Genomic DNA, 52,838 nt, shown 5'->3' on the forward strand with positions numbered 1-52,838 from the left:
GATTCTTTTTGGAATGTGTGGCGCATGAGCGGCGCAAGAATCGGAATCGAAAATTGGCTTAAACTGAGATGTGTGAATACGATAGCCTTATGAAGGGGAGGTTAGGAGGGGTTAAATTGTGGGAAACATCCGCCGGAGTCAGGCCGGTGGCGGCGGCTTTGAACAATTATGCGGCCAACCTGTCGAGCGGCCTGATATTCGGACCCGGTTGTCGCTCCGGCTCTGCCGGCACTTTGGAAAGCGTGACGCGGGAAACACGCAATTCCTTTGCCACCTTCATTACCGTCAGGCCAACCGGATAGTCATTGATCAAAGTAGTACCGCAAGCCGGCCATAAAGTTGTGAATCTTGATGATATCCGAACTGCCGCTCTTGTTTTCTCTTGTACCCGTAACATCCCCGACCATCATGTATTTATACCCCAGATCAAAATCCAGATTTGTGTTTATGGGCATATTGATTCCCGCCATCAAAGCCCCGGACGGCACCCATGCGTGATTGTTAAAAGTACGTTTTCCAGCGTCGCTCTTTTGGGGCACAGAAATATCGTTTGCTTTGACATACGCTCCCCCTAATCCTCCTCCCACATATGGCTTGAAGGGCCATGCCACGGGCAATTCGTAATACCCATCAAGCGTCGCGTTATAGAAATCAACATTACCTGAAGGGTCAGCAGAGCCACGTTTTTTTCCCGTAACCGTTCCTTCAATGCTTCCGGCGTCAAAATTCCTTCTTGCTAACTCAAATTCAAATTTGAAGGATGACCCGACATTTCGCCCCAAGGCCACCTCAAAACCGGTATTTTCAGAAAGTGTTGCTTTGCCGTGAGTGTCTTCCTTATTAAGCTCAACGTTTAGGTCTTCTGGAGCAGAATGGGCGACCCCCAGCCGTGCAAAATATCTCCTGTCAGATGAACCTATTTCTGACTTACTCGCTTTATTAATAACAATAGGCTCCTGAGGTTGTGGGATGGGCATAATCACAGGAGCAGAAGAAGCAATTTGAGGAGCTTCAGTTTCTTTCTGTGAATGCCTGAAAGTTGTAATATTACTGATTAATTTTTTCTCAATTTCATTTCGGCTTATAGCTCCAATTTGCTGATAAGAAGCTATTTTGACGGCCAAGTCAGTGCCTGGATATTTGGCTTCAATTTCTGCCAGCAACCTAAGCGCCTTAGTATAAAGCTCCGATGCTAAAACCGGATTATCCGAATTATCTGCCTGACGAACAAATATGGCAGCCTGCACAAATAATTTGTTCGACTCTGCAATATCATCTGCAACTGCCTGATAGGGCAAAAGAAAAATTGCCATGAAAATGGCAATGCACCAAGAGATTCGGTTCTGATATTGAAGCATTATGTCTTCTCCCCAGAAAAGCTGACGCCCTGATGCATGCATCCGTATGCAGACAAGCCCGATGGCTTGAGCAAACCTCATCTACCCATGAAAGACAAAAAATTACCAGCGACGATATTCGGCGAGGTGTTGCGGGAACTACGCTTGCAGCAGGCGCTTACGCAAGACCAACTTGCCGAACGTGCGGAAACCGAGCGCAGTCATATCAGCGCCCTTGAGCGCGCCGAAAAAGGCCCGGCGCTCGCAACGATTTTTAGTCTCGCCGACGCACTGAACATTCCTGCGGGTGATTTGATTGGTCTCGTCGAACAACGGCTGAAAACACATCGACGCTGACAAGCTGACTCGCTGATCACAGGCCGTCCGGCAGAGGGGGGCGCTCATGGTTTCAAAGTCAGGTGAACCACCAATTCGGAGTATTGGCGCAACACGCCATCAGTGGTGAGTAAATAGGCAGGCAACGATTGCGCCTGTACGACCAGCAAACGATCAAACGGGTCGCGGTGACGCCAGGGTAAATTCACTAACGGGTAACAATCCTCCCCATTCACCCGCAACTCGGCAAAGCCCGTATCCCGCGCCAGCCGATGAATATCCTCGGGTGAAAAATCAAAATTCGCCCGATTCAGCGAACGCTTGATTGCAATCTCCCAGATGCTCGCGGCACTGAAATACACTGTATTGGACGCATCCGTTAAACCTGCCGCCACTTCCGGCGGCAAGCGTTCCGGCGCGAGCAATGCCGCCAGCAACACATTGGTATCCAGCAAATAAACATGCGCGGACATTTACTTGCCTTGCTCAAACATCTCGATCATTTCGCCGGCGTTCAAGCGGTCAAATTGTTCAGGGAAGGTAAAGTGTTTCTTGCCCAGCCCCAGCTTGCGCGGCTTGCCGGCGAGTGTTTCCAACGCCACCAGACGCGCTACCGGCTTGCCTGCGCGGGCAATCACAATCTCCTCGCCCGCTTCGGCTTGATCGACAAAACGGGAGAATTGAGTCTTGGCTTCATGGATGTTGACAGTTTGCATGGCGCACCTCGCTCTGATTAAGTGGACTAATGTTAGTCCAAATTGGACGGTTCAACAAGCGGCATCTCTATTTTCAATCACGCGCAAACCCCGCGAACGTCAATCTGGCCGGTGAGGGGGGGGCGATCCGACTTGCGCCCCTCGTCAGGCCGCCATGCGCCATCCGTCATCGGTTTCCTGAAATACTTGCCTAGCTTCTTCTTTCAGTTCTTGCCGGTCTGTGTCGTTCCACTGAGCAATCATTTTCGCCACCTTGGTTTTGCCGTCAGCATGTTCCAGATAAAGCAGGCGCAGCATCCTTTCTGCGGCCACTGTCGGGCGGCGTTTGCTTCGTTCCCACAGAGAAATTGTCTGCTCATCAACGCCCAGGCAATCGGCCAGTCGTTTTTGTGACATGCCCATTTCCACCCGAAGAAAGCGGATTTCCGCGCCGGACAATCGCCGGCGGTAATTGACCAAATGGTGCGCAATGGAACGATGCAGCCCGTTTATGTCGGCTATCTCCAGGCACTTGCCATGCCCTTTGATTGCCTTATATTGGTAGCCGTTTTTCAGCCAGATATTCCGCAGCCCGCAATCGTCATATTTCAGCATTTCTTTATCCCTCAAATACCGTTGCGATGATTACCCATTCGCCATTTTCATGCAGCTTGAATACCGCTCCCACAGTAATGCGCAGCCCCGCATGTTACCAACTGATGTTGCAGCGCCAATCCCCATGTATATCCTGATGAAGCGGCTCGCTGACGGTTCCGCGCCCCAGCGTTTCCAACACCTGCCTGCGCCCGATCTTACGCTGGCGCATTCGCAATTCGGCGTGTGGGGAAAAGAGCAAACGCCGTTTGCCTTGGGCAGCCTCCTTAAGCCGTTGCTTCGCCAATTTTTCGCTCGGCTTGAAAGGCTTAATGTTTTTCATAGCTATACATTGTATGGGTATGCCCGGAAGATTTCAATGCTATTATTTTGACAACATTAAAACTGTCGACGCTTGCCTCAGCGCGTAACTACTGCCAAGATTGCCTTTCTGGAACGACGCCTCAGCCGGCGTCAACCGGGCATCAAGGGGGCATGGTGGACAGGATGGAAAAGAGAAAAGACGCCGACCTTGATAATCCCATTGATCAAATCCTCGCTGCGGAGCGGGCGGCGGAAGCGCGCATTCTTGACTGCCGCGAGCGCAACGAGGCGCAAACGGACGAGGCGCGCCGGCTGGCCAGGCGTATCCTGGAGCGCGCCCACCGGCGGATCACCGCCATCCATATTCGCTGCAAAAACGCCGTAGAAGCCCGTTCCGCAGACTTGTGGCGGGAGGCGGCGTTTCCCGGAGGCGATATATCAGGCATGGCTCTGCGTCCCGATTGTCCGGAAGCAGCGGTGGAGCGTCTGGCGGCGCGCCTCACAAAGAGCGGCGATCATGGCTGACCGTGAGCGCTTCGCCTACGGTCAGGCCCGGTTGCTGGCCCGTCACGGGTTGCGCCCGAACGAAGCCGTTTGGCGGCGCATGGAGGCCAGCAAGGGTCTGGCCAACTATCTTGAAGTGGCGCGCACGACGGCGCTCGAATCGTGGGTAAGGCCGTTTGTCGCCGATTCCGGCAGCCACGATATCGAGCGGCGGCTCCGCTATGACTGGAAAGCCTATGTGAGGCGCGTTGCCGCGTGGCAGCCGCCGGCTTGGCGCCCGGCCGTTCTCTGGGTTTCCATGCTGGTGGACCTGCCGGCTCTTTCCCATCTTTTGCGTGATCGCCCCGTGGCGGAATGGATGCAGGATGACCATGATCTCGCTCCGGCGGCCTTCAAGAGTTCAGCCGACCGCCGCAAGGCCTTCCAATTATCGCCGTTAGCCCCGATCGCCCGCGCCTTCGACGAGGGCCGTTCCCCCGCCGACGGCTGGCTCTGCCGCTGGGCTGATCTATGGCCGGATCGAACGCCGACCCGACGGCACGCTCTTGATAATCTCGCTGCGCTCTTCACCCGCCATCTGAGCCGGCTTGCGGAGAGCGAAGAGGCGGGCAGCGAGTCGGCGCGCAATCAGTTGGCGAAGGATCTCGTTTACGTTTTACGCAGGGAATCGCAGCGCCCGCCGTCCGTTTTCGCTCACCTCGGGCTGGTAGCGCTCGACCTGGAGCGGCTGCGGGGGGGGCTTGTCCGCCGCAGCCTGTTCGGGCCTTCGTTTTCCGAAAAGGAGAAATGAGTGAGCATGTTACGGCCGCGTCCCGCTTTCTGGTTCAGCCTCTTGGCGCCCCGTGACGGGCTTGCCTATGTGCTGGAGCGCCTGTCGCGCACCGGATCGGTGGAGCTGGAAGCGGCGGCCATGGATATGGCGAGGCTTGATCTTGCCTTTCTGCGCCGGGGTCTGGACGAGTTCGCCGAGACGGCGCGGCGGCATAGCGTCTTCTGGCCGGCGCCGGCGTTCGGCCCGCCGCATCTGGACGAGACCCCCGAGCAAATGATGGAACGGGTGCTTTCTTGTATTCGCGGCTGGGCGGCTGAAGCCGGTCCCGTGACCCGGTATGCCGAATCATCAGGCCGTGAAGGGAGCGACCTCAGACATCTCCGCCATATCATTATGGAGGTCGGCGATCATCTCCCCGAATTGCATCATCTCGCCGCCTGCGGTCCCGTTCTCAGGAGCGCGCTTTACCTGCTGTCTAACGGCGTGATGCCGGAAAGGATTCCGGCCTCTCTCGTGACGCGGCGCCTGAAGGCGGGAGATGACGCTTTTCTTTTGGTTCTGGGAGCGGCGGACGCAGTGGACGCGCTTGCGGGCGAGATGGCGATAATCGAGAGCCGCGTCATCGCCATCCCCGCATGGCTCCCGCCCGCCAACGCCGAGACTCTGACGACCATCGACACGAGCCTCGCCATGATCGACGCCTCCCGCCGAACAGCGGCGGATAAACTCCGGCGTCTCAACGAGAAGTATTCACTGTCTACCGCGTTGGGAGACATGGAGCGTCTGCATTGGTTCACCGATCACAGCCAGGAAACGCCCATCACCGGGCAGTTCGCCCGGATCACGGGATGGTCCGACGATTTCGCCGGCCGGCGCCTGGGCGCCTTCCTGAACCATTGCCGGTTGCCCGCCGTCCTGATGGCGACCCGCACTCCTCCGGCGGGAAAAGAGCCGCCGATAATTTTCTCCAATCCCGCATGGGTGCGGCCGTTTGAGGCTTTCGCCGGTCTTCTCGGGGCGCCCGGCGCCGACCATGCCGATCCCAGCCTTCTCGTGGCGTTTTTCGCGCCGCTCCTTTTCGGCTGCATGTTCGCCGACGTCGGCCAGGGAGCCGTTTTATTGGTTGCCGGCCTCGTTCTGCGCCGCCGCCTGCCTCTGCTTTCCCTGCTCGTTCCCGGAGGAGCATGCTCTATCCTTTTCGGATTGCTCTTCGGCAGCGTCTTTGCCCGTGATGACATTCTTCCCGCCCTTTGGCTTGATCCTTTAAGCCGGCCGGCGGCCCTGCTGGCTTTCACGCTTCTTGCCGGCGCCGTCATTCTGATTGCCGGCATTCTTCTTGACCTCATGCAGGCGCGCTGGCGGGGCGAAGGGCTGGACTGGCTCACCACCTCCGGCGGATTGCTGGCGGCTTATCTCGGTCTGCTTGCGTCGCCGCTTGAGCCTTCCGCCATATGGATAGTCGTTTCGGGCGTGCTTTGGTTTCTGGCCGGACATGCCGTTGCGTCTCCACGGCGGCGGCTGGGGGAGGCATTGCTTTATGGACTGGGCGAGGCGGCGGAGACACTTTTCCAGTTGGCGGTAAACACGCTTTCCTTCCTGCGCGTCGGCGCCTTCGCCATCGCCCATGCCGGGCTTTCCGCCGCCGTGCTGGCGCTTGCCGACGCCGCCGGGCCGGGAGCGGGCTTCTGGACGGTTCTTGTTCTCGGCAATATCTTCATCATCGTTCTTGAGGGGGTAGTGACGGGAATCCAGACTACCCGTCTTCTGCTTTTTGAGTTTTTTATCCGCTTTTTTCGCGCCGACGGGCGTCCCTTTCGCGCCCTGTCGCCGCCCACCCACCGGCCCCAGCTTTATGGAGGGAGCGCCATATGAATGCTTCTAAATTATTTATTACCGGATCCATTGTCATCGGGATCGTTCTTTTTCTGCCCTTGTTCGTCCTGGTCGTGGCGCCGAAGGTGCTGGCCGCCGAAGCGGCGGTAGCCGGCGGCGCCATAGACCCCGGCATTGTGCAATGGGCTTTCCTGGGCGCGGCAGTTTCCTCCGGTCTCGCGGCGCTGGGCGCCGGGTACGCGGTGGCCATGGTGGGGAGCGCTGCGGTGGGCGCCATTGCCGAGAAACCGGAACTCCTCGGACGCTTGCTCATCTTCGTCGGCCTGGCGGAAGGCATCGCCATCTACGGTCTTGTCATCGCCATTCTCATCCTTGACCGGGCCGGTTGACGTGGCCGTGGTTGTGTTTATCGGCGACGAGGTGAGCGCGGCGGGCTTCCGTCTGGCCGGCGCCGAGGTTCTTGTGCCGGAGCCGGACGACGTCGAGGATAGCTTCCTTGCCCTGCGGAGCGAAACCGATCTTGTGCTGCTCACTGCGGATGCGGCGGGGCGCATCGGAAAAGCCCATCTGAAGGGGGCGCTGAGGGCGGGACGACCGCTGATCGCCATCGTCCCCGACTGCCGCAACCGCGTCGCGCCGCCCGATCTGGAACATGACCTGCGCCGGATTCTGGGTTTGGAATTATGAACATAACCCAAGATGATGACGATGCCCGCGTCAACGCGCTCCTGGAGCGCGTGCGGAGCCACGAGGCGGCGAGTTGCCGGGATATCACGGAATCGGCAAAGAAGGAGGCTCTTTGCATCGTCCGCCAGGCGCATCGCGAAGCGCGTCTTAATGTGCATCACGCCGTCGTTGACGAACGCCGTCGCGCCGAACGCGAGATTGAGGTCGTGCGGGCGAGAATCGAGACTGCCCGCCGTCAGAAGCGGCAAGAGAATGAACTGGAAGCCCTTTCAGGGGCCTGGGAGCGGCTGGTGGAAGCTTTGCACCGCCGCTGGGCGGACCAAAAGACGCGGCGGTTGTGGCTCGACTCGCTGGTGGAACACGCGCTTGACCATCTGCTTCCGGGCGTCTGGCGCATCGAGCACCCCGCAGACTGGGATACGAACGAGTTATCCATTTACCTTCCCCGCATCACGGCGCATGCGGAAAGGTCGCCTCTCTTTGCCGTCGGTTCATCCATCAAGGCGGGACTTGTCATGACAACCGAAGGCGCCCGCCTTGACGGCACCGTGAAGGGTCTGCTTGTAAACCGTTCCGGCATTGAGGGGTTGCTCCTCGGCGATATCCTGGCCGTCTCCCGTGAACGGGAAGGCGCCCCGTGAGCGACGCCGTCATAAGCTGGATCGGCGGTCCGGTGCTCCGTGCGCGCGTTAACGGCCCCTTTCATGTGCATGAGTCCCTCGCCGTGGGAGAGAAGGGCCTGCTCGGCGAGGTGATCCGCATCAAGGAAGGCGAGATCGTCGCCCAGGTTTACGAGGACACCACCGGACTCCGCCCCGGACATCCGGTGCGTGGAACGGGGAGGCCCCTTTCCGTGCGCCTGGGACCCGGACTTCTCGGGGGCATCTTTGACGGCCTTCTTCGTCCGCTCGATGTGAAGAATGCCGAAGCCTTCGTGCGGCCGGGCGGTTTTCCGGAGCCGTCGCGCCGCTTCTTTTTCCGTCCGTTGGTCAAGGAGGGCGACGAACTGGCGTCCGGCGCTCCCTTCGGCGAGGTTATGGACGCCGCCCGCCGGTTGCGCTGTCCGGCGCCGCCGGAGATGAAGGGCCTTGTTTCATGGATCGCCGCCGAGGGAGAATATGAGAAGACCGAAACCCTTTGTCGTCTGGCTCCCGCCGACGGCGGCAAAGAGCCGCTCGCGCTCGGCATGTCACACACTTGGCCGGTGCGGCGACCGCGCCCCGTTTCCCGCCGTTTGTCGCCTTCCTTGCCGTTCATCACCGGACAACGGATCATCGATACCCTCTTTCCCGTGGCGCGCGGCGGCCGCGCCATGCTGCCCGGCGGCTTCGGCACCGGCAAGACGGTGTTGCAGGAGACCCTGGCCAAATGGTCGGACGCCGATGTAATTATCTATGTCGGCTGCGGGGAGCGCGGCAACGAGATGGCGGAGGTGCTCCGTGAGTTCGGAGAACTTGAAGACCCGCGCACAGGCCGCCGCCTCATGGAGCGCACCCTTATCATAGCCAACACATCCAACATGCCGGTGGCGGCGCGTGAGGCGAGCATCTACACCGGCGTAACGGTGGGCGAATTTTTTCGCGATCAGGGACTGCATGTGGCTCTCATGGCGGACTCCACCAGCCGCTGGGCGGAAGCGCTGCGCGAGGTGTCGGGGCGGTTGGGCGAGCTTCCCGGCGAAGGAGGACATCCGGCCTACCTGAGTTCAAGACTTGCCGAGTTCTACGAACGCGCAGGCCATGTGCAAACCCTCGCCGGCGACGAGGGATCGCTTACCATCATCGGCGCGGTAAGCCCTCCGGCCGGCGACTTTTCGGAGCCTGTCACCACTCATACCAAGCGCTATGTCCGCTGTTTCTGGGGATTGGATATCATCCGCGCTCAGGCCCGCTTCTATCCCGCCATCCACCCCTTGCAGTCTTATTCCGAGGATGCCGATACTCAGTCCGGATGGTGGCAGCGGCAAGGCAACCCCGATTGGAAGGAGCATCGCCGGCTACTGCTGGCGCTTCTTGATGAGGAGAACCGCATCGAACGTCTGGCCCGTATAGTCGGCAAGGACTCCCTGCCGCCCGAGCAGCAGCTCGTGTTGCTGTTTGCCGAATTGGTCAATGAGGGCTTTCTCCGCCAGATGGCCACCTCCGCGACCGACCGCTACTGCTCGCCCGCCCGCCAAACCGCCATGCTTCGGATCATCGTGCGCTACATGGAGCGGGCCAAGGAGGCTTTGACGACAGGCTCGTCACCGGCGGAACTTGCCGAAATGCCGATCTTCCGCGCCCTGCTGCGCATGGGAGAGGATATGGGGGAGGAGAGGCTTCCCGATTATCAGGCGCTCTGGAAGCGGCTGGACGACGCCTTTGCCCTGCTTCCGAAGACAGAGGCCGGTCATGCAGGTTGAACTTCTTGCCGAGGGAACCGGCGTCGCCATCGATGGACCGCTCATCTTCCTGAGGCGCACCCTGAACGTAGGCCTCAACGAGGCGGTGGAGGTCATCGGGAACGACGGAATGCGCCGCCTCGGGCGCGTCGCCGTGCTGGATGAGAAAACAATCGGCATCGAGGTGCTGGAATCAACGGCAGGCCTCGGTCTTTGCGACACATGCGTACGCTTCATGGCCGAGCCGCTGCATTTTGCCGTAGGGCCGGGGCTTCTGGGCCGCGTCTTTGACGGCGTCGGCCGCCCCCTTGACGGCGGGCCGCCTGTCGCGGCGCATCGCCGCATGCGCATCGACGGGCTTGCCATCAACCCGGCCTTCCGCTCCACTCCCGTTGATTTCATCGAAACCGGAATCACCGCCATTGACCTGATGAACAGCCTGGTGCGGGGCCAGAAGTTGCCGCTCTTCTCAGGCGGCGGCCTACCGCACGACCGTCTTGCCATCGATATCGCAAAGCATGCCCGTCTGCTGGGCGCCGCCGCCGGCGCGTTCGCCATCGTCTTCGTCGGCATCGGCATACCGCACGACACGGCGGAGACCTTCAAAAACGCCATGGAGGAGACAGGAGCGCTTGAGCATACCGTCATCTTCCTTAACCTCGCCGGCCGGCCGAGCGCCCAGCGGCTGTTGACGCCGCGTTACGCATTGACGGCCGCCGAATATCTTGCCTTTGTCGAGGGGCGCCATGTTCTTGTCATCATGACCGACATGACCAACTACTGCGAGGCGCTGCGCGAGGTCTCGGCCAGCCATGGCGAAGTGCCCAGCCGCAAGGGCTATCCCGGCCACATGTACTCGGATCTGGCCGGTCTCTACGAGCGGGCGGGAGCGATAAAGGGCCTTCCCGGCACGGTGACCCAACTGACCATCCTTACCATGCCCGGCGACGATATCGGGCATCCTATCCCCGACCTTACCGGCTACATCACTGAAGGCCAAATTGTGCTGGATCGCAGGCTCCACCATCGCGGCATATCGCCCCCGATCAATGTGCTGCCCAGTCTTTCCCGCCTTATGGACAACGGAGTGGGAGCGGGCTACACGGACGCCGATCATCCGGCGCTGGCCCACCAGCTTTTCGCGGCCTATGCCCGGGCGGCGCGTGTGCGGGTGCTGGCCAGCGTAGTGGGCAAGGCCGGTTTGTCTCCGGTTGACCAATGCTTCCTGGAATTCGGCGATCATTTCGAGCGCAGCCTGGTGAGCCAGGAACAGCCGCGCACCCTGAAAGAGAGCATGGCCGTCGGCTGGGAGGTGTTGCGTCTTTTGCCTCGCGGCGAACTTAACCGTCTGAGCGACGCCCAGATCGCCCGTTATCTCGGCGAAGGCCGAAGCGGAGGGTAGAATGCGCTTCCAGGGACGGGAAATTTCGCCCAACCGCAGCACGGCGATAGACCTTCGGGATGAGCGCGCGCTTATCGAGGAAGGCTACGAATTACTGGACGAAAAGCGCATGCAGCTTGCGGGTGAGTTGCTGCGCCGGCTTGACCGTTACCGCAAGGCGCGAACCGACTACGGCGCAATTCATGACGAGGCGGGGCGGATGCTGGCGCACGCCGGCGGCCGGCACGGGCTGGAGGGTCTCTTTGTCTACCCTGCCCTTGATATGGCGGAAACCCGCCTTAATCTCAAAAAATACCGCTTTCTCGGAGTGGAGACCGTGGACGCCGGCCTTACCCCCGCCGCTCCGGTCGCGGCTTCCGACGACGCCGTCAACCCCTCCCCGGAGGCGCGTCATACGGCCCGTCTGTTTGCCGAGCTTATCGCCTCGGCGGCGGAACTGGCCGGACTCCATCTCACGCTCAACCGTCTGGCCGAGGAATACCGCGAGACGGAGCGTCGCGCCCGGGCGCTGGAGAACGTGCTTCTGCCCGAGATTGCCGCCGCCATTAAAGAAATTGTCGAATACCTGGAGGAGACGGAACAGGAGGAAGCGGTCACTGTTCACCGCGCGGCAAATCGGATCGGATAATGTTCTGATTAAATGGTGGGCACGGCTGGGATTGAACCAGCGACCCCTCGCGTGTGAAGCGAGTGCTCTCCCGCTGAGCTACGCGCCCTTTTGTGATTAAGGGAAGGCCATATATGACGCTGCGTCGCTTTCTGTCAAGAAAGCCTCTACTGTAAAACTCCGCAACAATCTTTGACTTGGCGGGGGGCGTCGCTATATGGCAAGTTCCGAGCCGTCTCCCCTTCTTCAGACGACAGCTTAAAATATGACCAATAGAAAAACCGCCGTCATCGTCCTCGCCGCCGGCATGGGAACGCGCATGAAGTCGGCGCGTCCCAAAGTCATGCATCCGTTGGCCGGGCAGCCGATGATCGCCCGCCTGACGGCGACTATCGCCGGGCTTAAGCCCGAAAAAACAGTGGTGGTGATCGCTCCCGGTATGGATGAGGCGGTTAAGGCCGTCGCCCCCCATCTTACGGTGGTGCAAAAACAACGACTCGGCACCGGCCACGCCGTGAAGACGGCATTAACGGCGCTGGGAAACTTCACGGGCGACGTGCTGATTCTCTACGGCGACACGCCGTTGCTGTCGGCGTCCGCCATGAAAAAACTGATTGCGAAGCGGCGTTCCCGGCATGATCCGGCGGCGGTGCTGCTGGGCTTTCGCCCCGACGATCCCGGCGCTTACGGGCGCATCATCGCCGGCGCCGACGGCGTTGAGGCTATTATCGAGGCCGGCGACGCCTCCCCCGAACAGGCGAAAATAAATCTGTGCAACTCGGGCGCCATGGCCGTTGACGGCAAGCGGCTGGCCGGGCTGGTCAACAAGATCGGCAAGGATAACGCCAAGGGCGAATACTACCTTACCGCCATAATCGCCCTGGCCCGCGCTCAAGGTTGGCGCTGCGGCATGGTGGAATTAAAGGGCGACGGCGCCGAGGACGAACTGGTCGGCGTCAACTCACGCGCCGAGCTGGCCCAGGCCGAGGCCATCCTTCAGCGCAATCTCAGGGACGCGGCGATGACCGGCGGCGCTACCCTGATCGACCCTAAGACCGTCTATTTCAGCTATGACACCAGGATCGGACGCGACGTCACCATCGGCCCCAACGTATTTTTCGGCCCCGGCGTCACCATCGGCGACAATGTGGAAATTCGCTCCTTTTGCCATATCGAGGGAGCAACCGTCGGCAACGGCGCCGTCGTCGGCCCCTTCGCCCGCCTCCGGCCCGGCGCCCGCATTGCCGGGAACGCCCATATCGGCAACTTCGTCGAGATCAAGAACGCCGTCATCGAGTCCGGGGCCAAGGTCAACCATCTCAGCTATATCGGCGATGCGCGGGTGGGAGAAAGCGCCAACGTCGGCGCCGGAACCATCACCTGCAATTACGACGGCTTCAGCAAACACCACACCGACATCGGCGCCGGCGCTTTTATCGGCTCCAACACCGCCCTGGTGGCTCCGGTCAAGGTGGGAGACGGCGCCGTCATCGGCGCGGGAAGCGTCATCGTCAGGGACGTGGCCGCCGACTCGTTGGCGCTGACCCGCGCCGAACAAAAAAATATCAAGGACGGCGCCGGAAACTATCGCCGGCAAAAGACTTCTAAAAAAATGAAAAAAGGCTGATCGTCCATGTGCGGCATTATCGGCATCGTCGGCAAGGCGGAAGCGGCGCCGCTGCTTCTCGAAGCCTTAAAGCGGCTGGAATACCGGGGCTATGATTCAGCCGGCATCGCCACCCTCAACGACGGCGGCATCGAACGCCGCCGCGCCGAGGGCAAGCTGATCAATCTGGAAAAGCTGCTGAAGGCGTCCCCCTTGTCCGGCAAGACCGGCATCGGCCACACCCGCTGGGCCACCCACGGCGCGCCCAACGAGAAGAACGCCCATCCCCACGCCACCGACAAGACGGCGGTGGTCCATAACGGCATCATTGAGAACTTTCAGGAGCTGCGCGACGAGGTTGAATCCCACGGCCATGTGCTGGTCTCGGATACCGATACCGAGGTGGTCGCCCACTTGATCTCATGGCATATGGAAGACGGCAAGACGCCGGTCGAGGCCGTCGCGCTGACGCTGAAACGTCTGAAGGGAGCTTTCGCGCTGGGCATCATCTTTGCCGGCGAGCCGGATTTGATGATCGCCGCCCGACAGGGAAGCCCGCTGGCCGTCGGCTTCGGCGACGGCGAGACATATCTGGGTAGCGACGCCCTGGCGCTGGCGCCGCTGACCAAGAAAATCATGTACCTGGACGACGGCGATTGGGCGGTGATCACCGCGACGACCGCCGTCGTCTACGACGCCGACGACAACCGGGTAGAGCGTAACGTCAGTCTGACCAATTTATCCGGCGCCGCCATCGGCAAGGCCGGTTATCGCCATTTCATGCTCAAGGAAATCTATGAACAGCCCCAGGTGATCGGCGACACCCTGCACAGCTTCATCAACCCGGCGTCGGGTTCGGTGACTCTGCCGGAGCTTCCCTTCGATTTGGCCAAAGCCTCCAAACTGACGTTGGTCGCCTGCGGCACCTCGTTTTACGCCGCCATGGTCGCCAAGTACTGGCTGGAGGGCATCGCCCGCATCCCGGTAGAGGTGGATATCGCTTCCGAATTCCGCTATCGGGGCGCCTCCATGCCCAAGGACGGCGCGGCGTTGTTCATCTCCCAGTCGGGAGAAACCGCCGACACCCTGGCGGCGCTGCGCTACGCCCGCGCCCAAAACCAGCATATCCTTTCCATCGTCAACGTGCCGGAAAGCACCATCGCCCGGGAATCCGACGCGGTGCTGAAAACCTACGCCGGTCCCGAGGTGGGCGTCGCCTCGACCAAGGCCTTCACCACCCAGTTGACGGTATTGGCCTGTCTCACCATCGCCGTGGCAAGGGTGCGGGGCGAGATCGACCGCAAAACGGAGTCTCGTCTTTCCCGCTGCCTCACCGAAGCCCCGGCGCGGGCGGCGGAAGTGCTGAACCACGATAATCATCTGCGCGAACTGGCCCGCGAGGTGGCCGAGGCCCGCGACGTGCTGTACCTGGGGCGCGGCGCCAACTATCCCATCGCCCTGGAAGGCGCCCTTAAACTCAAGGAAATATCCTATATCCATGCCGAGGGTTACGCCGCCGGCGAAATGAAACACGGCCCCATCGCCCTTATCGACGAGACCGTGCCGGTAATCGTTATCGCCCCTTCCGACGAGCTGTTTGACAAGACCGCGTCCAACATGCAGGAAGTCATCGCCCGTGGCGGGCGGGTCATCTTTATCAGCGACCCCGAAGGCGCTAAAAAACTGGGCAAGCTGGCCGCCGCGACAATTATCCTGCCCAGGGTGGACCCCTTCGTCTCCCCCATCCTTAACGCCATTCCGGTGCAACTGCTGGCCTACCATACGGCGGTAATCAGGGGCGCCGACGTCGATCAACCGAGAAACCTGGCGAAGAGCGTGACCGTGGAGTAACGGGGAATTTCCATTTCCCTTGACCTTTGGCGCTCCTTTGCCTACAAACCGCCCTCTACCGGGACCGTAGCCCCGGAATGTTGTTTAAAGGAAATGGTATCATGGCCAGACGGTGCGATCTTAGCGGCAGGGGCGTACAAGCCGGCAATAAAGTGAGTCACGCCAACAACAAGACCCGGCGGCGCTATCTTCCCAACCTGCAACTCCACTCAATTCTCAGCGAAGCGCTGGGCGCGTCGGTAAATCTGCGCCTGTGCAATCACACGCTTCGTTCCATTGAGCACAAGGGAGGGCTGGACGCCTACCTGCTGGGCACCAGCAACCTCAAGTTGACGGAGGAAGCGCAACGCCTCAAGCGTCGCGTCAAGCGCCGCGTCAAGAAAGCAACAGCCGGGGCGACGGCCTGAATATTTTGTAAGGCGGGAGGCTGCGCTTTGGACCCTGGCCTTTTCGGTATTTCCATCGATTTTTATCTGTTCGCCGTCACCCTGCTCGGCGTGGCGCTTTTTCACAGACACACGCTGCTTGTGGCCCTCGCCGGACTTGTCGCTATTTCCGGTTATAAAATTCTGTTCACCGGCTTTAAGACCGGCGTCGGGGTAAACGGCCTTATCAGTCATCTCGGACACGAATGGGTAACGATCGCCAACCTCTTTTGTCTGCTGATGGGGTTTGCGCTGCTCTCCCGCCATTTTGAGAAAAGCCACATACCGATAAAACTGCCGAAATTCCTGCCGGGCGACTGGAAAGGCGGCTTTGTCATGCTGGTGATGGTGTTCGTGCTTTCCGGCTTTCTCGACAACATTGCCGCCGCCCTGATCGGCGGCGCCATGGCGCACCAGTTGTTTCGGGCCAAGGTGCATATCGGCTACCTCGCCGCCATCGTCGCCGCCGCCAATGCCGGCGGAGCGGGGTCGGTGATCGGCGACACGACGACGACCATGATGTGGATTTCCGGAGTGTCGCCGCTGGAGGTGATCCCCGCCTATGTGGGAGCGGCGGCGGCGCTGCTTGTTGTCGGGGTGGTCGGCGCCAAACAGCAACACGCCTACTCGCCGATTCTGAAGCACAGCCATGAGCATGCCCATATCGACTGGACGCGGGTCGGCGTCATCGCGGTTATTCTGGCGTCGGCCATTATCACCAATATGGTTGTGAATATCGAGTTCAAGACCATGGCGGATCATTTCCCCTTCATCGGGGTAGCGGTGTGGGTGGCGATTCTGGCGTCCGTATGGTGGCGGCGGCCTGACTGGGAAGTGATGCCGGAAACGGCCAAAGGCACGATGTTCCTGCTATCTCTGGTTCTCAGCGCCTCGATGATGCCGGTGGAACAGTTGCCGTCGGCCTCGTCTGTGACGACGCTGGGGCTGGGCTTCGTTTCCGCCGTCTTTGACAACATCCCGCTGACGGCGCTGGCCATCAAGCAGGGCGGCTACGATTGGGGATTCCTTGCCTATGCGGTCGGTTTCGGCGGCTCGATGATCTGGTTCGGCTCCTCGGCCGGCGTGGCGCTCTCTAACATGTATCCCGAGGCGAAGTCGGTCGGTCTCTGGCTGCGCCACGGCTGGCATGTGGCCGTGGCCTATGTGGTGGGCTTTGCCGTAATGGCCGCCGTGGTCGGCTGGCATCCTGATGCGTTCTAAGGCGCTTGTTATTTCCGGTCTGTTGCTGCTTTTCTGCGCCGTCCCTTCTTTCGGCAAAGACGGGGGGTTCGAAACTTCTCGTCTTGTCGTGGCAAGCGCCGGCGGACGCCATGTCTTCACCGTCGAGCTGGCGGTAAGCGCGGCGCAGAGGAGTCAAGGGCTACAAAACCGCCGCCGCTTGGCGTCCGACGCCGGAATGTTATTTGATTTTGAGGCTGCTCAACCGATTTTCTTCTGGATGAAGAATACTTATTTGCCGCTGGATATTATGTTCATCGCCGACGACGGCAGAATTATCAATATTGCCCGCGACACGACGCCTTTGTCGCCGGCGAAAATTACCTCGTCCGGGCCGGCGCGCGCGGTGCTGGAGGTCAACGCCGGAACGGCGAAGCGGCTGGGGATTGAAGCAGGGGATAGCGTGGAACACCCCATTTTTACATCGCAAGCAAAATAGACTGATCGCTCAGGCCCCGTTTCTCTGGGCTATTTGCGGCCTCGATTCCCAATTTTCTCCGGAAGCCAGCAGGCAGCTTATGCCGTCGGGCGTAGTGACGATGATGGTCCATGAGCTTTCCGTCGTCGAGGAAAAGACTTCGACTACGCTTCCGTTGTCGGCAAGGCCGATGGCGGTCGGGGCTTCCGAGTAGCGGCTGGACAGCTTGTCGATGATATCAAGGCGCGTGGCGCAGAGGGACTGCGCGTCAGCCGGTAATGACACGAAGGTCATGACGAACAGGACTATGACGAAGCGTGACATATTGTTTCTCCTTCCTTGATCGGCGGCGGACTTGCGGAAAATCATCTATCGTCTTACTTTCTCACCCCACGGGGAGTGGCGCAGTCTGGTAGCGCATCTGCTTTGGGAGCAGAGGGTCGCTGGTTCGAATCCAGTCTCCCCGACCAACGTTAACAAAGAGTTACGACGGCTGGAGATTCGCCTATGACTGAAGTACGCATTTATCAACCGGCGCCGTCCGCCATGCAGACCGGGCCGTCGCGCGCCCGCAAATGGGTCCTGGAGTACGAACCCGCCGCCGCCGATTATATCGATCCTCTGATGGGATGGGTGGGATCGCCGGATACGCGCCGTCAGGTGCGCCTGAAGTTTGAAAGCAAGGATCAGGCCGTCGCCTTTGCCGAGCGGAATAACCTGTCCTATCAGGTGCGCGAATCTGCCGCCGGACGTTTCCTGATAAAGAATTACGCCGATAATTTCAGCTTCCATCAGGTTAAATAATTTGCCGCCCGGCCCCGTAGCTCAACAGGATAGAGCACCAGCCTTCTAAGCTGGATGTTGCAGGTTCGAGCCCTGCCGGGGTCGCCATTTCTATTAATTATGCTTCGGCGGCGACGAATTTTTGCAGGTCGTTGAGCGAATGAATGGTGACCCGTCCCTTGTTCATCTCGATCCATCCCAGCTTGCGCCATTGTTGAAGCTGCCTGTTGACGGCCTCGCGGGAAGTTCCCATAAGCTGTCCGAGTTCCACCTGGGAAATCCGCAATTCCACCGGCTTATTGTCGGTTTCATGTTCACTGTGGAATTTGCACAGGCTTAATAAGCGTTTGGCCAGCCGCTCGGACAGTTCAAGGAAAACGTAGTCCTCGACGAACTCGTTGGATGAGCGGACGCGGGCGCAGACCATCTTCAGCAGGTGAGCGGCCAGACTGGGGTTGCCTCCCAAAAATTCAATGAATTCCCGACGGTGTATCTTGAACAGTTCGGTAGGCTGCATGGCGGAGGCGTTGGCCGTTCGCGGCATGCCGTCAAGCAGGGCTATTTCTCCGAAAACGCCGCCCGGTTCAAGGATGCTGAGGATGACTTCCTTGCCGTCGGGCGAGGATATGCTGACTTTGATTTCGCCCGACAATACGCCGTAGAGGGCGTCGCCGGGATCGCCTTTCAGAAACAACACCTCGTTGGCGGCCAGTTTGCGGGTGACGCCCAGCTTGGCAATGCGCTCGATTACCGCCGCATCCATATCGCGGAACAGGAAATGGGTAGACAGCAGTTCCTGTTTATTGATGGAGGGCAAGGCCATGGCCTGAACGACCCTAAAGTATAAAAAAACGGACTTTACAACCTATATTTTGAAAAAGCCATGATAACCGGCGGAGCCGTTACCGCCCCGCCGGTTGATATCGTAATGAACGAAAGAAAGGTCAGCCCTTCCCAAGCTTCAACGCCACGAAGCGCAGACCGCCCTGGCTTTCAACGAGAAGCAACACCGTCTTGCGCTTGGCGGTGACGGCTTCTTCTATCCTGGCGACGACTTCAGAGGGAGAAGTTACCTCCTGTTGACTGATTTCGACCACCAGATCGCCCGGCTGGATGCCTTTTTCGGCGGCGGGTCCGGCTTCGTCAACGGCGGTCACCACCACGCCCTTTGATTCTCCGCCGATGCCGAAACGCTCGCGCATGGCGCTGCTGACGGCGGACATAGTCATTCCCAGGGCGTCAATTTTGGTTTCCTTTTCGGCCTTAGGCTCGGGGCCGGCGTCCTTTGACGCCACCTTGGGTTCGGCGTCGTCAAGCTTGCCGATGTCTACTTCGACCACCATTTTCGCGCCGTTGCGCCACAAATCCACCTTCACCTTTTTATCAATGTCGGTTTCAGCGACAATGCGCGGCAACTTACGCATTTCCTTTATCCGTTTGCCGTCAAAGCCGGTGATGACATCGCCGGGCTTGATGTCGGATTTCTCGGCGGGGCCGTCCTTGATGATGCTGGCGACCAGGGCGCCCTCGGCCTTTTCCAGATTGAGAGTTTCGGCAATCTCGGGAGTTACCGCCTGGATGTGGACGCCCAGCCAGCCGCGCCGCACCTTGCCGTGCTTGATCAACTGCTTGATCACCGATTCGGCGGTGGCGCTGGGAATGGCGAAGCCGATGCCGACGCTTCCTCCCGACGGTGAGTAGATGGCCGAATTGATGCCGATGACCTTGCCTTCGATGTTGAACATGGGGCCGCCCGAATTGCCCCGGTTGATGGAGGCGTCGGTCTGGATGAAATCATCATAAGGGCCTGAATTAATGTCGCGATGGCGGGCCGAGATAATGCCGGCGGTCACCGTGCCGCCCAGGCCGAAGGGGTTGCCGATGGCGATTACCCAATCGCCGACCCTGGCGTCATCTGATTCGCCGAAGTCGGCATGGACCATGCCTTCTATCGGATCGACCTTAAGCACCGCGATGTCGGTCTTGGGATCGCGGCCGACAACCTCGGCCTTGAGCCGGGTGTTGTCCTGAAGAATGACGGTGATCTCGTCGGAGTCGGCGATCACATGATTGTTGGTGATCACATGGCCCTTGGCGTCAATGAAAAACCCGGACCCCAGGGAAGTCGCCTTGCGTTGACGGTTGGGCTGTCCGCCCGGTCCGCCTTGCTCGCCCTGCGGACGGTTGCGCTCGAAGAAGTCCTTGAAGAACTCCTCGAACGGCGAGCCGGGGGGAAGCTGCGGCATCTCGGGGCCGACATGGCCCTCGACCACCTGGGTGGTGGAAATGTTGACCACCGCCGGCAACAGCTTTTCGGCCATATCGGCAAAGCCGTCGGGCGTCGCCTTGGCCTGAGCCGCCGACGGCGCCATCGGCATGGCCAGAGCCATGACAACAGCGGCTACCTTAACTAAAGCCGAGCGACGGAGGGTGACAATGGCGCTTACCTGATTCACGGCGAAAGTCTCCATGGGACAATGATCTCCAATATACAACAAGTTTGTTCTCGGGTGTCATATAAGGAGTGAATGTGGCCGAAAAAGAAAAAGATTGTGTTCGTTCTTGGGCATCTTGCCTCTTGTGCGAATTACTGAACCCTCAGCAGATCGACTTGAAAAATCAGCGTCGAGGCGGGCGGGATGGAACCGGCGGCGCGGTCGCCATAGCCCATTGCGGGCGGAATGGTCAGACGGCGGGTTCCGCCCTCCTTCATGCCGGCGACGCCCTTGTCCCAGCCCTGGATCACCTCGCCGCTGCCGAGATTGAAAGTGAAGGGCTGACCGCGATCCAGGGAACTGTCGAACTTTTGGCCGTTGGTGAGCCAGCCGGTGTAATGGACGGTGACTTTATGTCCGGGAATGGCCTCCTTGCCGGCTCCGACCTTCATGTCTTCCACCTTCATTTCCGAGGCGAAAGCCGGAAAAGCGACGAGCAGAACGGCGACGGCGGCGAGTATCTTCTTCATGGGAGCATCCTTTTAGCGGGTTGTTGGATAGAGGTTCTAAACAAAAGCGGATCGTTGTTCAACGCTCATATGCCAGATTGGGCGCCAGCCATTTCTCGGCTTCCTCAACGCTTACGCCCCGGCGCAGGGCGTAGTCCTCGACCTGATCTTTCGCCACCTTGCCGACGCCGAAATAGCGGGCGTCGGGGTGAGCCAGATAATAGCCGGAAACGGAAGCCGAAGGCGTCATCGCCATATTTTCGGTCAGGGTTATGGCGGTGTTTTTCTCGGCATCCAGCAACTTGAACAGCAATGCCTTGCCGGTGTGATCGGGACAGGCCGGATAGCCGGGCGCCGGGCGTATGCCCCGGTAGACCTCTTTGACAAGCTCCTCGTTGCTCAAATTTTCGTCGGGCGCGTAGCCCCAGAACTCCCTGCGCACCCGCTCGTGCATATGCTCGGCAAAGGCCTCGGCCAGACGGTCAGCCAGGGCTTTGAGCAGGATGGCGCGGTAGTCATCGTTGTCCCTTGTAAAGGCGGCGACATGCGCGTCAACGCCGCAGCCGGCGGTAAGGGCGAAGCCGCCGATATAGTCATCAGGGGCGATGAAGTCGGCCAGACACAAGTTGGCGCGGCTTTCGCTTTTCGCCATCTGCTGACGGAGAAAGGGGATGACGGCAAGAACCCTGGAGCGGGATTCATCGGTAAATATTTTTACATCGTCGCCGGCGGCGGCGGCGGCGAAGAAGCCGATGACGCCTCGGGCGGTAAGCCATTTTTCATCAATAATGAGTTTCAGCATGGCTTTGGCGTCGTTGAACAGAGAGCGCGCCGCCTCTCCCTCCCGGCGATCATCAAGGATGGCCGGATAGACGCCTTTCATCTCCCAGGCGCGAAAAAACGGCGTCCAGTCGATGTACCCGGCGACTATCGCCATGTCGTAATCATTAAAGGTCTTCAGGCCGAGAAAAGCAGGGCGGGGCGGCGTGTAAAGGTTCCAGTCGATGCGTTGTTTGGCCGAACGCGCTTCGGCGATGGAGGGTTGTTTTTTTTCACCGCGTGCGGCGTGGCTTTGTCGCAGCGCCTTCTGTTCCTCGTTGACGGAAGCGACGAAACCGTCCCTTTGCGTCTCGCTGAGCAGGTTGGAAACGACGCCGACGGCCCTGGAAGCGTCGGCCACCTGCACCGTTACCCCCGAATAGTTGGGGGCGATCTTGACCGCCGTATGCGCCTTCGAGGTGGTCGCCCCGCCGATCAGCAGCGGCGCGGTCAGGCCGGCGCGCTCCATTTCCTTGGCGACGACGGCCATTTCCTCCAGGGACGGGGTGATCAGGCCGCTGAGGCCGATGATGTCGGCTTTTTCGTTCCTGGCCGCCTCGATGATCCCGGCGTAGGGAACCATGACGCCGATGTCGATGACATCGTAGTTATTGCATTGCAGCACCACGGCGACGATGTTCTTGCCGATGTCATGAACGTCGCCCTTGACCGTGGCCATCAGGATGCGCCCCTTGGCGCTGGGGCCGTCTTTTTTTTCCGCCTCGATGAAGGGCTGAAGGTAAGCAACCGCCTGTTTCATGACGCGGGCGCTTTTTACCACCTGGGGCAGAAACATCTTCCCCTCGCTGAACAGGTTGCCGACCACGTTCATGCCGTCCATCAGCGGACCTTCAATGACATGGATGGGATGCAGGGCGGCTTGGCGGGCCTCCTCCACGTCGTCCACCACATACTCGGCAATGCCCTTGACCAGGGCGTGGGCCAGACGCTCGGCGACCGTACCCTTGCGCCACGTTAGATCAGCGCCCTCTTTGGTCTGCCCCTTGACGTTGCCGGCCACCTCCAGCAAACGCTCGACGGCGTCGGCGCGACGATTGAGGACCACGTCCTCGACGCGCTCGCGCAGGTCGCTCGGGATATCGGCGTAGACGGCGAGCTGACCGGCGTTGACGATGCCCATATCCATGCCGGCCTTGACCGCGTGATAGAGGAACACCGCGTGCATGGCTTCGCGCACCGGGTTGTTGCCCCTGAACGAGAACGACATGTTGGACACTCCGCCGCTGATCAGGGCGTGGGGCAAGGTCTCCTTGATCAGGCGCGTCGCCTCGATGTACTCAACGGAAAAGTTATCGTGTTCCCTGATGCCGGTGGCGATGGGGAAGATGTTGGGGTCAAAGATAATATCTTCCGGCGGAAAGCCGACGACCAGCGTCAGCAGATCATATGAGCGGGCGCAGATATTGACCATGCGCCGGCAATTGTCCGCCTGGCCGTCCTCATCGAAGGCCATGACCACCACCGCCGCCCCATAACGCGCAATCTCGGTCGCTTTGTCGATAAAGTCTTCGGCGCCCTCCTTGAGGCTGATGGAATTGACCACTCCCTTGCCCTGCAAATGCTTGAGGCCGGCGACGATCACCGGCCATCTGGACGAGTCGATCATCACCGGCACGCGGCAGATGTCAGGCTCGGCCGCTATCAGATCAAGAAAGCGGACCATGGCGGCCTCGGCGTCCAGCATGGCGTCATCCATGTTGATATCAATAATTTGGGCGCCGTTGATCACCTGTTGGCGCGCCACCTCGACAGCGGCCTCGTAGTCCTCCTCAATGATCAGCTTCTTGAAATGAGCCGAGCCGGCGACGTTGGTGCGCTCGCCGACATTGACGAAGCCGGTGATCGAACCGAAGTTCAACGGCTCCAGGCCGCTGAGGCGGCAATGCGGCTCGATCTTCGGAACAGGGCGGGGCGGAACTCCCTTTACCGCCCTGACGATGGCGGCGATATGCTCGGGCGTGGTGCCGCAACAGCCGCCGACGATATTGACAAAGCCGCTTTCGGCAAACTCGCGCAGCGCTTCGGCCATGTACTCCGGGGAATCGTCGTAGCCGCCGAATTCGTTGGGAAGGCCGGCGTTGGGATGGACGCTGACATGAACGCCGGCGATGCGCGACAATTCCTGAACGTGCGGGCGCAGGTCCCCGGCGCCGAGGGCGCAGTTAAAGCCGATGCTCAAGGGGCGGGCATGGGCCACCGAGTTCCAAAAGGCCTCCGGCGTCTGTCCGGAGAGGGTGCGTCCCGAGGCGTCGGCGATAGTTCCCGAAATCATTATCGGCAGCGATACTTTGTACTTGGAGAAATAGCCGAAGACGGCATACAGCGCCGCCTTGCAATTCAAGGTGTCAAACACCGTTTCCACCAGCAGAATATCGGCGCCGCCATCGACCAGACCGCAGACGGCTTCGGTGTAGGCGTCCGCCAGTTGGTCAAAGGCAATGTTCCTGAAACCGGGATCATTGGCGTCGGGCGACATGGTGGCGGTGCGGTTGGTCGGCCCCAGGACTCCGGCGACGAAGCGCGGCTTGTCGGGCGTCGATGCGCCGTCGGCGAAGGCGCGGGCCAGCTTGGCGCCTTCAAGGTTCAACTCGTAGGCAATGCCGGGAAGACCATAATCGGCCTGCGAGATGGATGTTGCGTTGAAAGTATTGGTCTCAAGGATATCGGACCCGGCATCAAGAAAGGATCGGTGAATGCCGCCGATGATATCGGGGCGGGTCAGGGTGAGCAGATCGTTGTTGCCCTTGAGATCGTGGCCGTGACCGGCAAAGCGTTCTCCCCGGTAATCCGCTTCTCCGAGATCATGTCTCTGGATCATCGTCCCCATAGCGCCGTCCAGCACCAGGATGCGTTCGGCCAGCAGCGCACTGATCCGTGTTTCGGCGTCTTCGCTCATTTCGGCCTGACGCCCAGGATATGGCAGATGGCGAAAGTCAGGTCGGCGCGATTGACGGTATAGAAGTGAAATTGATCGACGCCGTTATCGTGAAGTTTTCGGCATTGGTCGGCGGCCAGGGCGGCGGCGACCAGCTTGGTGGTCTCCGGGTCGTCATCCAGGCCGTCAAACATTTTGCCCAGCCAGTCAGGCACGGCGGCGCCGCAGTTGGCGCTGAACCGGATCAGGTTCTTGAAATTGGTCACCGGCAGGATGCCCGGCACGATAGGCACGGTAATGCCGGCGGCGCGGGCGCGGTCGAGGAAACGCAGGTAGACATCGGGGTCGAAAAAATACTGGGTGATGGCGCGGACGGCCCCGGCGTCGATCTTGCGCTTGAGGTTGTCCAGGTCGGCTTTCGGACTTTTGGCCTCAGGGTGGGTCTCCGGGTAGGCGGCGACGCTGATCTCGAAATCGGCGATCTTTTTCAGCCCTTTCACCAGATCTGCGGCATAAGCGTAGCCGTCGGGGTGGGGCCGGTAAGCCGCGCTGCCCTCGGGCGGATCGCCGCGCAGGGCGACGATGTGGCGGATGCCGTCTTCCCAGTAGCGGCGGGCGATGGCGTCTACTTCGTCTCTGGATGAGCCTACGCAAGTAAGGTGAGCCGCCGGCTCCAGATCGGTCTCCTTGCGGATGCGCGTCACCGTGGCGTGGGTGCGTTCGCGGGTCGATCCCCCGGCGCCGTAGGTGACCGAGACGAAGCGGGGACCGAGAGGGGCCAGGCGCTGAACGCTGTCCCACAAGGCGGTCTCCATCTTTTCGTTCTTCGGCGGAAAAAACTCGAAAGACACCGCGATATCGCCGGAAAGCGCGACCGGATCGCCCATTATTTTCCCTTCCCTGCAAAACAGACGACTTCCTTATCACGGGAAGCCGCCCATGTCATAGTGTCTGATCGGCTTAATAAGTAATGTCGAACTCGACGCCCTGGGCCAGGGGCAGATCGGCGGAGTAGTTGATGGTGTTGGTGGCTCGGCGCATGTAATTCTTCCAGGCGTCCGATCCCGATTCCCGTCCGCCGCCGGTTTCCTTCTCGCCGCCGAAAGCGCCGCCGATCTCGGCGCCGGAGGGGCCGATGTTGACGTTGGCGATGCCGCAGTCGCTGCCCTCGGCCGACATGAAAATCTCGGCCTCGCGCACATCGTTGGTGAAGATGGAAGACGACAGGCCTTGAGGCACGTCATTATTGAGAGCGATAGCCTGATCCATCTCCCGGTATTTCATAATATAGAGTATAGGAGCGAAAGTTTCCTCCTTCATCGCGCCGGTCTGTTTCGGCATTTCGACCAGGGCCGGTTTGACGTAGTAAGCGTTCGGGTAGCGGTCCTTCATCGCCCGCCCGCCGCCGAAGACCGCGCCGCCCTCGCTTGCCGCCTTGCCGAGCGCCGCCTCCATCGACTGAAAAGCCGAAGCGTTGATCAACGGACCGGCCAGTACGCCGCTCTCCAGCGGGTCGCCGATGCGGATGCCGTCATAAGCGGCCTTCAGCCGCGCCGTCAGGGCGGCGTAGATGTCCTCATGGACGATCAACCGCCTGAGCGTCGTGCAACGCTGGCCGGTGGCGCCGACGGCGGCGAACAGGATGGCCTTCACCGCCAGTTCGAGGTCGGCGGACGGCGCGACGATCATGGCGTTGTTGCCGCCCAGTTCAAGCAGCGAACGCCCGAAACGGGCCGCTATCCGGGGAGCGACGGCGCGTCCCATGGCGCAGCTTCCGGTGGCGCTGATCAATTTCAGGCGGCGGTCATCAATCAGCAGTTCACCGATGTCGCGCCCGCCGATCGTCACTTCCAGGAGAGCGTCGGGGGCGGGGCCGCCGCAGTCCTCGGCGAAGCGGCAGAGGGCGCGTTTAAACAGCGCCTTGCAGGCCAAGGCCGAGACGGGAGTAAGTTCCGAAGGCTTCCACACCACCGAATCGCCGCAAACGACGGCAACGGCAAAATTCCACGCCCAAACGGCCACCGGAAAATTAAAGGCCGAAATCACCCCTATCGGCCCCAGCGGATGCCATGTCTCCATCATCCGATGACCGGGGCGCTCGGAGGCGATGGTCAGACCGTAAAGCTGGCGCGACAGGCCGACGGCAAACTCGCAGATGTCGATCATTTCCTGCACTTCGCCGAGGCTTTCCTGGAGAATCTTGCCGCACTCCACGGTCACCAGCCTGCCCAGCGGCTCCTTGTGGGACCGCAGTTCCTCGCCGAACAGGCGGATCAATTGCCCGCGCACCGGCGCCGGCGCGGAGCGCCATTCAAGAAAGGCAGTTTCGGCGCGGTTGACGGCGGCATCCAGGTCCGCCGGGTCATGGCGCCTTACCCGCGCCATCTCGGCGCCGTCAACGGGAGAACGGACGACAAGATCGCCGCTCGTCAGGTCTTCCCCGTCAAGGCCGAGGGCGGCGTAGAGGCTGCTGTAATTCATGAATCCCGGAAAATAAAAACACACCCCTTCCGGCGGCGCGACCGCCGCCGACCAACGCCGAAACGCCGCCGGCCCCGCCGGCGACTTTACGAACGGCGCCGACTATGCCGACCGGCGACTCCGACTTTGAGTCGTCAGCCGGCTATCCTATTAAAGACAACAATTCATCCTTAATTCGAAGTTTTTGTTTTTTCAGCGTGAGAACTTCATCTTCATCAGGCTTCGGGCGACTGTGTTGTTCGTCAAGGGCTTCTTCGAGAACTTGGTGTTTTGCTTTCAGCGCCTCGATTCTCTCCGCCAGACTCATGTCATTCCTCCCCAAAGTGGATACGCCGACTCGACCGTTGATTATACTGCATGCGGGGCCTTATATGAAACAAAAAATACCGTATAACGCCGTTACCTTTTTTGAAAAACATCTGGTATGATTTTACGAGGCTGGTCGGATATAAGAAACCATGGAAGACAAGAAATCACTGATGAAACGGCTTAAGGAATTGTCAGCCGAGCATCGCGCCCTTGATGATGAGATCGCCCGCGTCACCGAGGACGGCTCCTTCAGCCAACTGGAAATGCAACGCCTTAAAAAGCGCAAGCTGGCGATCAAGGACAACATCCTTAAAATCGAGAACAGCCTGTTGCCCGACATTATCGCCTGATTTCGGCCCGCATGTCATGGTCGGCGGCATCGACGGCTGCTTCTCCGGTCTCTCCCGCCGGGAGGACGTGAACTCCACAGGCCGGTTTCAGGAAGATGACGTCGCCTTTATGAACGGCTCCGCTCTCCTCTATGGCGCGGGTCAGTTCCAGGGCTTTCATTTTAGCCTCCTCGCCGTTGACCACGGTAAGAATAACCCAGATGTCGTCTCCTCCCAGGCTGCCGATGATGTCGGTTGCGCGGAGTTTGCCGCTTATGACGTCAACGGCGTTCGTCAACGCCGATTTAACCGCCGCATAGCCGTGGTCGCGCCGTATATCCTCAATGTTCATAAAATGAACACAGAGCAGGCTGCTGACGGTTTCCATCCGTGCGGAGTGGGTGATAATCCGCGACAGCTCCCGCATAAAGCCGCGAGCATTCATAACAGGCAGGAAGGAATGTTCCTCGGACAGCCCCTCCAGCCAGGCAATATGGTCGTGGGCGTAATTCATTTGCCCGCGCATATGGTCAAGCTCGTTCATTATGATGGAGATGGCTTCCTGAACCTTGGGCGTCACTTCTGCGGCGGGAATGCCCATAATGAAGATGACATCGGAAACGCTCTCGCGCATGGGCGGACGCTTGGGCTTTTCCTTGGGGCCACGCTTCCTTTCCCCGTCCTGCCTTTGCTTATCGACGGTGGATCGGGCTGCGCTGATGGGAGATGATTCGTTGATGCCGGCCATTGCTATTCACCATAAGCCCCTCATTCAGGCTATCACCTAAAGGCCGTGAAACAAAGAAGTTCATGCGGCCTTGGAAACGCCCGGCTTGAGTTTTTCTCAAATTAGCATAACATCCGCAGATGCGCCTTCCGGCTTGGAGCCTTTCCTTGTTTGATCATGATTAATTTATTTCGTAAATCAGCGCCCCTCGCTCTTTTGCTTGTCTTTATCGGCGGCTGCGCCGAAGAACCGGAGAACGCGAAAGAGGCGGGAATTACCGAATCCGTGCATCAGGCGGCGATGGCCTCCCAACAAAAACATGACTATGCCTCGGCGGCGAAACACTACCGGAACCTCCACGAGAAACATCCTGAGGACCTCGGCGTGCTGCTGGAGCTGGCCAAGTCCCTGCGTTACATAGGATCATCCGCCGAGGCTGCCGGAATTATGGAAGCCAAAATAAATACATTCGCCGAATTTGCTCCGTTTCTGATGGAACTGGGCAAGGCAAAACTGGCGGCGGGAGCGGCAGACGAAGCCGTCGGCTATCTGAAAATCGCCACGGAAAAAGATGCGGGAAACTGGGAAGCCTATTCCGCCATGGGCATCGCTTATGATATGCTGCAATTATTCGACAAGGCCCTGGAATCTTATCGGAAAGCTGACGCGCTTTCTCCCGGCAACTCCGTCATTTTGAATAACATGGCCATCTCTTATGCCCAGGCAGGGGACGTAAAGACCGCGATCATCACCCTTAAACACGCCGCCAACGTCGGTCGCCGCAACCTGCAAATTCGCCAAAATCTGGCCCTTTTTCACGGCATAGCCGGCAACATGGATGAAGCCGAAGCGATCGCCAGAATGGATTTGGGCGAAGATGATGTCCGAAACAATCTGGCCTTTTATTATTTGTTCCACAAAAATCAGAAACCGACAGCCCCGGCGACCCCATAGCAGGATATTCGCGCCTTGAACAAAAAAACCCCACCGCGCATCGACCCGGAAAGAAACCTCAACGGCGCATCCCTTCTGGTCGAGGTTCCTCCTGATATAATCGCCGATATCGAAAAAAAATGTGAGTGGTTTGAGTATGCTCCCAACGAAATCATCATTGATCTCGCCGACACCTCGACCTGCGTCTACTTCATCGTCAAGGGCAAGGTCAAGGCGATGGACTTCCTTGCTGAAAACAAGCAGGTCGCCCTGGCCGAGCTTGGCGAAGGAGACTCATTCGGCGAGTTGTCGGCCATAGATTCGAAAAAACGTTCGGCGCGGGTTACCGCCATCGAGCCTACACTTGTCGCCAAGTTGCCGAGCAAGGATTTCCGGCAGTTGATGTTGAATTGTCCGGAATCGGCTCTGGCCCTGCTGAAGAGATTCGCCGGCTTTATCCGCACCCTGAACACCCGCCTTACCACCCTCAGCACCTTCACCCCCCACCAGCGGATTTATTATGAATTGCTGCGCATCTGCGCGCCCAACACTTCCGGCGACGGCTCCTGGGTTATTTCCAATATTCCCAATCACTCTGAAATAGCTTCCTGGGTAGGCACGGAAAAAGAAGTCGTCGCCGACGCCATCGGTAAACTGGCCCGCGACGGAGTGGTCGAACGGAAACATCGAAGCCTTATCATCAAGGATCACGCCCGCCTTTACCGGCTGGCCGAACAATAAATTCCGCTCCGTCATCATAACGAGCTGTTCAGCGTATGTTTCGATCATTCTTCGGCATCAAGGAGAATCCGTTCTCCAATACGCCCGATCCGCGCTATGTGTTCATGAGCAGGCGCCATCAGGAGGCGTTGGCGCATCTGGTTTACGGCGTACAGGGCGGGAACGGTTTTGTTCTGCTGACCGGCGAAGTGGGAACAGGCAAGACGACAATAAGCCGCTGTCTGGTAGAGCAACTTCCCAAGAATGTGGATATGGCCCTTTGCATCAATCCCCGTCTGAACGAATTTGAATTGCTGGCCACCATCTGCGACGAGATGGGCGTCTTTTACCCGATATTGACCAACAGCATCAAAACCCTGATGGACAAAATCAACAGGCATCTCATTGAGACCCATGCCCGAGGGCGCCGCGCCGTTCTGATCATCGACGAGGCGCAGAATCTCGCCCCCCGGGTGCTTGAACAGGTGCGGCTGCTTACCAACCTGGAAACCGCCAGCGCCAAGCTTTTGCAGATCATTCTTATCGGTCAACCGGAGTTGAAAGAACTTCTCGGTCGGGTGGAGTTACGTCAGGTAAATCAGCGCATCACCGCACGTTATCACCTTGATCCGCTTAACATCGAAGAGGCGCGGGCCTACATACGGCATCGGCTCAAAATCGGCGGGCCGGCGGAGGATATATTCAGGCCCGGCGCCGTCACGGAAATATTCAAGCGGTCACACGGCGTCCCGCGCCTGATCAACAGCATTTGCGAACGTTGTCTGCTCGGCGCTTACGCCAAAAACGTCCGTTATATCGATGAAAAGCTGGCCCGCTCCGCCGCCGATGACGTACTCGGCTTCCCTCGTCGGCGGTCAGTCTTCGGCAGGATCGCCGCAATAGCCGCCGTTATCGCCGCTTCGGCTCTTTTTGTCGGTCTTGATCCCCTGCATATGAGACTGAATTCCAAACTTTCCCCATCGCCGCCGGAAGCTCAACAACCGCCGGCTATCGAACGCCCGCCGGAAGTTCAACAACCGCCGGCAGAGCCGGCAATTGAACAAACGGCACAAAACGCGCCGGCGGAGATTTCCATCGAATATCTGTTCCGAAACCCGGAGTTAGCGGGAGACATAAGCACCGCCATGTCCAAACTATTCGCTATGTGGAAAGTGGAATACGTCGCTCCCGGCAAACCGGACCTGTGCGCCGGCGCCTCTTACGCCGGGATAAGATGCCTGCGATGGCATGGAGACTGGCAAGCCCTGAACGATATCAACCGGCCCGCATTGATCTCCCTTGCCGCAGGGGAGGAAAAACGTATTTATGCGGTGGTTACGGCCCTTGACGGCAACAACGTCACCATTGACGTCGGCGGCGGCAAAATACAAACCGATACCCGCAATCTCACCCCGTTCTGGTCGGGCGACTATATGATGCTGTGGAAGCCGCCGCCGGGTTATTGGCGAGTCATCAGGCCCGGCATGAAAGGCAAGGACGTGGCGTGGCTTAGGGATCGCCTGTCGGAAATCCAGGGCGAGCCTATAGAATCTGATGACCGGGACAGCTTTGATGAGGCGCTTAAGATTCGACTTATTTCATTTCAGCGCAGCCGAAAACTGATCGACGACGGCGCCGCCGGCGCGCTGACCCTGACCTATATCAACACCCTCATCAAAGACCCGGCAACTCCCGTCCTGCGGAATCAATAGGAGCATCATGTCCCTGATTCTCGACGCCCTGAAGAAATCCGAAGAGGAGCGGAAAAGCGGAGCCGTCCCTGAGTCCGCCGCCGTCCTGAAAGACGCGCCGATGAACAAGCGCCGCCTGTGGCCGTCGGTCGCCGCCGGCGGTTTGGTCTTGTTCATCGTCGTCGTCGGCGTTTTCCTGTGGCGGTCAAGCATGGTTGAGACGCCTCCGCCGACGGCTGAACAAACGCCGGTAGCGCCGGTGGGGCCGGAGCCTCCCAAACTTACGATTAAAGCGCCACCCCCGGCAATCATCGAACCCGCGCCGGAACCGGCCAAGGTCGTTGTTGAACCCGCGCCCGCGCCCGAACCGAAACCCGCAACGGCTCCGCTCCTCCCCCCCGCCATTGACGTCAAGATTCCTGTCGTTTCCATTCCTCAGGCCGCCGTCGCCAAATCCCGCGCCGGCGAAGCCGGCGGGGCGGCGGCCCACAACAAGCGGGGCCAAGCGTTTGAACAGGAAGGACTTTATGATCGCGCCATCGAAGAATACACCAACGCCATTTTGCTGAAACCTGATTATGCGGAAGCCTATTTAGGTCGCGGCTGGACTCAGGAGGCAAAGGGAAACCATGAACAGGCCATCGACAATTTCAGCCGGGCCTTGCAGGCGTCTCCCTCTTATGGCGAGGCTTTTTTCGGACGCGGCTGGGTCCATGAGCAACTGGGGCGCTTCGATTCGGCGATTGAGGACTATACCCAGGCGATCCGTCATGCGCCGGATCTTTCCGACGCTTATTTCAGCAGAGGGTTCCTCAATTTTTACAACGAACAGCCGGACAAGGCGGCTGATGACTTTTCAAAATCTCTCCGCAAGGCGAATAAAAGCCTCGTCCCCTACGCCCTTCTTTGGCGCTATTTGAGCCGTGTCCGATCCGGCGGCGACGGCAAAAAGGAACTGGAGGAAAATGTCGGCGGCATAAACCTGAATGCATGGCCCGGCATTATTGTCGCTCTGTACATGGGAAAGGCTGATCCCTCGCAGGTGCTCGCCAAGACCAAGGATAACAATACGAAAAAACAGAGCGAAAACGAATGCGTCGCCTTCTTTTTCCTGGGGCAATACCACCTTGTGCAGGGCGACAAGGATAAAGCGGCGGCATTTTTCCGTAAAACCCTGGACACGGGCGTCACCGGCTATCGGCAATACGAAGCCGCGAAAACAGAACTGCGGATTCTGGGAGCGCTTAAGTAAAAGTTATAAATTATTAGAAACCGTATTTGAAATATCGTTATATAAATTGCCCATGCTGTCGGCATAAGTATTCAACGAAACAACAATCGCCAGAAATATAAGAGCGGCAATAAGTCCATATTCTATGGCTGTGGCGCCTGCTTCATTGTTGATCAGCCTTATTAATATTTTCATATGATTCTCTCTCGCCGCTCACCAAGGCCGGGCCGCATGCTACTCTTTTTTCTTCCCCGAATGAATGAAAAACCATATATCATTTGCATACATTTCCAGGATATCGAAGGTTTCTTTTCATGCGCTTATTACTTATTGAAGACAACTTGAGCCTTGCGGGCAGCGTAAAGAAAGGACTTGAGGGAGAGGGGTTCACGGTTGACGCCTTCACCACGGCGGGCGACGGCGAATCCGCGCTGGCTACCGTTAATTATGACGCGGTAATTCTGGACCTCGGTCTCCCCGATGGCGACGGCCTTGATCTTCTGCGCTCTTTGCGGGACAGGGGGGACGGCACCCCGGTTCTTATCCTGACGGCGCGTGACGGCGTTGAAGAAAGAGTCAAGGGACTGGATAACGGAGGCGACGACTATCTGCTTAAGCCCTTTGCCATGAACGAATTGCTTGCCCGCATTCGCGCCTTGCTGCGTCGTCCGGGCGGCATTCTGGGGATCATGCTTACCGCCGGCAACATCGGCTTTGAAACGACGTCCAGGGAAGTTTTTATCCGGGGCCGGCAAATAGCGGTTCCCCGGCGCGAACTGGAGGTTCTCGAACTGTTGATGAGGCGTTGCGGCAAAGTGGTTCCGAAGAACGTGATGGAGGAGAAAATATACGGATTCGGGGAAGAGGTTTCCTCCAACTCGGTGGAGGCGCTTATTTCCCGGCTCCGCAAGCGTCTCGCCAAATTGGGAGCATCAACGTCCATTCATACCCTGCGCGGCGTCGGATACCTGCTGGTCGCCGACGGCAATTGAGGGGACGGACGGCATGACCTATCGAAACGTCGCTTTCGTGGCGGTCATGACGTTGCTGCTGGTCTTCTCTCTTTCCTTCATCTGGGAGTTTATGTTTGAGGATATCGTAAATGCGTTCCTCGACACCGGCCCCCCCGAGAGAGACGCCATCCGTTGGGAGTTTATCGTCACCTCAATGGTTTTTGCCGGCATCGCGGTGTTCATCTCATCCATGGCGACGATCAGGATCATATACGAGCGCAAGCGCATAGAAGAAGACCTCCATAAGAGCGAAACCAAGTTCAGGGATTTCGCCGGCGACGTTGCCCATGAACTGCGCACTCCGTTGGCGGTGCTGAAGTTGCACCTTGATGAACTTGAAGAAGATGAAACGGCGCTGATCCTTCAAAAGGACGTGGCCGAGATGTCGCGGATGCTGGAGCAACTGCTGGCGATAACGCGCCTGGATTCCCCGGAAAGCCTCGCCATGAATGACGTTGATCTTGGGAAAATATGCACGGACGTAGCCGAAAGACTGGCTCCTATCGCCGTCAGGGACGAGCGCCTGATCGAAGTTTGCGGCGCGGATAAGGCGGTGTTTATCAAGGGCAATGTCTACGCTTTGGAACATGCGGTGCGTAATCTGGTTGAAAACGCCATGAAATACTCCTCACGGCGAACTACGATCACCATTGAGGTCGGCGACAATTCGATCAGCGTCATTAATAACGGACAGGATATTCCACCGGAAAAGCGCGCCGCCATTTTCAAAAGATTCCAGCGCTCCGACCGCAGGAGCGACGGCGCCGGACTGGGGCTGTCCATTGTTCAGCGCGCGGTGGAAGCCCATAAAGGCAGCATCGAGATGACCGGCGTCCCCGGCGGCGGCGCAAAGTTCACGATCCGCCTGCCTTGAATAATTTAACAAGACGGGCGGGTTTGCCGGCCTTCAGTCTTGATGTATCCGGGAAAGTTGTGACGGCGCTCGTTGCCGCTATGGGAAACCTGACGCTCCCGCCGCTCCGATGCGCCGACGTTTTGGTGTCTCCGCCGTTCCATTCCATGAGAATCGAGACGGCGGCGGCGGCGATCAGGACCGAAAAATTTTGCCGAGCGCACAAACAGGCGCTGTCTTTCGATTATCGTGCGAATGCGTGAGTAAAGCAGCTTTGCCGATAGCGGCTTGGCCAGGAACTCGGTCATGCCGGCGTCCCTCGCCCTATAGACCCAATGAATATCCGTGTGCGCCGTCACCACGATTATCGGGACGTAAGGGTTGGCCGACTCCGGGTCGCGGCGCACGCTGTTAAGAAGCCTGATGCCGTCGACTCCCGGCGACCAGTCGGTGAGTATCAGGTCAGGCTCCGCGTCCTTGAACAGTTTAAGGGCGCCATCTACACTGGAGGCATCATGAACCTTGGTTACGCCCAGCCGGTTCAGCACGCCGCACAACAGCTTGCGCATGTGACGGTGATCCTCGACTACGAGTACGCTCAAGCCGCTCAAGTTATAATCCGCCATTGTCCCGCACTGTTTTGATGTTGAAACCTGCTAACCATAATAAGCGTTAATGCTGACAACGGCGTGACGCGACCGTATTTTCCGAAGATATTTTTTATTAGTCTGATTTGAAAGACGGAGAGATGGTTAAAACAAGACTCGCCGTTTTTGATTGCGACGGCACGCTGGTTGATTCCGAGGCCTCTATCGTTGCCGCCATGCAGGGGGCTTTTGCCGTTCACGGCCTTGCCGAGCCGACGGCGAAGGCGGTGCGGCGCGTTATCGGGCTGCCGCTGAAGGAGGCCGTCGCCGGACTGTTGCCCGATGCCGACGACATTGATCACGATAAACTGACCGCAGGCTACAAGGAGGTTTTTTCCGATTTGCGGCGACGGGGCCGAGTGCTTGATCCTCTGTATCCGGGAGCGCTGGAGGCAATCCTGGAGTTGGCGGCAAGTAACGTCTGGCTGCTCGGCGTCGCCACCGGCAAGTCGCGGCGGGGCTTGCTTGAAACCCTTGATCGGCACGGCATCAGGGAGCGGTTTGTTACCTTGCAGACCTCCGATATCGGCCCCGGTAAACCCCACCCGGACATGCTGCTTAGAGCCATAGCCGAAAGCGGCGCCGAGGCGGCGACAACGGTGATGATCGGCGACACTACCTTTGACATTGAAATGGCCCGCCGCGCCGGAGTCATGGCAATCGGCGTTTCCTGGGGCTATCATGACGGCAAGGAATTGCTGGCCGCCGGCGCCGATGCGCTGATTGATGATTTCGGCGATTTGTTCAAGGCGGCGGAAACCCTGATGGAGGCGGCGTTATGAGCAAGGCGATAAAGATTTTCTCCGGGATCGTCGTTGTCCTGGTCGGCGTGGCGGTCGCCGGCGTAGCCATCCTCCGCTCGATGGACTTTAATCAATACCGGGGACTGATCGCCGAGAAAACCAAGGAGTTCACCGGCCGCGATCTGGTCATCGCCGGCGATCTGAAACTGGAGATTTCCCTCAATCCGGCGCTCGCCGTCGAGGGGGTGACGTTCGCCAACGCGCCGTGGGGGTCGCGCCCCTCGATGGTCTCGATCAGGCGTCTGGCCGCTGAAGTGCAATTGCTGCCGCTGCTGTCCGACAAGCTGGTGGTTGATCGCCTCGTTCTCGAAGGCCTGGACCTGCTGGCCGAGACCGACGCCAAGGGCCACGGTAACTGGGTGTTCGGCGCCGCCAAGCCGGAGGAAGGCGGCAAAAAAGCCGCCGAGGCGGGGGCCGAAGGTTCCGGCATCCTGCCCGTGGTCAGGAAGGTGCATATCAGGAATGTCAATATCGCCTACAACGACGGTCAGACCGGCGCGACGACAAAGCTCGCCCTCGATAGCCTGGAACTGGACGCCGCCGGCGTCGATAGTCCGCTGCGGGTCAGCCTGAACGGAGCCTTTAACGGCGCCGCTTATAAGGTCTCCGGGCAAACGGGGTCAATCGCCTCGCTGATGGAGGGAGGAAAGAATTTTTCCGTTTCCCTGAAGGCGGAGGCGCTCGGCGCGATGCTCGGCATCGACGGCGTCGTCGCCGACCTGTTCCGGGTCAAGGGGCTGGATATTTCCGTTTCTATCAGGGGCAACGAGCTGGCCGATGCCGTTAAGGCCGTTCAGACCATCGTTGCCGTTCCCGCCATCAAAGACATCTTCCTGCCGGCGGTCGGCCCCTATGACGTTTCCTCGCGGATATCCGGGTCGTTGGACAAAATAGCGGCATCCGACATCAAGGTATCCGTCGGCAAGGCCGAGCAAGTGCTGGCTATAGTTGACGGCAAGGTTGCCGACCCTCTCAACGCCAAAGGAATCAGCCTCAACTTCGCGGTCGAGGGCAAAGACATCGCGCCCTTTGCCGAGACGGCGGGGGGGCGGTTGCCCGCTTTGCCGCCGTTCAGGATTTCCGGGCTGCTCAGCGACGGGGCAGGAGGGTATGCCGTCGATGGTCTGAAGCTCGATATCGGCGGCAGCGACCTCTCCGGCAAGCTGGCGGTGGCCCTTGGCGGGGCGCGGCCCGGCATCAACGCCGATCTCGCCTCCAACCTGCTGGACCTGGACAAGCTGTTGCTTAAGAGCGGCGAACAACCGGCGCCGACGCCCAAGGCCGATAACGGCGACGGGCGCGTCTTCGCCGATGATCCGCTGCCCCTGGAAGGCCTCAAGGCCGCCGACGTCGATATCAAATTCAAGGGCAAGCGCATCATCGTTCAGGGCATTGACGCCGCTGATGTCGCCGTCGCCATAAGCCTCGTCAACGGCCGGCTTGAGGTCAAGCCGTTCACCCTGACAGCCGGCGGCGGCAGGATCGGCGGCGATATGTTGCTGGACGCAGGCAAACCCGTCCCGCCGCTGGCGTTAAGGGTCGAGGCCAAACAGATCGACTACGGCGCTCTGCTGGAAAAGTCGGGACGCAACGACGTCGCCGCCGGCACCCTGGACCTGGATATCGACGTCAAGGGGGCCGGCGCTTCGGTGCGCGCCCTGATGGCGGGCCTTGGCGGCAAGACGCGGATCGTCGCCGAGGGCGGCAGGATCAAAAGCGGCATGTTCAACATTGTGTCGGCGAACGTCCTGTCGGCGTTGCCCTTCATCGACAGTAAAGGCGACAAGGATATCAAGTGCGGCGTCATCGACTTTCTCATAACTTCCGGGCAGGCCTCAGCCAGGACCATCGTCTTTGAGACCGGCGGTTTGTCGCTGATCGGCAAAGGCGGGGTCAATCTGGCCGGCGAGACCCTTGATCTCCACTTCGATCCGCGAGCCAAGAAGGTGAGCCTTATGAAATTGGCGATGCTCCCCTTCGATGTCGGCGGCTCTATAGCCTCGCCCACCGTGCTGCCCAATGTCGGCGGCGCGGCGGTCGGCGTCGTTACCGGAGCCGTCTCGACAGCGACGGGCATCGTGTCAGGCGGGATCAAGGCCCTCGGCTCGGCGGTCGGCGCGTCATCTTCCCCGCAGGAAGATGATACCGATTACTGTCATCTCGCCCTGACCGGCAAGCCTCTGACCGCCAGGGAATCATCGGCTCCGCCTCCCCAACCGCAAAGGCAAAACATCGTCGAGGACGTCGCCAAGGGCGTGGCCGAAGGCGCCGGCGGCATCATCAAGGGCATCGGCGGATTTCTGAGCGGCGGACAGGCGCCCTAAAGCAAAAATAATGTCGCCAGTCCCAGGAAGGCGAGGAAGCCGACCACATCGGTAAATGTCGTCAGGATGACGCTTGACGCCACCGCCGGGTCGATGCCGCTGCGTTTCAGCAACAGGGGAACGGTAGTTCCGGCCAGCGCCGCCGTCATCATATTGATCACCATCGCCATGGCGATGACGGCGCCGATGGCGAGGCTGGAAAACCACAGCCAGGCGATCAGGCCGGTCAGGACGGCGAACATGACGCCGTTGATGCCGCCTACCAGCAGTTCCTTGACGATTACCCGCGTCGCGTTGGTCGCGGTCAATTCCTTCATCGCCAGGGCGCGCACCGTCACCGTCATTGTCTGGGTGCCGGCGTTGCCGCCCATCGAGGCGACGATGGGCATAAGAATGGCCAGCGCCACGATCTGATCGATTGTGCCCTCGAACATGCCGATAACGGCGGCCGCCAGCACGGCGGTGCCGAGGTTGACCAGAAGCCATGTAAATCTGGCCTTGGTGGTGTCGACGGCGGCGTCGAAGAAGTCATCCTCGCTGACGCCGGCCATCAGCATGATGTCTTCTTCGTGTTCCTCGTGGATGACGTCAACCACGTCGTCGATGGTAATGTCGCCGACGATGCGCCCGCCGCCGTCGATGACCGCCGCCGACACCAGATCGTGCCGGCTGAACAGAAAGGCCACTTCTTCCTGATCCATGGTTGCCGGGATCAACTTGATTTTGGCGTCCATTATGGCGCTGGCGAAAACCGGACGTTTGCTCCGCAGAAGACGGCTCAAGGGAATCACTCCCAGCGGGCGGCGGTCGGCATTAATGACAAAGATATTGTAGAAAGCGTCAGGCAGGGAGTCGTCATCCGTATCGGCGCTCCTGCGTATGAAGTCGATGGTGTCGCCTACCGTCCAGTGTACGGGGACGCTGACAAACTCGCGGCGCATCAGGCGGGCGGCGCTTCCCTCCGGGTACGACAGACTCTCCTCGATCATGGCGCGTTCGTCTACGGGAAGCGCTCTTAGGACCTGCCGGCGGGTTCCCTCGTCCAGATATTCGACCACGTCGACGGCGTCGTCGCTGTCCAGTTCGGTTACTGCGGCGGCCGCGTCCTTGATGCCCAGCGCGTCAACGACCTGATCAAGGATCGCGTCGTCCAGCTCGGAAAGGATTTCGGGATTGAAGTCGTCGCGAACGGCGTCGATCAGGGCGCTGCGTTCATCGGCGCTCAAGCGTTCAAGCAGGTCGGCGGCGTCGGCGTAGTGGAGAGGAGTGAACAGCTCTCTCAGGAGCGCCGCTTCACCGGCGGCCAGGGCCTTGACGACGGCGTCTACGACTTCGCTTTCCAAACCATGAACGGAATCGTCAGACGCCGGAACGGCCTCGTAGCATTCGTCCGGGCGAGTCGGGTCCATCATCTCCGAAAAGGCCTTGTTAAAAAAATGGTGCGGTCGAGAAGACTCGAACTTCCACGAGATTTCTCTCACAGCGACCTCAACGCTGCGCGTCTACCACTTCCGCCACGACCGCAATTAACATTCGATAACGGCGGAGGTTACCGTTACATTCGACCGTTATCAAGCGCCGGGAACGTGAATGAATCATAATTCGGTGGAACTACGGGTAAGCGACGGTCTTACTCCCTATCCGGAAGCGGTAGCTTTCATGGAGCGCCGCGCCGGGGATATTCGTTCGGGCCGGGCGCCGCAAACCGTGTGGCTGGTCGAACATCCGCCCCTTTACACGGCGGGAACAAGCGCCGGGCCGGGCGAGTTGCTGGAGCCGGAGCGGTTCCCCGTGTTCAAGGCCGGACGCGGCGGACGCTACACCTATCACGGTCCAGGCCAGAGGGTGGCCTATGTGATGATCGACCTGAAGCGGCGCGGCGGCGACGTGCGCGCTTTCGTCCGTTCCCTTGAGGAATGGGCGATCCTGACTCTCGCCCTTTTCGGCGTCCGTGGCGAAAGACGCGATGACAGAATCGGCGTCTGGGTTGAAAAGGAAAAGGGAGCGGAGGGAAAAATCGCGGCGGTCGGCGTGCGCGTCAGGCGATGGGTCACCTTCCACGGCCTCGCCGTCAATGTCGATCCGGACCTGAGTCACTTTTCCGGCATTGTCCCTTGCGGCATTTCCGAATACGGCGTGACATCCCTCCGGCAACTCGGCGTCGATTGCTCGCTGGCCGATGTTGACGATGCGCTGGCCGCCACCTTCGCCGAGGTTTTTGGAATGCCGATTGTCTAATGATGCTTGACAGATGTATATAGATGTTTTACAGTTTTTGCCGTGATTGTCAGTTTTCGCAGCAAGGCGCTACGCGACTTCTTTCTCGATGACGATCCGGGCGGCATACGTCCTGATCTGGTTGAGCGTGTTCGGGGACGCATGCAGGCGTTGCATCGGGCCAAGGCGCCGGGCGATTTGCGTCTGCCCGGCTGGCGGTTTCATGCGTTGCATTCAAAGCCGAGGCGGTATGCGATTGCCGTTAATGGGCCGTGGCGGATCACATTTGAATGGGAAAACGGCGACGCTATGCGTGTTGATCTTGAGCAGTACCACTAGTGCGCTGACGCAAACAGAGGATTCACGATGTCACACAAAAACTGCTTTTATTCTTCGTCGTCATGGCCGGGCCTGTCCCGGCCATCCACGTCTTGTTTTCAGGCTGGGGTAGACGTGGATGCGCGGATCAAGTCCGTGCATGACGAATACACAGTGTGCCTTCTGAATGCGTCAATGCGCCAGGAGACCGGCTATGCCCCGCGAATATAAGGTCCGAACCAAGCCCGCGATGCGCCCGCCGCACCCCGGCTCGATCCTGCGTCTTGATGTCGTGCCGGCGCTGGATATTTCAGTCGTTCAGGCGGCGCGGGAGCTTGGCATTTCACGTCAACTGCTACACGGCATTCTTGCCGAGAAGCTGCCTGTCTCGGCTGAAATGGCCGTGCGGCTGGGCAAGTGGTGCGGCAACGGGGCGCATCTGTGGATCGCCCTGCAACGCGATTATGACCTTTGGCAAGCCGAGAGAAAGCTTGCCGACCGGATTTCAGGCATCCCGACTCATGAGGCTGCTTCTTATTGATTAAAGGGAAACCAGGCCTTTGAATGATCGCGGCCCCATTTTCACCACCGTTTCCGTTCAGGAAATTCTGGACGAGATCGACCACGCCATCGGCGATCATATAAGCTGGCTGGCCGACTGGCATCGGGTGCTGGTCTGCCGCGAGGCGCCGTCGCCCAAAGACCTGGCCTATGACCCGCACCACCTGTGCCGCTTCGGAAGCTGGTATGTGAAAAACCAGCACATGGGTCTGGTCAATCAGCCGGCGCTTCGCAACCTGGCCAAGCTGCACCGCGATATGCACGACCGGGCCAAGGAACTGATGGAATCGGCCCGTGGCGGAGAGCCTCCGCCGCGTAGCGGATACGACGCCTTTATGGACCTGGCCAAGAACTTCATCGCCAGATCGCGGCGGCTTGAGAACGCCTTTGCCCAGGCGTCATCCGATCTCGACCCGCTGACCGGACTTAACAACCGCCAGGCCATGAACCGCGACCTGGACCGTGAGCATGAACGCCTGGGGCGGTCGGGGCGACCGAGTTGCATCGCCATCGGCGATATCGACTTCTTCAAGAAGGTCAACGATACCTACGGCCATGCCGCCGGCGACCGGGTGCTGACCTCCGCCGCCGACTGCTTCCTTACTCATCTGCGCCCTTATGATTCCCTGTACCGCTACGGCGGCGAGGAGTTCCTGTTCTGCCTGCCCGACACCGGCATGGCCATGGCGTTGACCGTGCTTGACCGTCTGCGCGTAGAACTGGCGGCCCGCGTCATCCTGCCGGAGAGCGGAGAGGAATTGAAGGTCACATGTTCTTTCGGCGTCGCCGAGATGTCTTCCGGCGCCGCCGTCAAACACACTATCGAGCGCGCCGACCAAGCCCTTTATTGCGCCAAGGACCAGGGCCGCAACCGGGTCTGCGGCTGGGACGGACCCGACGAAGTGGACGCGCTCTAATCCATTTTTTCCGACTCATCCGGGCGCTCATTGGGGGAGTGTTTCTCAAGCAGGCGCTCGACATGGGACAGATTTTTCTTGGCGGTGGCCGCCATTTTTTCGGCGCCGTAGGCTTTGTAGAAATCATAGGCCTTGCCGAAAGCCTCGGCGGATTCCCGCAACGGAATCAGGTCCTTCTTTAATTTGCCGAGCAGAAACAGCGCCGAACCGAGGTTGTTCTGGGTGGCCGCCCACAGCAGCGGCTGTTTCTCTTTTTTTCGCACTTCCAGCGCCGAGCGGCAGGCGTTGGCGGCCTTCTCCAGCACTTCCGGATTACGAAGCTGCTCGCCCAGCACCTGCGCCGCCTGGGCAAAGTTGTTCAGGGCTTCGGCCCAGAGCTGCGGCGTTTCGGAACGGGTGAAAACCTGCAGGGCCGATTGAAAAGCGGTCAACGCCAGCTTGATTCGCTCGGTGTCGCCGGCTATCAGGTCAAGCTTGTAAAACGTCAGGCCCAGACGGTTCTGGGTAGTCGCCCATTCACCGGGGTTATCTCCCTTGGTCAACACCTTCAAGGCCTCGCCGAAGGCGGCGGCGGCGGCATTGAGCGTTTCTTTGTCATTGGTGCGCTCACCCAGGGCCTGAAGGACTGAACCCAGGTGCTTATGGGCAATCGCCCAGTCAAAAGGCGACGCATTGTGGGATATTCCCTCCAGGGCCGCCCGGTAAGTTTGCGCCGCCATCTGATAGAGATCGAGAGAATTGCGCCTCGCCGCCTCGCCGGCCAGAACATTGCCGAAACACATTTTGACGGCGGAGCGTTCGCGTGTTGTCAGGCCCGGCGGCAGATGCTTGATGATCGGCATAATCGCCGCCAGGGATTCTGCCCGCTGCTCATTAAGCCCGACGAGCTTTTTTTCGTTTTGCGTCACGACGGCGGCAAGACTGACGGCAAGAAGAATCTCGGCAAGCTCCGGCCCGAAATTTGCGGGCAGAATGAGCGTAGCGGCAAGGCCGAAAAGCCCCGGCTTGTCCTCGCCCTCCGTTTCCGCCGGAATGAATCTCAGATATAAGGTCATGCCCGGTTCCGGGACTTCGCCCCAAATCAGAAGGTCCGCCCCGGATTGGGCCAGCCATTGGCGGGCAATAACGGCGGCGGACAGCAGTTTTTCCCGTGGAATCGCGGCGGTCGGCGATGTCCTGTCGCCGAGGTCCATGGCCGGAACCTTATTCAAGCGGCGCACCCTGACTCGCTTGCGGTTTCCCAGCGCGGCGACCAAATGATCGGTTTGATCCCCGGCGACTTCCCTGACTTCGCCGGCAAGAGCGGCAACCATGATTTCGATTCGTCCGGGATGCGCCCCGCCGTCTTCCTTTCCGAGAAGCCAGCGGAAGAATCCTTTCTTCGGTAAAACATTCTTTTCGACAGCCTGAGCCGGAACTTCAAAGACGGCGGCGGCGGCGGACGCCGGTTCGGAAATCGCCTTTATCAATGTCCGCCCGACGGCGCGCGCGGTAGAGGCGCGCAAACCGTTCGCCGTACTGTTTCTGCCGCCGAACGCCTCCCCCGGCCTGACTACGGCCAGTATGCTTTTTCCCTTGTCGCCGGCCCTTGATATCTCCACCTTGCCCTTGACGACTTCATAGGCTTGGCCACCGGAGTCGTTCTCCAGATAGATGACGTCCCCGTCACGGTAATCATGTTCAGGCTTGGTCAACCGGCGCCTCGAAATCACTCATGAGAAAAGTTCTCCGATCATGTTGCCCGTCATCGCCACGAGGGTCAACAACTCCCGAAAATCATTTTGTATTTCTGGACATAGGAGGCCGGTTGGGGGTAGATAGTAGGGAATTAATACGTCAGAGCGGGGTTAACCCGCCGTGTCCGCGTCTGGGAATTTCCGCTTTGCCTGTCCGGCCATGGCGGAGATTGCGGTTTTTAGCAGGGGAAGAAGTTCTTGAAAATTTTTCTTCAGGGATTGTTCGGCGCGTTTGCGCTGGGGACGGTTATGGGGGCGTTTGTGACGGGCGGCTATGAAGCCGAAGCCGCCAGTGGTCTTTATGATTTCAACGACGCCTTTCGCCGGCCCCATCCTTTCGCCGCGCCGAATGCGCCGGCGCAACAGCCCCAGGCGGCGCCTACTTCCGTCCTTCCCAAACCCGTCCTTTCCGAGGGCAAGGCTCCCGCGCCTCTCGAACCCTTGCCCAAGTTCGAACCATTGCCGGTGTTCGACCCTACGGCGGAAGCCCGGCCCGCTATGAAAGGCTGGAATTACATTTCCGAGCTTCGCCTCGGCGCCAACGTTCATGACGAGGGGCCGTTCAGCCGCAACAAGGAAAGCGGTTTCGACACCGGCGTGCAGGTTCTATTCATGTCGCCGGACTTTATGAAAAAGGTCTGGTCGCCCCGGCCCCACCTCGGGTTGAGCGTAAATTCGGCGGGCAACACCTCCCAGGCTCATTTCGGCATCACCTGGGAGTGGGATTTCTGGAAGCACTATTTCTTTGACTTCGGCTGGGGCGGTTCAGTGCATAACGGCGAGAAACGCACTTCCGAGCAGGACATGAAGGAACTGGGCTGCAAACTCCTGTTCCGCGAGGACTTTGACCTGGGATACCGCATGGCCGGTCATCATAAAGTGATGTTCCACTTCGACCATATCTCCAACGCCAAACTGTGCAGCACCAACGAGGGGCTGGAGAGCTTCGGCCTGCGCTACGGTTACGAGTTCTAGCCGCCCAGCAATTTCGTCAGCGCTTTTTCCACATCGGCAAAAACGTCTTCCCAGCGGCCGGGCCGACTCTGGCGGAACAGCCTGTCGCCGGGATACCACGGGCTTTCGTCACATTCCCCCAACCAGCGCCAACCGGCGGAAAACGGCAGCAGAACCCATACCGGGTGGCCCATCGCTCCCGCCAGATGAGCCGCCGCCGTATCGACGGTAATAATCAGATCAAGTTGAGAGATTATCGCCGCCGTGTCGGCGAAATCATGGATGCTGCCTCCCAGGTCGGCAACGAGAGGACCGTGGGCGCTTTCGGCAAGCTGCCCGGCAGCCTCGCCCTTTTGCAGGCTGTAAACGGCGATGCCCGCCCGGCTCAACAATCGCAGCAACCCGTCAAGCGGACACGAGCGATGGCGGTCATAGGCATTGGCGGGGCTTCCGCTCCAGGCGATTCCCACCATCAGCCGCACGCCCTTGGGAACGGGGATATGAATATCGTGATTTACCGGCCGGCTTAAATAGGGGATATCGGCGGGAATCGTCGCCATAGTGGTCTTGAGTATTCTGGGCAGCGAGAGCATCGGCGCATAGACGTCAAAATCAGGCAATGCGTCGCCTGTGGAAACCACTTTGTCCACGCCCGGCGCCGTCAGGAACAGGCGCGCAAGTTCCGGTTGACACTCAACCACGACCGCGCCGCCTTTTTTCTTTACCGGCAAGGCGTAACGAATGAACTGAATCATGTCGCCGAAAGTCTGCTCCTGATGCAAAAGAATGGTGCGCCCGGTCAGGTCGGAGCCGTCCCAGAGAGGCTGCTTGTACCGGCGCGGTCGGTTGCCGGGCAGTTTCCACCGCCATTCAAACTCGACGAATCCCTTTTTATACTCCCCGATGCGAAGCAGGCTGAGGGCGTGGGCGTAGCGGCAATCCACGAAGTCCGGCTTCATCAGCAGCGCCTTTTCAAAGCAGGAAACGGCGCTGGTCGCCTGACCGAGATCCCTCAGCGCCAGACCCATTCGGTAAATCGCCTCCGGCAACAGAGGCTTCATTTTCACCGCCCGCTGATGAGCGATCAGGGAGGGGCCGAGATGGCCCGCCTCCCTTAGCACGTCGCCGAGACATGACTGAGCGCTCGGATCATTGGGCTGAATGACCAATGACTGCTTGTAACAGGCGATGGCGGCGTCAAGCTTTCCCTGTTGGCGAAGCGCCGCCGCCATGCAGTTATGCGACCCGACATGCCTGGGATTAATCGCCAAGGCCCGACCGTACCCCTGCACGGCGTCCTCAAGCTTTCCCTTATAGTGTTGATCCAGGGCCGCCTTGAAGATTTCCTCGGCGCCGCCTTTCGGCGGCTCCTTCGCCGTTCCCTTCGCCGCCGCCTTGACCGCCGCCTCATGAGCCTTCCTGGCGGCGACAACCATGGCCGGCGTTATTCTAAGAAGGCCTTGCCGGTTTGCCGCATCCATGGATGATTTGTCCGCTGTCATGCCGTCTCCCGATTGTCAGCTTCTTGGTAGACTTCTTTATCGCAAATGCGTAGGCATCTTCAATCACGATCACTCTACGCCCCGGATATTTATAACGAATTATCGAAATCTTTCACATAATCATTGCGTTATGTGTATAAGAATCGTGTATGCTTCCGGATAATAAAAATAATCGGCGACGGCGTTAATTGAATTCGGGAGACATATCGTCATTCCGTGTTTATAAGGGGGGGAGCGCTTCTTATGACTGTAAAAACTAAACTTATTGTTATTCTATCATTGCTGCTGATTGTCATTGTCGGAACGTCTTTTCTGACATATGTGCAGTTGAGCGCGCAAATTCCGCAGCTTGAGGCGATGCAAAAACAGACCAACACCGTCGCCACGGCCAACGTTCCCCTTCTCAGCACCGTCAAGCAGGTCAAGTTCCATGTAGTTCAGGTGCAGCAATGGCTGACCGACATTTCCGCCACTCGCGGCCTGGACGGCTTGAATGACGGCATCGACGTGGCCGCCGAGCAGGCCGGCTTGTTCAAGGAACAACTGGCCAAGGCGCAATCCCTGGCGGTTGAATTGAAACTCGCCGAAGTCACCACCCTGCTCAAGCAGGCCGAGACTGATTTCCCGCCCTATCATGAGACCGGCATACGCATGGCCAAATCCTACATTGCCGAAGGACCGGCAGGCGGCAACAAGCTGATGGAGGAGTTCGACGGAGTCGCCTCGCAGATCGGCGAAACCACCGACAAGGTCACCGAAATAGTCGGCGGCATTACCGACAAGACAATGACCAAACTACAGGGTCAGGCGCAGGAAGTGGCGGCGGCCAACGCCGCCTTGATCAGTTCAGTCATGGTCATCACCATCATCGGCGTAGTCATCGCCTTGGGAGGGGCCGTTTATCTCTTTACGGTGATCGGTTCCAGTCTTGACGGCCTTGAGGCCGACATCAAGGCGGTTGCCGCCAAGGATTCCGGCGCGGTGATGAGGCTGGACTCTTTGCGCAGTGATGAATTCGGCGTAGTGGCGCGCGCCCTCGCCGATTTCAAGGAAAAACTTGCCGAAGCGGACACGATGAAGCGGCAACAGGAAGAAAACCAAAAGCGCGAGGTGGAAGAACGGCGCAGAATGAGGTACGCCATGGCCGACAACTTCGAGGCCAGCATCAAGGGCGTAGTTCAGGTGGTTTCCTCATCGGCCACCGAGTTGCAGGCCTCGGCGCAATCCCTGTCCGCCATATCGAGCCAGGTTAAATCCCAATCGGCAACGGCTTCTTCCGCTATCAGTCAGGCCTCCACCAACGTTCAAACCGTGGCTTCGGCAGCCGAAGAACTGACCAGCTCCATCAGTGAAATCAGCCGTCAGGTGACCCAGGCTTCGGAAAGCACAGGCAGGGCGGTCAATGAAGCCACCGTCGCCGACGCAAAAATTCAGGGGCTGGCCACCGCCGTCCAGAAGATCGGCGAGGTAGTGGAACTGATCACCGATATCGCCGAGCAGACCAACCTGCTGGCGCTGAACGCCACTATCGAAGCGGCGCGGGCCGGCGACGCCGGCAAGGGCTTTGCCGTTGTCGCTTCCGAAGTCAAGAATCTGGCCAGTCAGACGGCCAAGGCGACCGAGGAGATAGGCAATCAGATCAGCGGCGTTCAAGGGGCGACCGTCGAAGCGGTTACCGCTATCCAGGGCATCAGGAAAATCATCGACGAGATCAATGAGGTGGCCGCCGGCATCGCCAGCGCCGTCGAGCAACAAGGCGCCGCCACTCATGAAATCTCCCGCAATGTCCAGGAAGCGGCAACCGGCACCCAGGACGTATCCTCCAATATTACCTCCGTCAATATGGCGGCCGGAGAGGCGGAGAGAGGCTCCAATGAAGTGCTGGAGGCGGCGAACAACCTGGCTCAGCAGTCGGAAACGTTAAGCGTCGATGTGGACAAGTTCATCTCCCATATCCGGGCGGGGTAACCGCATTTAGGGCGTGGGCGATTTCCCTGAACACTTGTTCCCAATCGCCGGCGGAGTCTTGGCGGAACAGGCGCATGGAGGGGTACCAGGGACTGTCCCGGCGGTCCATCAGCCATCGCCAGTCGGGGCAGCGCATCAGCGCCACCCATGCGGGGCGTCCGAGGGCGCCCGCCAGATGGGCGACGGCGGTGTCCGAGGCGATCACCAAATCCAGGTTCTCCATGACGGCGGCGGTATCCTCGAAGTCGTGACAACGTGAGCCGATATCTTCTATCACCGAACCCTCCAGTTGCTCCGACCCATATCCTTTTTGCAGACTCAGCAACCGCACTCCCCGCAACGTCTGAAAGTGCGTCAGCGGGATCGAGCGTCCCCGGTCGGCGGCGCCCCTGGAAGTTCCCTGCCAGGCGATGCCGACCCGCAACCCCGGCTTATCGGATAATTCCCGGCGCCAATAATCAATCTTGTCGGGGGAGACCTTCAGATATCGCGTCGGCGCGGGAATAGTTTCCAAAACAGTCGCCAGCAGATGAGGAAGGCTGAGCAATGGGACATGCAGATCGAACGGCGGCAGGGTCTCGCCGCCGGCCGCCGCCTGATCGACGCCGTCCAGACTGCGGCACAAACTCTTCAGCGCTCCCTGCACGGCAAGGATAACGCGGGGGCCGAAAGGTTTGAGAAGCGACGCATAGCGGCAAAACTGGATGGTGTCGCCGAAGCCCTGCTCGCCGATGACCAGCAACGTCTTGCCGGCGATGGGGCCGCCGTCCCATCGGGGCTGTTCAAGGCGGCTGCCCGGCATTTCGATCTCGGGGAGGCGGGACCGCCATTCGTACTCGGCGAAGCCTTCTTTCATCTCGCCGTTCAGCAGCAGACATTCCGCCAGATGGACATGGCCCTTGATGTAATCAGGGTCAATAGCGACGGCCCGGCGGCAGGCGGCGACGGCCTCGCCGACGCGCCCCTGTTCCTTCAGCGCCAGGGCCAGATCGTTATAACCGCCGGCGTTGCCGGGAGTGAGTCCCAGCGCCCGCCTGAACATGACCTCGGCGTCAAGCGGGCGATTGACCATCCTCAAGGCGTGGCCGAGGCTGACGGCGGCGGAAGCGTCGCCGGGGTCGGCGTCCACGGCCAAGGTGAATAAGGCGACGGCGGAAGGGAAGTCCCGGCAGCGGAAAGCATCGTCGCCGATCATGCGGCGGACTTCGCCCAGAGCCGGGTTGTCGCCGAGAATCTGCCGGTAAAGTTCCTCCGCCTCGATAAAGCGGCGCTCATCCTGCAACGTCTTGGCGCGGGCCGACCGTTGTTGCCGGTCTTCCGTCATATTTGCCCGGTCTCTACTTCTTCTTCCAGCTCCAGCGCCGTTTCGGCGTCGATTACTTTAACAACCATGTCGTAGCCGAAACCGGCGCGGGCCAGCGCCGCCATATCCTTGTCGCGCAAAGAGGCGCGTTGGTTATTCGGTCGGAAAGGGCCGAGGCGCCGGCGACGGGCCAGGATCACCGCCGCCGCCAGTTCCGGTTCATCCGTTTCATCCGCCAGGGCATCCACCGCCGCCCTGATGATTTCATCATCCAGCCCCTTTTGCTTCAACTTGACGAAAACAGTGCGCCGCGAGGCGCCGCGACGGTGTCGGCTTCCGGCCAGCGCCTCGGCATAGGCGAGGTCGTTCAACAGGCCGTTATCGATAAAGCGCCGGATCAGGCCGTCCACCATTTTTGCGCCTTCATCCCTGTCGGTTCCGTGGAAGCGGGCCGAACGATCCACCCGGCGCATCATTACCCGGCGAAAGTTGGCCGATGACGAGGCGAACCGCTGAAGGTAATAGACGGCGGCGTTCTCCAGCGACTTGGCCGTCACCTTCCTCGGTTTGTGCTTTTTTCGCGGACTCTTTTCCATGGCGGCATTATATAGTAGGCGGACGCCTAATTAACTAAAACGTAGACAGAACTTATGAACGGTCTCAGATATTCAAATTGGATCGGGCTGTGGACGCTTTATGTGCGCGAGGTAAGGCGCTTCATGAAGGTCCATACCCAGACCATTCTAGCCCCCATCGTGACGACGCTGCTGTTTCTGGCCGTCTTTATTCTGGCGTTGGGACGAGACGAACAAACCGTAGTCGGCGTCCCCTTCGTCGAGTTTCTGGCGCCGGGGCTGGTGATGATGGCGATTATCCAGAACGCCTTCGCCAATACTTCTTCGTCCATCGTCATCGCCAAGATACAGGGCAATATCGTCGATACCCTGATGCCGCCGCTGACCGCTCACGAGTTGACGCTGGCCATCGCTTTCGGCGGGGTGACGCGCGGCATTATCGTCGGCGTCGCCGTCGCCGCCGTCATGAGCCTGTTCGTGCCGATGCATGTTCACAGTTTCGCCTTCGTCCTGTTTCACGGCATGGCGGCGTCGTTGATGCTGTCGCTGCTGGGGCTGATCGGCGGCATATGGGCCGATAAGTTTGACCACATCGCCGCCGTCACCAACTTTATCGTCATGCCCCTGTCGTTCCTCTCCGGCACCTTCTATTCCATCGAAAAGCTGAGCGGCGTTTTCCATGCCGCCGCCTTTTTTAATCCGTTTTTCTATCTGATCGACGGTTTCCGTTACGGGTTCATCGGCCATGCCGACGCCTCGCTGACGGTCGGGATAACCGTTATGTGCGGCGTCAATCTCGGCCTGTGGATACTGTGCCGTCGGATGTTCGCAACCGGCTATAAATTGAAGGCTTAGATTTGACAAAGTATCGTGACGAAAGTTCCGGGAATTGAACGGGTCTGGACTATACAGGTAAATTATAGTATACGGTTACGTTGATTTTTCCTTTTCAAATGTGATCATTCCAGCGGATTCAATGTTGTTTCGTTTCCTCTCCTTTATTATTTTGACTGTTATATCGCTTGTTTTCGGCGACCGGTTTATTTCCGCCGTTGCCGCCGAAATTGAGTGCAACGCTCTGCTGGGAAAAACCTTGAAAAAAGGGGAAAAACCCAAGGTCACCTATGATAAATCATGGGGGATCGCTTATGTGGAGTCTTCGGAAGGAACCTGCAAGGAGCCGATAGAGGTTTGGCGGGGCCGCCGTCTTGCCGACATCCCGGTCAAGACGGTGGATGAAATGCCGCCGTCGGAAGGCGGGGCGCATGAGGCCGGCAAGGCGCCGGTAAAACTTGCCCCGACCGCCAAATCATCTTCCGCCGCCGTTCCCGCCCCGCTCAAATCCAAACCCAAGCCCCCGCCCTGCGACAAGGAACTGGAGGACTTTTGGAAGGAAGGGAGCCATATCATCAATGGCGTCGGCTACTGGCTGTTCAAGGTCCATACCGTTGACATTGATAACGACGGGGTGATTGACGACATAGGATTCAGACTCAAGGCCCAGGGCAAGGAAGACCTGGTGATGAATTATTTCGGCGGCGCCGACAACGTTCCGGCCAAATCCTTTCCGTCGCTGAAGCTGGCCGATGAAAGCATGATATCAAGGATTTGCTTCGGCTTCGCCAATTTCAACGATCCGACGCCGCCGCAGCAGCCGCAGCAGACGCAATCGGCGGAACAAGCGCCGCAAAATCCCTTTCAGGTTCCCGATCTGGCCGCAGAAATGAAAAAAAAGGAAGGGGGGGACAAGAAGGAAGAAGGCAAGCCCGAAGCGCCGTCTGAAACATCAGGCTCCGGTTTCGGACTCGCGCTTTGGATCATAATCGGCGTTGTTCTTGCCGGCGGCGTCGGCGGTGGCGGCTGGTATTTTGTTACCCACGCTCACGGCAAGCGCAAGAAGCATAAACGGATCAATAAAAGGTTCGAGGAATCCTCCGACAACGGCGATAACAAGGACAGTTGACGCGACGGCGCTACCGGCCCAGCCGCCTGCGGATTTCCGCCGCCACTTCATCCGCCGGGTTAAGAGGAGGATGGGTCCAGTCTTCCAGGGCATCGCCCAGCGGGCGGGCATAGCCGCCGTTAAACAAGGCCTGATGGAGTCGGGCGTGCTTGCCGGTTATCAGCGCTGCGGGCGCGTAGAGGTAGACGGGGACCGGGGCGGCGCAGGCTTCGCTGCACATGGAGACCGAGTCGCCGGTGACGATGACGGCGTCGGCGGTGGCCAAGTAGCCGACATAGGGATTCTTGCCTTCATCGCCCCACCGATAGACA

Annotated in this window: 52 protein-coding genes, 4 tRNA genes and 1 pseudogene (1 of these 57 running past the window's edge); 34 read left to right on the top strand and 23 right to left on the bottom strand. The window is 59.3% G+C overall.

Annotated features, from left to right (window positions below):
• Positions 1 to 116 precede the first annotated feature (116 nt).
• On the top strand, positions 117 to 302 hold the full coding sequence (locus tag A3H92_10205; GenBank protein OHC74434.1) for a hypothetical protein: 186 nt from the start codon (positions 117 to 119) through the stop codon (positions 300 to 302).
• On the opposite strand, the gene A3H92_10210 is transcribed toward A3H92_10205, so the two are convergent.
• The 6 genes from A3H92_10210 to A3H92_10235 form a co-directional block, all read right to left on the bottom strand.
• Entirely contained in the window at positions 303 to 1,400 is a 1,098-nt protein-coding gene (locus A3H92_10210; GenBank protein OHC74435.1) for a hypothetical protein, read from the bottom strand.
• A 96-nt stretch (positions 1,401 to 1,496) separates the two neighbouring features.
• Positions 1,497 to 1,685 carry a hypothetical protein gene (locus A3H92_10215; protein ID OHC74436.1) on the bottom strand — a complete coding sequence of 63 codons (189 nt, stop codon included), beginning with the start codon at positions 1,683 to 1,685 and terminating at the stop codon, positions 1,497 to 1,499.
• 53 nt (positions 1,686 to 1,738) lie between these two features.
• On the bottom strand, positions 1,739 to 2,146 hold the full coding sequence (locus A3H92_10220) for a twitching motility protein PilT (protein ID OHC74437.1): 408 nt from the start codon (positions 2,144 to 2,146) through the stop codon (positions 1,739 to 1,741).
• On the bottom strand, positions 2,147 to 2,389 hold the full coding sequence (locus tag A3H92_10225) for an antitoxin (GenBank protein OHC74438.1): 243 nt from the start codon (positions 2,387 to 2,389) through the stop codon (positions 2,147 to 2,149).
• A gap of 144 nt (positions 2,390 to 2,533) precedes the next feature.
• On the bottom strand, positions 2,534 to 2,983 hold the full coding sequence (locus A3H92_10230; protein ID OHC74439.1) for a hypothetical protein: 450 nt from the start codon (positions 2,981 to 2,983) through the stop codon (positions 2,534 to 2,536).
• Between the two features lie 94 nt (positions 2,984 to 3,077).
• Positions 3,078 to 3,305, bottom strand: a complete 228-nt coding sequence (locus A3H92_10235; GenBank protein OHC74440.1) for a hypothetical protein — start codon at positions 3,303 to 3,305, stop codon at positions 3,078 to 3,080.
• Between the two features lie 152 nt (positions 3,306 to 3,457).
• Here A3H92_10235 and A3H92_10240 point away from each other — a divergent pair, with 152 nt between their 5' ends.
• Genes A3H92_10240 through A3H92_10280 form a run of 9 tightly spaced genes read left to right on the top strand, consistent with a single transcriptional unit; the run spans position 3,458 to position 11,492 of the window.
• Complete coding sequence (locus A3H92_10240) at positions 3,458 to 3,811, top strand: hypothetical protein (protein OHC74441.1); 354 nt, start codon at positions 3,458 to 3,460, stop codon at positions 3,809 to 3,811.
• Positions 3,804 to 4,580: a hypothetical protein gene (locus tag A3H92_10245; GenBank protein OHC74442.1), complete on the top strand. Its 777-nt coding sequence runs from the start codon at positions 3,804 to 3,806 to the stop codon at positions 4,578 to 4,580. The genes A3H92_10240 and A3H92_10245 overlap by 8 nt, the downstream gene beginning before the upstream one ends.
• A 6-nt stretch (positions 4,581 to 4,586) precedes the next feature.
• Positions 4,587 to 6,434: a hypothetical protein gene (locus tag A3H92_10250; protein OHC74516.1), complete on the top strand. Its 1,848-nt coding sequence runs from the start codon at positions 4,587 to 4,589 to the stop codon at positions 6,432 to 6,434.
• Positions 6,431 to 6,784, top strand: a complete 354-nt coding sequence (locus A3H92_10255) for a H+transporting two-sector ATPase C subunit (GenBank protein ID OHC74443.1) — start codon at positions 6,431 to 6,433, stop codon at positions 6,782 to 6,784. The genes A3H92_10250 and A3H92_10255 overlap by 4 nt, the downstream gene beginning before the upstream one ends.
• A gap of 1 nt (position 6,785) precedes the next feature.
• A complete protein-coding gene (locus tag A3H92_10260) occupies positions 6,786 to 7,082 on the top strand; it encodes a hypothetical protein (protein OHC74517.1) in 297 nt (98 codons plus the stop codon).
• The gene (locus A3H92_10265; GenBank protein ID OHC74444.1) at positions 7,079 to 7,723 is read left to right on the top strand and encodes a hypothetical protein; all 645 of its coding nucleotides are present in this window, start codon (positions 7,079 to 7,081) and stop codon (positions 7,721 to 7,723) included. The genes A3H92_10260 and A3H92_10265 overlap by 4 nt, the downstream gene beginning before the upstream one ends.
• Positions 7,720 to 9,483, top strand: a complete 1,764-nt coding sequence (locus tag A3H92_10270; protein ID OHC74445.1) for an ATPase — start codon at positions 7,720 to 7,722, stop codon at positions 9,481 to 9,483. The genes A3H92_10265 and A3H92_10270 overlap by 4 nt, the downstream gene beginning before the upstream one ends.
• The gene (locus A3H92_10275) at positions 9,473 to 10,864 is read left to right on the top strand and encodes a V-type ATP synthase subunit B (protein ID OHC74446.1); all 1,392 of its coding nucleotides are present in this window, start codon (positions 9,473 to 9,475) and stop codon (positions 10,862 to 10,864) included. Before A3H92_10270 ends, A3H92_10275 begins: the two co-directional genes overlap by 11 nt.
• Position 10,865: 1 nt before the next feature.
• Complete coding sequence (locus tag A3H92_10280) at positions 10,866 to 11,492, top strand: hypothetical protein (protein OHC74447.1); 627 nt, start codon at positions 10,866 to 10,868, stop codon at positions 11,490 to 11,492.
• Positions 11,493 to 11,505: 13 nt separating this feature from the next.
• On the opposite strand, the gene A3H92_10285 is transcribed toward A3H92_10280, so the two are convergent.
• Positions 11,506 to 11,580, bottom strand: a tRNA-Val gene (locus A3H92_10285).
• A gap of 156 nt (positions 11,581 to 11,736) precedes the next feature.
• Here A3H92_10285 and A3H92_10290 point away from each other — a divergent pair.
• From A3H92_10290 to A3H92_10310, 5 genes are all read left to right on the top strand, one after another.
• Positions 11,737 to 13,098: a UDP-N-acetylglucosamine diphosphorylase/glucosamine-1-phosphate N-acetyltransferase gene (locus A3H92_10290; GenBank protein OHC74448.1), complete on the top strand. Its 1,362-nt coding sequence runs from the start codon at positions 11,737 to 11,739 to the stop codon at positions 13,096 to 13,098.
• A gap of 6 nt (positions 13,099 to 13,104) precedes the next feature.
• Positions 13,105 to 14,928 carry a glutamine--fructose-6-phosphate aminotransferase gene (locus A3H92_10295; GenBank protein ID OHC74449.1) on the top strand — a complete coding sequence of 608 codons (1,824 nt, stop codon included), beginning with the start codon at positions 13,105 to 13,107 and terminating at the stop codon, positions 14,926 to 14,928.
• 101 nt (positions 14,929 to 15,029) lie between these two features.
• Positions 15,030 to 15,335: a 50S ribosomal protein L28 gene (locus A3H92_10300; protein OHC74518.1), complete on the top strand. Its 306-nt coding sequence runs from the start codon at positions 15,030 to 15,032 to the stop codon at positions 15,333 to 15,335.
• Positions 15,336 to 15,362: 27 nt separating this feature from the next.
• A complete protein-coding gene (locus tag A3H92_10305; GenBank protein OHC74450.1) occupies positions 15,363 to 16,574 on the top strand; it encodes a citrate transporter in 1,212 nt (403 codons plus the stop codon).
• Positions 16,564 to 17,031 (top strand): hypothetical protein, encoded by a 468-nt coding sequence (locus A3H92_10310; GenBank protein OHC74451.1) that lies wholly within the window; start codon positions 16,564 to 16,566, stop codon positions 17,029 to 17,031. Before A3H92_10305 ends, A3H92_10310 begins: the two co-directional genes overlap by 11 nt.
• A gap of 9 nt (positions 17,032 to 17,040) precedes the next feature.
• On the opposite strand, the gene A3H92_10315 is transcribed toward A3H92_10310, so the two are convergent.
• On the bottom strand, positions 17,041 to 17,334 hold the full coding sequence (locus tag A3H92_10315; GenBank protein OHC74519.1) for a hypothetical protein: 294 nt from the start codon (positions 17,332 to 17,334) through the stop codon (positions 17,041 to 17,043).
• Positions 17,335 to 17,403: 69 nt separating this feature from the next.
• Between A3H92_10315 and A3H92_10320 the strand changes: the two genes are divergently transcribed.
• The 3 genes from A3H92_10320 (at position 17,404) to A3H92_10330 (ending at position 17,901) form a co-directional block, all read left to right on the top strand.
• A tRNA-Pro gene (locus A3H92_10320) sits at positions 17,404 to 17,480 on the top strand.
• Between the two features lie 37 nt (positions 17,481 to 17,517).
• Positions 17,518 to 17,814 (top strand): hypothetical protein, encoded by a 297-nt coding sequence (locus A3H92_10325; GenBank protein OHC74452.1) that lies wholly within the window; start codon positions 17,518 to 17,520, stop codon positions 17,812 to 17,814.
• 10 nt (positions 17,815 to 17,824) lie between these two features.
• A tRNA-Arg gene (locus A3H92_10330) sits at positions 17,825 to 17,901 on the top strand.
• A gap of 10 nt (positions 17,902 to 17,911) precedes the next feature.
• On the opposite strand, the gene A3H92_10335 is transcribed toward A3H92_10330, so the two are convergent.
• From A3H92_10335 to A3H92_10360, 6 genes are all read right to left on the bottom strand, one after another.
• The gene (locus A3H92_10335) at positions 17,912 to 18,601 is read right to left on the bottom strand and encodes a hypothetical protein (protein ID OHC74520.1); all 690 of its coding nucleotides are present in this window, start codon (positions 18,599 to 18,601) and stop codon (positions 17,912 to 17,914) included.
• 136 nt (positions 18,602 to 18,737) lie between these two features.
• A complete protein-coding gene (locus tag A3H92_10340) occupies positions 18,738 to 20,264 on the bottom strand; it encodes a serine protease (protein OHC74453.1) in 1,527 nt (508 codons plus the stop codon).
• A gap of 116 nt (positions 20,265 to 20,380) precedes the next feature.
• Entirely contained in the window at positions 20,381 to 20,758 is a 378-nt protein-coding gene (locus A3H92_10345) for a peptidylprolyl isomerase (protein OHC74454.1), read from the bottom strand.
• A 58-nt stretch (positions 20,759 to 20,816) separates the two neighbouring features.
• Entirely contained in the window at positions 20,817 to 24,473 is a 3,657-nt protein-coding gene (locus A3H92_10350) for a methionine synthase (GenBank protein OHC74455.1), read from the bottom strand.
• Positions 24,470 to 25,339, bottom strand: a complete 870-nt coding sequence (locus A3H92_10355) for a methylenetetrahydrofolate reductase [NAD(P)H] (GenBank protein OHC74456.1) — start codon at positions 25,337 to 25,339, stop codon at positions 24,470 to 24,472. Before A3H92_10355 ends, A3H92_10350 begins: the two co-directional genes overlap by 4 nt.
• 73 nt (positions 25,340 to 25,412) lie before the next feature.
• Entirely contained in the window at positions 25,413 to 26,933 is a 1,521-nt protein-coding gene (locus A3H92_10360) for an aldehyde dehydrogenase (GenBank protein OHC74521.1), read from the bottom strand.
• 458 nt (positions 26,934 to 27,391) lie between these two features.
• Here A3H92_10360 and A3H92_10365 point away from each other — a divergent pair, with 458 nt between their 5' ends.
• Positions 27,392 to 27,592 carry a hypothetical protein gene (locus A3H92_10365; protein OHC74457.1) on the top strand — a complete coding sequence of 67 codons (201 nt, stop codon included), beginning with the start codon at positions 27,392 to 27,394 and terminating at the stop codon, positions 27,590 to 27,592.
• Here the strand turns inward: A3H92_10365 and A3H92_10370 are convergent.
• Complete coding sequence (locus A3H92_10370; protein OHC74458.1) at positions 27,582 to 28,319, bottom strand: hypothetical protein; 738 nt, start codon at positions 28,317 to 28,319, stop codon at positions 27,582 to 27,584. The two genes, A3H92_10365 and A3H92_10370, sit on opposite strands and share 11 nt — an antisense overlap.
• 156 nt (positions 28,320 to 28,475) lie before the next feature.
• Here A3H92_10370 and A3H92_10375 point away from each other — a divergent pair, with 156 nt between their 5' ends.
• The 6 genes from A3H92_10375 to A3H92_10400 all read left to right on the top strand — a co-directional run bounded on the left by A3H92_10375 (position 28,476) and on the right by A3H92_10400 (position 34,760).
• Positions 28,476 to 29,252: a hypothetical protein gene (locus tag A3H92_10375; GenBank protein ID OHC74459.1), complete on the top strand. Its 777-nt coding sequence runs from the start codon at positions 28,476 to 28,478 to the stop codon at positions 29,250 to 29,252.
• Between the two features lie 15 nt (positions 29,253 to 29,267).
• The gene (locus A3H92_10380) at positions 29,268 to 29,972 is read left to right on the top strand and encodes a hypothetical protein (GenBank protein OHC74460.1); all 705 of its coding nucleotides are present in this window, start codon (positions 29,268 to 29,270) and stop codon (positions 29,970 to 29,972) included.
• Positions 29,973 to 30,007: 35 nt separating this feature from the next.
• Positions 30,008 to 31,663, top strand: coding sequence for a hypothetical protein (locus A3H92_10385; protein OHC74461.1), 1,656 nt, complete (start codon positions 30,008 to 30,010; stop codon positions 31,661 to 31,663).
• A 7-nt stretch (positions 31,664 to 31,670) separates the two neighbouring features.
• Complete coding sequence (locus tag A3H92_10390; protein ID OHC74462.1) at positions 31,671 to 32,894, top strand: hypothetical protein; 1,224 nt, start codon at positions 31,671 to 31,673, stop codon at positions 32,892 to 32,894.
• A 293-nt stretch (positions 32,895 to 33,187) separates the two neighbouring features.
• Positions 33,188 to 33,865 carry a DNA-binding response regulator gene (locus A3H92_10395; GenBank protein OHC74463.1) on the top strand — a complete coding sequence of 226 codons (678 nt, stop codon included), beginning with the start codon at positions 33,188 to 33,190 and terminating at the stop codon, positions 33,863 to 33,865.
• A 13-nt stretch (positions 33,866 to 33,878) separates the two neighbouring features.
• Complete coding sequence (locus A3H92_10400; protein ID OHC74464.1) at positions 33,879 to 34,760, top strand: hypothetical protein; 882 nt, start codon at positions 33,879 to 33,881, stop codon at positions 34,758 to 34,760.
• A gap of 5 nt (positions 34,761 to 34,765) precedes the next feature.
• On the opposite strand, the gene A3H92_10405 is transcribed toward A3H92_10400, so the two are convergent.
• The gene (locus A3H92_10405) at positions 34,766 to 35,308 is read right to left on the bottom strand and encodes a hypothetical protein (GenBank protein ID OHC74465.1); all 543 of its coding nucleotides are present in this window, start codon (positions 35,306 to 35,308) and stop codon (positions 34,766 to 34,768) included.
• Positions 35,309 to 35,487: 179 nt separating this feature from the next.
• Here A3H92_10405 and A3H92_10410 point away from each other — a divergent pair, with 179 nt between their 5' ends.
• Both A3H92_10410 and A3H92_10415 read left to right on the top strand, forming a co-directional pair.
• Positions 35,488 to 36,168 (top strand): haloacid dehalogenase, encoded by a 681-nt coding sequence (locus A3H92_10410; protein ID OHC74466.1) that lies wholly within the window; start codon positions 35,488 to 35,490, stop codon positions 36,166 to 36,168.
• Positions 36,165 to 38,513 (top strand): hypothetical protein, encoded by a 2,349-nt coding sequence (locus A3H92_10415; protein OHC74467.1) that lies wholly within the window; start codon positions 36,165 to 36,167, stop codon positions 38,511 to 38,513. Before A3H92_10410 ends, A3H92_10415 begins: the two co-directional genes overlap by 4 nt.
• Here the strand turns inward: A3H92_10415 and A3H92_10420 are convergent.
• The gene (locus tag A3H92_10420) at positions 38,510 to 39,922 is read right to left on the bottom strand and encodes a magnesium transporter (protein ID OHC74522.1); all 1,413 of its coding nucleotides are present in this window, start codon (positions 39,920 to 39,922) and stop codon (positions 38,510 to 38,512) included. The genes A3H92_10415 and A3H92_10420 overlap by 4 nt on opposite strands.
• 28 nt (positions 39,923 to 39,950) lie before the next feature.
• Positions 39,951 to 40,037, bottom strand: a tRNA-Leu gene (locus A3H92_10425).
• Between the two features lie 66 nt (positions 40,038 to 40,103).
• Between A3H92_10425 and A3H92_10430 the strand changes: the two genes are divergently transcribed.
• The 3 genes from A3H92_10430 (at position 40,104) to A3H92_10440 (ending at position 42,526) form a co-directional block, all read left to right on the top strand.
• The gene (locus tag A3H92_10430; protein OHC74468.1) at positions 40,104 to 40,751 is read left to right on the top strand and encodes a lipoate-protein ligase B; all 648 of its coding nucleotides are present in this window, start codon (positions 40,104 to 40,106) and stop codon (positions 40,749 to 40,751) included.
• 511 nt (positions 40,752 to 41,262) lie between these two features.
• On the top strand, positions 41,263 to 41,589 hold the full coding sequence (locus tag A3H92_10435) for an addiction module antidote protein, HigA family (protein ID OHC74469.1): 327 nt from the start codon (positions 41,263 to 41,265) through the stop codon (positions 41,587 to 41,589).
• A 19-nt stretch (positions 41,590 to 41,608) separates the two neighbouring features.
• Complete coding sequence (locus tag A3H92_10440; protein OHC74470.1) at positions 41,609 to 42,526, top strand: hypothetical protein; 918 nt, start codon at positions 41,609 to 41,611, stop codon at positions 42,524 to 42,526.
• Here the strand turns inward: A3H92_10440 and A3H92_10445 are convergent.
• Positions 42,523 to 44,220 carry a hypothetical protein gene (locus tag A3H92_10445; protein ID OHC74471.1) on the bottom strand — a complete coding sequence of 566 codons (1,698 nt, stop codon included), beginning with the start codon at positions 44,218 to 44,220 and terminating at the stop codon, positions 42,523 to 42,525. The genes A3H92_10440 and A3H92_10445 overlap by 4 nt on opposite strands.
• Before the next feature lie 240 nt (positions 44,221 to 44,460).
• Here A3H92_10445 and A3H92_10450 point away from each other — a divergent pair, with 240 nt between their 5' ends.
• Positions 44,461 to 45,237, top strand: coding sequence for a hypothetical protein (locus A3H92_10450; protein ID OHC74472.1), 777 nt, complete (start codon positions 44,461 to 44,463; stop codon positions 45,235 to 45,237).
• Here the strand turns inward: A3H92_10450 and A3H92_10455 are convergent.
• Complete coding sequence (locus A3H92_10455; protein ID OHC74523.1) at positions 45,234 to 46,559, bottom strand: hypothetical protein; 1,326 nt, start codon at positions 46,557 to 46,559, stop codon at positions 45,234 to 45,236. The two genes, A3H92_10450 and A3H92_10455, sit on opposite strands and share 4 nt — an antisense overlap.
• Before the next feature lie 402 nt (positions 46,560 to 46,961).
• Between A3H92_10455 and A3H92_10460 the strand changes: the two genes are divergently transcribed.
• Positions 46,962 to 48,686, top strand: a complete 1,725-nt coding sequence (locus tag A3H92_10460; protein ID OHC74473.1) for a hypothetical protein — start codon at positions 46,962 to 46,964, stop codon at positions 48,684 to 48,686.
• Here A3H92_10460 and A3H92_10465 read toward each other — a convergent pair.
• Both A3H92_10465 and A3H92_10470 read right to left on the bottom strand, forming a co-directional pair.
• Positions 48,661 to 50,010 carry a hypothetical protein gene (locus tag A3H92_10465; protein ID OHC74474.1) on the bottom strand — a complete coding sequence of 450 codons (1,350 nt, stop codon included), beginning with the start codon at positions 50,008 to 50,010 and terminating at the stop codon, positions 48,661 to 48,663. The genes A3H92_10460 and A3H92_10465 overlap by 26 nt on opposite strands.
• Positions 50,007 to 50,585 (bottom strand): hypothetical protein, encoded by a 579-nt coding sequence (locus A3H92_10470; GenBank protein ID OHC74475.1) that lies wholly within the window; start codon positions 50,583 to 50,585, stop codon positions 50,007 to 50,009. The genes A3H92_10465 and A3H92_10470 overlap by 4 nt, the downstream gene beginning before the upstream one ends.
• 54 nt (positions 50,586 to 50,639) lie before the next feature.
• Between A3H92_10470 and A3H92_10475 the strand changes: the two genes are divergently transcribed.
• Complete coding sequence (locus A3H92_10475; GenBank protein OHC74476.1) at positions 50,640 to 51,419, top strand: multidrug ABC transporter permease; 780 nt, start codon at positions 50,640 to 50,642, stop codon at positions 51,417 to 51,419.
• A 121-nt stretch (positions 51,420 to 51,540) separates the two neighbouring features.
• Positions 51,541 to 52,527: a hypothetical protein gene (locus A3H92_10480; GenBank protein OHC74477.1), complete on the top strand. Its 987-nt coding sequence runs from the start codon at positions 51,541 to 51,543 to the stop codon at positions 52,525 to 52,527.
• A gap of 10 nt (positions 52,528 to 52,537) precedes the next feature.
• On the opposite strand, the pseudogene A3H92_10485 reads toward A3H92_10480, so the two are convergent.
• A pseudogene (locus A3H92_10485) lies at positions 52,538 to 52,838 on the bottom strand (hypothetical protein) (it continues 648 nt past the right edge of the window).

The organism is Rhodospirillales bacterium RIFCSPLOWO2_02_FULL_58_16 (assembly GCA_001830425.1).
Taxonomy (GTDB): Bacteria; Pseudomonadota; Alphaproteobacteria; order Rhodospirillales; family 2-02-FULL-58-16; genus 2-02-FULL-58-16.

What these genes read in the sequence shown, in the direction of transcription:
- A3H92_10220 (OHC74437.1), bottom strand. Translation starts at nt 2,146, where the DNA reads ATGTCCGCGCATGTTTATTTGCTGGATACCAATGTGTTGCTGGCGGCA.
- A3H92_10230 (OHC74439.1), bottom strand. Translation starts at nt 2,983, where the DNA reads ATGCTGAAATATGACGATTGCGGGCTGCGGAATATCTGGCTGAAAAAC.
- A3H92_10460 (OHC74473.1), top strand. Translation starts at nt 46,962, where the DNA reads ATGACTGTAAAAACTAAACTTATTGTTATTCTATCATTGCTGCTGATT.
- A3H92_10310 (OHC74451.1), top strand. Translation starts at nt 16,564, where the DNA reads ATGCGTTCTAAGGCGCTTGTTATTTCCGGTCTGTTGCTGCTTTTCTGC.
- A3H92_10420 (OHC74522.1), bottom strand. Translation starts at nt 39,922, where the DNA reads ATGGACCCGACTCGCCCGGACGAATGCTACGAGGCCGTTCCGGCGTCT.
- A3H92_10430 (OHC74468.1), top strand. Translation starts at nt 40,104, where the DNA reads ATGAATCATAATTCGGTGGAACTACGGGTAAGCGACGGTCTTACTCCC.
- A3H92_10215 (OHC74436.1), bottom strand. Translation starts at nt 1,685, where the DNA reads ATGTGTTTTCAGCCGTTGTTCGACGAGACCAATCAAATCACCCGCAGG.
- A3H92_10465 (OHC74474.1), bottom strand. Translation starts at nt 50,010, where the DNA reads ATGACGGAAGACCGGCAACAACGGTCGGCCCGCGCCAAGACGTTGCAG.
- A3H92_10390 (OHC74462.1), top strand. Translation starts at nt 31,671, where the DNA reads ATGTCCCTGATTCTCGACGCCCTGAAGAAATCCGAAGAGGAGCGGAAA.
- A3H92_10265 (OHC74444.1), top strand. Translation starts at nt 7,079, where the DNA reads ATGAACATAACCCAAGATGATGACGATGCCCGCGTCAACGCGCTCCTG.
- A3H92_10475 (OHC74476.1), top strand. Translation starts at nt 50,640, where the DNA reads ATGAACGGTCTCAGATATTCAAATTGGATCGGGCTGTGGACGCTTTAT.
- A3H92_10255 (OHC74443.1), top strand. Translation starts at nt 6,431, where the DNA reads ATGAATGCTTCTAAATTATTTATTACCGGATCCATTGTCATCGGGATC.
- A3H92_10405 (OHC74465.1), bottom strand. Translation starts at nt 35,308, where the DNA reads ATGCGCAAGCTGTTGTGCGGCGTGCTGAACCGGCTGGGCGTAACCAAG.
- A3H92_10295 (OHC74449.1), top strand. Translation starts at nt 13,105, where the DNA reads ATGTGCGGCATTATCGGCATCGTCGGCAAGGCGGAAGCGGCGCCGCTG.
- A3H92_10395 (OHC74463.1), top strand. Translation starts at nt 33,188, where the DNA reads ATGCGCTTATTACTTATTGAAGACAACTTGAGCCTTGCGGGCAGCGTA.
- A3H92_10415 (OHC74467.1), top strand. Translation starts at nt 36,165, where the DNA reads ATGAGCAAGGCGATAAAGATTTTCTCCGGGATCGTCGTTGTCCTGGTC.
- A3H92_10315 (OHC74519.1), bottom strand. Translation starts at nt 17,334, where the DNA reads ATGTCACGCTTCGTCATAGTCCTGTTCGTCATGACCTTCGTGTCATTA.
- A3H92_10275 (OHC74446.1), top strand. Translation starts at nt 9,473, where the DNA reads ATGCAGGTTGAACTTCTTGCCGAGGGAACCGGCGTCGCCATCGATGGA.
- A3H92_10325 (OHC74452.1), top strand. Translation starts at nt 17,518, where the DNA reads ATGACTGAAGTACGCATTTATCAACCGGCGCCGTCCGCCATGCAGACC.
- A3H92_10250 (OHC74516.1), top strand. Translation starts at nt 4,587, where the DNA reads ATGTTACGGCCGCGTCCCGCTTTCTGGTTCAGCCTCTTGGCGCCCCGT.
- A3H92_10355 (OHC74456.1), bottom strand. Translation starts at nt 25,339, where the DNA reads ATGGGCGATCCGGTCGCGCTTTCCGGCGATATCGCGGTGTCTTTCGAG.
- A3H92_10360 (OHC74521.1), bottom strand. Translation starts at nt 26,933, where the DNA reads ATGAATTACAGCAGCCTCTACGCCGCCCTCGGCCTTGACGGGGAAGAC.
- A3H92_10290 (OHC74448.1), top strand. Translation starts at nt 11,737, where the DNA reads ATGACCAATAGAAAAACCGCCGTCATCGTCCTCGCCGCCGGCATGGGA.
- A3H92_10385 (OHC74461.1), top strand. Translation starts at nt 30,008, where the DNA reads ATGTTTCGATCATTCTTCGGCATCAAGGAGAATCCGTTCTCCAATACG.
- A3H92_10245 (OHC74442.1), top strand. Translation starts at nt 3,804, where the DNA reads ATGGCTGACCGTGAGCGCTTCGCCTACGGTCAGGCCCGGTTGCTGGCC.
- A3H92_10240 (OHC74441.1), top strand. Translation starts at nt 3,458, where the DNA reads ATGGTGGACAGGATGGAAAAGAGAAAAGACGCCGACCTTGATAATCCC.
- A3H92_10400 (OHC74464.1), top strand. Translation starts at nt 33,879, where the DNA reads ATGACCTATCGAAACGTCGCTTTCGTGGCGGTCATGACGTTGCTGCTG.
- A3H92_10340 (OHC74453.1), bottom strand. Translation starts at nt 20,264, where the DNA reads ATGGAGACTTTCGCCGTGAATCAGGTAAGCGCCATTGTCACCCTCCGT.
- A3H92_10470 (OHC74475.1), bottom strand. Translation starts at nt 50,585, where the DNA reads ATGGAAAAGAGTCCGCGAAAAAAGCACAAACCGAGGAAGGTGACGGCC.
- A3H92_10375 (OHC74459.1), top strand. Translation starts at nt 28,476, where the DNA reads ATGATTAATTTATTTCGTAAATCAGCGCCCCTCGCTCTTTTGCTTGTC.
- A3H92_10345 (OHC74454.1), bottom strand. Translation starts at nt 20,758, where the DNA reads ATGAAGAAGATACTCGCCGCCGTCGCCGTTCTGCTCGTCGCTTTTCCG.
- A3H92_10235 (OHC74440.1), bottom strand. Translation starts at nt 3,305, where the DNA reads ATGAAAAACATTAAGCCTTTCAAGCCGAGCGAAAAATTGGCGAAGCAA.
- A3H92_10280 (OHC74447.1), top strand. Translation starts at nt 10,866, where the DNA reads ATGCGCTTCCAGGGACGGGAAATTTCGCCCAACCGCAGCACGGCGATA.
- A3H92_10410 (OHC74466.1), top strand. Translation starts at nt 35,488, where the DNA reads ATGGTTAAAACAAGACTCGCCGTTTTTGATTGCGACGGCACGCTGGTT.
- A3H92_10300 (OHC74518.1), top strand. Translation starts at nt 15,030, where the DNA reads ATGGCCAGACGGTGCGATCTTAGCGGCAGGGGCGTACAAGCCGGCAAT.
- A3H92_10480 (OHC74477.1), top strand. Translation starts at nt 51,541, where the DNA reads ATGTTGTTTCGTTTCCTCTCCTTTATTATTTTGACTGTTATATCGCTT.
- A3H92_10370 (OHC74458.1), bottom strand. Translation starts at nt 28,319, where the DNA reads ATGGCCGGCATCAACGAATCATCTCCCATCAGCGCAGCCCGATCCACC.
- A3H92_10365 (OHC74457.1), top strand. Translation starts at nt 27,392, where the DNA reads ATGGAAGACAAGAAATCACTGATGAAACGGCTTAAGGAATTGTCAGCC.
- A3H92_10225 (OHC74438.1), bottom strand. Translation starts at nt 2,389, where the DNA reads ATGCAAACTGTCAACATCCATGAAGCCAAGACTCAATTCTCCCGTTTT.
- A3H92_10435 (OHC74469.1), top strand. Translation starts at nt 41,263, where the DNA reads ATGCCCCGCGAATATAAGGTCCGAACCAAGCCCGCGATGCGCCCGCCG.
- A3H92_10350 (OHC74455.1), bottom strand. Translation starts at nt 24,473, where the DNA reads ATGAGCGAAGACGCCGAAACACGGATCAGTGCGCTGCTGGCCGAACGC.
- A3H92_10210 (OHC74435.1), bottom strand. Translation starts at nt 1,400, where the DNA reads ATGCATGCATCAGGGCGTCAGCTTTTCTGGGGAGAAGACATAATGCTT.